Origin of the sequence: Pseudomonas sp. BF-R-26, assembly GCF_019947395.1 — a bacterium.
Lineage (GTDB): Bacteria > Pseudomonadota > Gammaproteobacteria > Pseudomonadales > Pseudomonadaceae > Aquipseudomonas > Aquipseudomonas farris.
The window spans coordinates 1-56,165 of record NZ_JAGYGK010000026.1; the positions used below are offsets into that span (position 1 = coordinate 1).

The 56,165-nt window shown below is 57.0% G+C and carries 56 protein-coding genes and 2 pseudogenes (1 of these 58 running past the window's edge); 28 read left to right on the top strand and 30 right to left on the bottom strand.

Going from position 1 to position 56,165, the window contains the following annotated elements:
• Positions 1-233: 233 nt before the first annotated feature.
• Entirely contained in the window at positions 234-929 is a 696-nt protein-coding gene (locus KGB18_RS28220; RefSeq protein ID WP_123722174.1) for a pentapeptide repeat-containing protein, read from the bottom strand.
• Positions 930-1,029: 100 nt separating this feature from the next.
• On the bottom strand, positions 1,030-1,797 hold the full coding sequence (locus tag KGB18_RS28225; protein ID WP_317850988.1) for a pentapeptide repeat-containing protein: 768 nt from the start codon (positions 1,795-1,797) through the stop codon (positions 1,030-1,032).
• A gap of 190 nt (positions 1,798-1,987) precedes the next feature.
• On the opposite strand from KGB18_RS28225, the gene KGB18_RS28230 reads away from it, so the two are divergent.
• From KGB18_RS28230 to KGB18_RS28240, 3 genes are all read left to right on the top strand, one after another.
• Positions 1,988-2,698 (top strand): CerR family C-terminal domain-containing protein, encoded by a 711-nt coding sequence (locus KGB18_RS28230; RefSeq protein ID WP_223570856.1) that lies wholly within the window; start codon positions 1,988-1,990, stop codon positions 2,696-2,698.
• A gap of 287 nt (positions 2,699-2,985) precedes the next feature.
• Positions 2,986-3,684 (top strand): potassium channel family protein, encoded by a 699-nt coding sequence (locus KGB18_RS28235; protein WP_223570857.1) that lies wholly within the window; start codon positions 2,986-2,988, stop codon positions 3,682-3,684.
• 202 nt (positions 3,685-3,886) lie between these two features.
• Positions 3,887-4,510 carry a glutathione S-transferase family protein gene (locus KGB18_RS28240; protein ID WP_223570858.1) on the top strand — a complete coding sequence of 208 codons (624 nt, stop codon included), beginning with the start codon at positions 3,887-3,889 and terminating at the stop codon, positions 4,508-4,510.
• A gap of 186 nt (positions 4,511-4,696) precedes the next feature.
• Here the strand turns inward: KGB18_RS28240 and KGB18_RS30160 are convergent, their stop codons facing one another.
• Together KGB18_RS30160 and KGB18_RS28250 are read right to left on the bottom strand one after the other, a co-directional pair.
• Positions 4,697-4,828 carry a YHYH domain-containing protein gene (locus KGB18_RS30160; protein WP_123722178.1) on the bottom strand — a complete coding sequence of 44 codons (132 nt, stop codon included), beginning with the start codon at positions 4,826-4,828 and terminating at the stop codon, positions 4,697-4,699.
• A gap of 548 nt (positions 4,829-5,376) precedes the next feature.
• Positions 5,377-6,348, bottom strand: a complete 972-nt coding sequence (locus KGB18_RS28250) for a LysR family transcriptional regulator (protein ID WP_223570859.1) — start codon at positions 6,346-6,348, stop codon at positions 5,377-5,379.
• 102 nt (positions 6,349-6,450) lie between these two features.
• Between KGB18_RS28250 and KGB18_RS28255 the strand changes: the two genes are divergently transcribed.
• The 6 genes and pseudogenes from KGB18_RS28255 to KGB18_RS28280 all read left to right on the top strand — a co-directional run bounded on the left by KGB18_RS28255 (position 6,451) and on the right by KGB18_RS28280 (position 11,181).
• Positions 6,451-7,554, top strand: coding sequence for an alkene reductase (locus KGB18_RS28255; RefSeq protein WP_123722180.1), 1,104 nt, complete (start codon positions 6,451-6,453; stop codon positions 7,552-7,554).
• 293 nt (positions 7,555-7,847) lie between these two features.
• Positions 7,848-8,231, top strand: coding sequence for a nuclear transport factor 2 family protein (locus tag KGB18_RS28260; RefSeq protein ID WP_123722181.1), 384 nt, complete (start codon positions 7,848-7,850; stop codon positions 8,229-8,231).
• 206 nt (positions 8,232-8,437) lie between these two features.
• Positions 8,438-9,457 (top strand): alpha/beta hydrolase, encoded by a 1,020-nt coding sequence (locus KGB18_RS28265; RefSeq protein WP_123722182.1) that lies wholly within the window; start codon positions 8,438-8,440, stop codon positions 9,455-9,457.
• Positions 9,458-9,745: 288 nt separating this feature from the next.
• Positions 9,746-10,129 carry a nuclear transport factor 2 family protein gene (locus KGB18_RS28270; protein WP_223570888.1) on the top strand — a complete coding sequence of 128 codons (384 nt, stop codon included), beginning with the start codon at positions 9,746-9,748 and terminating at the stop codon, positions 10,127-10,129.
• A 59-nt stretch (positions 10,130-10,188) separates the two neighbouring features.
• Positions 10,189-10,353, top strand: a pseudogene (locus KGB18_RS28275) (nuclear transport factor 2 family protein); the annotation flags it as partial.
• Between the two features lie 243 nt (positions 10,354-10,596).
• The gene (locus KGB18_RS28280; protein ID WP_123722185.1) at positions 10,597-11,181 is read left to right on the top strand and encodes a flavin reductase family protein; all 585 of its coding nucleotides are present in this window, start codon (positions 10,597-10,599) and stop codon (positions 11,179-11,181) included.
• A gap of 148 nt (positions 11,182-11,329) precedes the next feature.
• Here the strand turns inward: KGB18_RS28280 and KGB18_RS28285 are convergent, their stop codons facing one another.
• From KGB18_RS28285 to KGB18_RS28295, 3 genes are all read right to left on the bottom strand, one after another.
• Positions 11,330-11,968 (bottom strand): tetratricopeptide repeat protein, encoded by a 639-nt coding sequence (locus KGB18_RS28285; RefSeq protein WP_123722186.1) that lies wholly within the window; start codon positions 11,966-11,968, stop codon positions 11,330-11,332.
• Positions 11,969-12,210: 242 nt separating this feature from the next.
• Positions 12,211-12,588 (bottom strand): cytochrome c, encoded by a 378-nt coding sequence (locus tag KGB18_RS28290; RefSeq protein ID WP_223570860.1) that lies wholly within the window; start codon positions 12,586-12,588, stop codon positions 12,211-12,213.
• A gap of 170 nt (positions 12,589-12,758) precedes the next feature.
• Positions 12,759-13,652 carry an AraC family transcriptional regulator gene (locus tag KGB18_RS28295; RefSeq protein ID WP_223570861.1) on the bottom strand — a complete coding sequence of 298 codons (894 nt, stop codon included), beginning with the start codon at positions 13,650-13,652 and terminating at the stop codon, positions 12,759-12,761.
• 138 nt (positions 13,653-13,790) lie between these two features.
• Between KGB18_RS28295 and KGB18_RS28300 the strand changes: the two genes are divergently transcribed.
• From KGB18_RS28300 to KGB18_RS28310, 3 genes are read left to right on the top strand one after another with little or no spacing between them, the layout of a single operon-like run.
• Entirely contained in the window at positions 13,791-14,534 is a 744-nt protein-coding gene (locus tag KGB18_RS28300; RefSeq protein WP_223570862.1) for an SDR family NAD(P)-dependent oxidoreductase, read from the top strand.
• A gap of 28 nt (positions 14,535-14,562) precedes the next feature.
• Entirely contained in the window at positions 14,563-14,964 is a 402-nt protein-coding gene (locus KGB18_RS28305) for a VOC family protein (protein WP_123722189.1), read from the top strand.
• Positions 14,961-15,938, top strand: coding sequence for a saccharopine dehydrogenase family protein (locus KGB18_RS28310; RefSeq protein WP_223570863.1), 978 nt, complete (start codon positions 14,961-14,963; stop codon positions 15,936-15,938). Before KGB18_RS28305 ends, KGB18_RS28310 begins: the two co-directional genes overlap by 4 nt.
• 303 nt (positions 15,939-16,241) lie before the next feature.
• Here the strand turns inward: KGB18_RS28310 and KGB18_RS28315 are convergent, their stop codons facing one another.
• From KGB18_RS28315 to KGB18_RS28330, 4 genes are all read right to left on the bottom strand, one after another.
• Complete coding sequence (locus KGB18_RS28315) at positions 16,242-17,240, bottom strand: NADP-dependent oxidoreductase (protein WP_223570864.1); 999 nt, start codon at positions 17,238-17,240, stop codon at positions 16,242-16,244.
• A gap of 77 nt (positions 17,241-17,317) precedes the next feature.
• Complete coding sequence (locus KGB18_RS28320; protein ID WP_223570865.1) at positions 17,318-18,187, bottom strand: alpha/beta fold hydrolase; 870 nt, start codon at positions 18,185-18,187, stop codon at positions 17,318-17,320.
• A 47-nt stretch (positions 18,188-18,234) separates the two neighbouring features.
• Positions 18,235-19,023, bottom strand: a complete 789-nt coding sequence (locus tag KGB18_RS28325) for an SDR family NAD(P)-dependent oxidoreductase (protein ID WP_123722193.1) — start codon at positions 19,021-19,023, stop codon at positions 18,235-18,237.
• 52 nt (positions 19,024-19,075) lie between these two features.
• On the bottom strand, positions 19,076-20,197 hold the full coding sequence (locus KGB18_RS28330) for an alkene reductase (RefSeq protein ID WP_123722194.1): 1,122 nt from the start codon (positions 20,195-20,197) through the stop codon (positions 19,076-19,078).
• 147 nt (positions 20,198-20,344) lie between these two features.
• On the opposite strand from KGB18_RS28330, the gene KGB18_RS28335 reads away from it, so the two are divergent.
• Together KGB18_RS28335 and KGB18_RS28340 are read left to right on the top strand one after the other, a co-directional pair.
• The gene (locus KGB18_RS28335) at positions 20,345-20,920 is read left to right on the top strand and encodes a TetR/AcrR family transcriptional regulator (RefSeq protein WP_123722195.1); all 576 of its coding nucleotides are present in this window, start codon (positions 20,345-20,347) and stop codon (positions 20,918-20,920) included.
• A 192-nt stretch (positions 20,921-21,112) separates the two neighbouring features.
• On the top strand, positions 21,113-21,727 hold the full coding sequence (locus tag KGB18_RS28340) for an alpha/beta fold hydrolase (protein WP_223570866.1): 615 nt from the start codon (positions 21,113-21,115) through the stop codon (positions 21,725-21,727).
• 220 nt (positions 21,728-21,947) lie between these two features.
• On the opposite strand, the gene KGB18_RS28345 is transcribed toward KGB18_RS28340, so the two are convergent.
• Both KGB18_RS28345 and KGB18_RS28350 read right to left on the bottom strand, forming a co-directional pair.
• Positions 21,948-22,490 carry a DinB family protein gene (locus tag KGB18_RS28345; protein WP_052966823.1) on the bottom strand — a complete coding sequence of 181 codons (543 nt, stop codon included), beginning with the start codon at positions 22,488-22,490 and terminating at the stop codon, positions 21,948-21,950.
• 118 nt (positions 22,491-22,608) lie between these two features.
• Positions 22,609-23,418: an NYN domain-containing protein gene (locus tag KGB18_RS28350; RefSeq protein WP_223570867.1), complete on the bottom strand. Its 810-nt coding sequence runs from the start codon at positions 23,416-23,418 to the stop codon at positions 22,609-22,611.
• 269 nt (positions 23,419-23,687) lie between these two features.
• Here KGB18_RS28350 and KGB18_RS28355 point away from each other — a divergent pair, with 269 nt between their 5' ends.
• The 4 genes and pseudogenes from KGB18_RS28355 to KGB18_RS28370 all read left to right on the top strand — a co-directional run bounded on the left by KGB18_RS28355 (position 23,688) and on the right by KGB18_RS28370 (position 25,928).
• Positions 23,688-24,242, top strand: coding sequence for a YdeI/OmpD-associated family protein (locus tag KGB18_RS28355; RefSeq protein WP_123722198.1), 555 nt, complete (start codon positions 23,688-23,690; stop codon positions 24,240-24,242).
• A 151-nt stretch (positions 24,243-24,393) separates the two neighbouring features.
• A pseudogene (locus tag KGB18_RS28360) lies at positions 24,394-24,480 on the top strand (transposase domain-containing protein); the annotation flags it as partial.
• Between the two features lie 112 nt (positions 24,481-24,592).
• Entirely contained in the window at positions 24,593-25,048 is a 456-nt protein-coding gene (locus tag KGB18_RS28365; protein WP_123722199.1) for a hypothetical protein, read from the top strand.
• On the top strand, positions 25,035-25,928 hold the full coding sequence (locus tag KGB18_RS28370) for a tyrosinase family protein (RefSeq protein ID WP_123722200.1): 894 nt from the start codon (positions 25,035-25,037) through the stop codon (positions 25,926-25,928). The genes KGB18_RS28365 and KGB18_RS28370 overlap by 14 nt, the downstream gene beginning before the upstream one ends.
• Before the next feature lie 6 nt (positions 25,929-25,934).
• On the opposite strand, the gene KGB18_RS28375 is transcribed toward KGB18_RS28370, so the two are convergent.
• A complete protein-coding gene (locus tag KGB18_RS28375; RefSeq protein WP_223570868.1) occupies positions 25,935-26,828 on the bottom strand; it encodes a LysR substrate-binding domain-containing protein in 894 nt (297 codons plus the stop codon).
• Between the two features lie 108 nt (positions 26,829-26,936).
• Here KGB18_RS28375 and KGB18_RS28380 point away from each other — a divergent pair, with 108 nt between their 5' ends.
• Entirely contained in the window at positions 26,937-27,311 is a 375-nt protein-coding gene (locus tag KGB18_RS28380; RefSeq protein WP_123722202.1) for a tautomerase family protein, read from the top strand.
• A gap of 70 nt (positions 27,312-27,381) precedes the next feature.
• On the opposite strand, the gene KGB18_RS28385 is transcribed toward KGB18_RS28380, so the two are convergent.
• Together KGB18_RS28385 and KGB18_RS28390 are read right to left on the bottom strand one after the other, a co-directional pair.
• Positions 27,382-27,615: a hypothetical protein gene (locus KGB18_RS28385; RefSeq protein WP_123722203.1), complete on the bottom strand. Its 234-nt coding sequence runs from the start codon at positions 27,613-27,615 to the stop codon at positions 27,382-27,384.
• A 279-nt stretch (positions 27,616-27,894) separates the two neighbouring features.
• Positions 27,895-28,857, bottom strand: a complete 963-nt coding sequence (locus tag KGB18_RS28390) for an AraC family transcriptional regulator ligand-binding domain-containing protein (RefSeq protein WP_223570869.1) — start codon at positions 28,855-28,857, stop codon at positions 27,895-27,897.
• A 67-nt stretch (positions 28,858-28,924) separates the two neighbouring features.
• Here KGB18_RS28390 and KGB18_RS28395 point away from each other — a divergent pair, with 67 nt between their 5' ends.
• Both KGB18_RS28395 and KGB18_RS28400 read left to right on the top strand, forming a co-directional pair.
• Positions 28,925-29,779, top strand: a complete 855-nt coding sequence (locus KGB18_RS28395; RefSeq protein WP_223570870.1) for a sterol desaturase family protein — start codon at positions 28,925-28,927, stop codon at positions 29,777-29,779.
• Positions 29,776-30,369, top strand: coding sequence for an NADPH-dependent FMN reductase (locus tag KGB18_RS28400; protein ID WP_223570871.1), 594 nt, complete (start codon positions 29,776-29,778; stop codon positions 30,367-30,369). Before KGB18_RS28395 ends, KGB18_RS28400 begins: the two co-directional genes overlap by 4 nt.
• A 273-nt stretch (positions 30,370-30,642) precedes the next feature.
• Here the strand turns inward: KGB18_RS28400 and KGB18_RS28405 are convergent, their stop codons facing one another.
• Positions 30,643-31,527 (bottom strand): LysR substrate-binding domain-containing protein, encoded by an 885-nt coding sequence (locus tag KGB18_RS28405; protein ID WP_201060805.1) that lies wholly within the window; start codon positions 31,525-31,527, stop codon positions 30,643-30,645.
• Positions 31,528-31,685: 158 nt separating this feature from the next.
• Between KGB18_RS28405 and KGB18_RS28410 the strand changes: the two genes are divergently transcribed.
• Entirely contained in the window at positions 31,686-34,721 is a 3,036-nt protein-coding gene (locus KGB18_RS28410; RefSeq protein ID WP_223570872.1) for an FAD-binding and (Fe-S)-binding domain-containing protein, read from the top strand.
• 107 nt (positions 34,722-34,828) lie between these two features.
• Here the strand turns inward: KGB18_RS28410 and katG are convergent, their stop codons facing one another.
• Positions 34,829-37,117: a catalase/peroxidase HPI gene (gene katG, locus KGB18_RS28415; protein WP_223570873.1), complete on the bottom strand. Its 2,289-nt coding sequence runs from the start codon at positions 37,115-37,117 to the stop codon at positions 34,829-34,831.
• A 543-nt stretch (positions 37,118-37,660) separates the two neighbouring features.
• Here katG and KGB18_RS28420 point away from each other — a divergent pair.
• Both KGB18_RS28420 and KGB18_RS28425 read left to right on the top strand, forming a co-directional pair.
• Positions 37,661-38,032 (top strand): hypothetical protein, encoded by a 372-nt coding sequence (locus KGB18_RS28420; protein ID WP_123722210.1) that lies wholly within the window; start codon positions 37,661-37,663, stop codon positions 38,030-38,032.
• 3 nt (positions 38,033-38,035) lie between these two features.
• Positions 38,036-38,212 (top strand): DUF1289 domain-containing protein, encoded by a 177-nt coding sequence (locus KGB18_RS28425; protein WP_038982653.1) that lies wholly within the window; start codon positions 38,036-38,038, stop codon positions 38,210-38,212.
• Positions 38,213-38,231: 19 nt separating this feature from the next.
• Here KGB18_RS28425 and KGB18_RS28430 read toward each other — a convergent pair whose 3' ends face one another.
• The gene (locus KGB18_RS28430) at positions 38,232-39,125 is read right to left on the bottom strand and encodes a LysR family transcriptional regulator (RefSeq protein ID WP_123722211.1); all 894 of its coding nucleotides are present in this window, start codon (positions 39,123-39,125) and stop codon (positions 38,232-38,234) included.
• 129 nt (positions 39,126-39,254) lie between these two features.
• On the opposite strand from KGB18_RS28430, the gene KGB18_RS28435 reads away from it, so the two are divergent.
• The 3 genes from KGB18_RS28435 (at position 39,255) to KGB18_RS28445 (ending at position 42,691) form a co-directional block, all read left to right on the top strand.
• Positions 39,255-40,676 carry an MFS transporter gene (locus KGB18_RS28435; RefSeq protein WP_123722212.1) on the top strand — a complete coding sequence of 474 codons (1,422 nt, stop codon included), beginning with the start codon at positions 39,255-39,257 and terminating at the stop codon, positions 40,674-40,676.
• 84 nt (positions 40,677-40,760) lie between these two features.
• Positions 40,761-41,735 carry a quinone oxidoreductase family protein gene (locus tag KGB18_RS28440; RefSeq protein WP_223570874.1) on the top strand — a complete coding sequence of 325 codons (975 nt, stop codon included), beginning with the start codon at positions 40,761-40,763 and terminating at the stop codon, positions 41,733-41,735.
• Positions 41,736-41,764: 29 nt separating this feature from the next.
• Entirely contained in the window at positions 41,765-42,691 is a 927-nt protein-coding gene (locus KGB18_RS28445; protein WP_223570875.1) for a LysR family transcriptional regulator, read from the top strand.
• 164 nt (positions 42,692-42,855) lie between these two features.
• Here KGB18_RS28445 and KGB18_RS28450 read toward each other — a convergent pair whose 3' ends face one another.
• The 11 genes from KGB18_RS28450 to KGB18_RS28500 all read right to left on the bottom strand — a co-directional run bounded on the left by KGB18_RS28450 (position 42,856) and on the right by KGB18_RS28500 (position 55,842).
• Complete coding sequence (locus KGB18_RS28450; protein WP_223570876.1) at positions 42,856-44,310, bottom strand: GDL motif peptide-associated radical SAM/SPASM maturase; 1,455 nt, start codon at positions 44,308-44,310, stop codon at positions 42,856-42,858.
• 261 nt (positions 44,311-44,571) lie between these two features.
• A complete protein-coding gene (locus tag KGB18_RS28455) occupies positions 44,572-45,153 on the bottom strand; it encodes a DUF1842 domain-containing protein (RefSeq protein WP_123722216.1) in 582 nt (193 codons plus the stop codon).
• 54 nt (positions 45,154-45,207) lie between these two features.
• Positions 45,208-45,852 carry a DUF1842 domain-containing protein gene (locus KGB18_RS28460; RefSeq protein WP_223570877.1) on the bottom strand — a complete coding sequence of 215 codons (645 nt, stop codon included), beginning with the start codon at positions 45,850-45,852 and terminating at the stop codon, positions 45,208-45,210.
• A 41-nt stretch (positions 45,853-45,893) separates the two neighbouring features.
• A complete protein-coding gene (locus KGB18_RS28465; RefSeq protein WP_038982645.1) occupies positions 45,894-46,082 on the bottom strand; it encodes a DUF1843 domain-containing protein in 189 nt (62 codons plus the stop codon).
• Positions 46,083-46,318: 236 nt separating this feature from the next.
• Positions 46,319-47,206, bottom strand: coding sequence for a YghX family hydrolase (gene yghX / locus KGB18_RS28470; protein WP_223570878.1), 888 nt, complete (start codon positions 47,204-47,206; stop codon positions 46,319-46,321).
• Positions 47,207-47,418: 212 nt separating this feature from the next.
• Positions 47,419-48,984 carry an amino acid permease gene (locus KGB18_RS28475; protein ID WP_223570879.1) on the bottom strand — a complete coding sequence of 522 codons (1,566 nt, stop codon included), beginning with the start codon at positions 48,982-48,984 and terminating at the stop codon, positions 47,419-47,421.
• Positions 48,985-49,141: 157 nt separating this feature from the next.
• Positions 49,142-50,302, bottom strand: a complete 1,161-nt coding sequence (locus KGB18_RS28480; protein ID WP_223570880.1) for an iron-containing alcohol dehydrogenase — start codon at positions 50,300-50,302, stop codon at positions 49,142-49,144.
• Between the two features lie 3 nt (positions 50,303-50,305).
• Entirely contained in the window at positions 50,306-51,697 is a 1,392-nt protein-coding gene (locus tag KGB18_RS28485; protein ID WP_223570881.1) for an aldehyde dehydrogenase family protein, read from the bottom strand.
• Positions 51,698-51,706: 9 nt separating this feature from the next.
• Positions 51,707-53,080, bottom strand: coding sequence for a glutamine synthetase family protein (locus KGB18_RS28490; protein ID WP_123722222.1), 1,374 nt, complete (start codon positions 53,078-53,080; stop codon positions 51,707-51,709).
• Positions 53,081-53,307: 227 nt separating this feature from the next.
• The gene (locus KGB18_RS28495) at positions 53,308-55,065 is read right to left on the bottom strand and encodes an L-lactate permease (protein WP_201121313.1); all 1,758 of its coding nucleotides are present in this window, start codon (positions 55,063-55,065) and stop codon (positions 53,308-53,310) included.
• A 135-nt stretch (positions 55,066-55,200) separates the two neighbouring features.
• Entirely contained in the window at positions 55,201-55,842 is a 642-nt protein-coding gene (locus KGB18_RS28500; RefSeq protein WP_223570882.1) for a TetR/AcrR family transcriptional regulator, read from the bottom strand.
• Positions 55,843-55,942: 100 nt separating this feature from the next.
• Here KGB18_RS28500 and KGB18_RS28505 point away from each other — a divergent pair, with 100 nt between their 5' ends.
• Positions 55,943-56,165 carry the beginning of an NAD(P)H-dependent oxidoreductase gene (locus KGB18_RS28505; RefSeq protein WP_223570883.1) on the top strand. The gene runs 431 nt beyond the window's last position, so 223 of the gene's 654 nt are visible here — the first part of the coding sequence; the start codon lies at positions 55,943-55,945; the stop codon falls past the right edge of the window.

Sequence of the window (56,165 nt, forward strand, 5' to 3'; positions counted from 1 at the left end):
ACTCAAATAACTAATTCTTAGACACTATTTTTCTGAAGACTTAACGTGTTTGTATAGCACACAGCAGCAGTACTGTATTGGGACGTTTTTGTTTTGGTGAACGCCCAGCAATGCTTGCACAAAAACTCAGTCTGTTACTTAAATAGCTTTCTCGACTAATCGAGTAAGCTTTTGTGTGAAGCAAATCATTGAATATGCTACGGCGAATGAGTGTATTGAAAACGAGTTTTAAATCAAGCAACGGTAAGCCCTAGACTTGACAATAGCATCGCAGCTTGATTTTTAGATATAATTGCCCCTTTAAACTGTTTGGCATCCATAAGTTTCAGACCGTGCAAGCTGGCTTCACGAAGGTCGGCATTATCAAAACGGGCACCATTAACCCGGGCATTGCTTAGGCTTCCACCTTTGAATACCGTGTTACGGAAGTCGACATCTCTTAAGTCCGCGTCGGAGAAGTCCAGATTGTCCAGCTCACATTTGAGAAAGGAAAACCCAAGGAGAAATGTCCCCACCAGCAGCGTGTCCTTGAAGGTAACTCCTAATGAGGCGGCCCCGCTGAAATTAGAGCCTGTTAATTTGCAGCTTGTAAATGAAACTATACCCAGTCGGCAATTCTGCCAGTCACTATTGTTCAGGTCTGAATTTTCGAACTTTCCTTCATTGAGCATAGCGGATTTGAATTTTACTTTCGCCCCCTTACACCCTTTCCAGGTAGTAGCCTCAAGCTTTGTGGCAGTGAAATCCGTTTCTGTCAGGTTGCAGCGCTCAAAATATGTGTCGCATAAGTCTAGGCGACTAAGATCAGCGCCTGACAAGTCAACATTAGATAACCATAAGGGTTTTATTCGGATATTAATTAAGCCCTCAACCTCCGATCGATCCAGTTTGGCAGATTCAATAATAAGGTAGTCAGCTTTCTCGATCATGAGAACTCCTGTGGCATTTACTGTTCGTAACCCGCACATACCGTCCGGGGATTGGATTTTCTCGTTTGGTCTGCGAGACTATCTACGTAGTGCGCGGGGCCTAGCGGTTGTCTGGGTAGAGGACGAATCCGAAGCTCTCCAAAAGAGCTGATTGCTGCCATTCAAGAATCTTAATACCTGATGTGTCTACTTTTCGAAAATCTATACCACTTAATTCCGCGTTACGAAAGTCAGTATTGGATACAGAAAGCCCAGAATAATGAAGTGGTGAAAATTCAGTATTAGTTAGGTCAGCCTCATCTAGATTGGTCATCGTCATAATAACCGACGAAAATTTACTATGTGAAAGGTTGCATTTAGATAGATTGGTCGAGCTGAAATCGGCATACCTGAAATCTGTGTTAGTGAGCTGCGCCGAACTGATTACCAGCTTTCGACTTATGGCGATATTGAAAGTGGCCAGATTAAAATCCGCCTCCACCGCGCGACAATGATCAAGCGTTAACTTAAATAATTGCGCGCGATTAAACGTACTTAAAGAAATATCGCACTCATAAAACTCAGCCCGCCTCAGATCAGCCAGTTTAAATTGACAACCGACGAGTTGCTCTTTGTCGTAAAACGAACAACCTGAAAACCAACAATCTTGCAAATTCGCACTTCCAAAATTGCAGTTGAGCACTTTGCAGTTTTTTAGATGCAGTCCACTCAGGTCGCTCCCACCGAAGTTACAATTCAGCAGGTTACAATTTGTGAGTGTCAGGTCATTTTTTGTTCGGCCCTGAAAATTTAGGTTTGTGAAGGTTTGGTTGCTAGCGTTACTGGAATTCGAGAAAACCGTTTCATTGTCACAATCCATAGGTGTCATTGCTCAACGTGAAAAGAAAGAAAAATGGCACGTGAGTAAATGCCATGACTGCGCCCGGATGCAGAGGACGAGCCTTAATGGGGACGCCGCGAGCTCGAATGTATTCCAACTGGAACAACTATTCCACATGGACAAAATTGGTGTCAACTGTTATAAATTTCTTTTCTTCTGAGTAGAACAATTGAGCTCGATGATCAGAGGTGCCCTGCATCGGCATCCAGAGGGTGGGGGATATGCACGCGGCGAAGACACTCGTGCCCGGATCGTTGCTGCTGCGCTGAAGCTGTTCGGCGAACGGGGCTTCGAGGCAGCATCAACTCGCGACATCGCAACCGCCGCTGGCGTAAATGCCCCAGCGTTGCGGTACTACTTCGATAACAAGGAGGGGGTGTACCTTGCGTGTGCCGAGCACATTGCGTCGCGCGTTTGGGAGTACCTGTCACAGGTGGTCGCCCATGGGGAGCACGTGATCGCGGAGAATGAAAGTGATGAGGCTCTGATCGATGCCTTCTGTGCCATTCAGGCGCGCGTCGTGGAGTTCATGTTCAAGTCGCGAGAGTCCTCCGAATGGCAGCTATTCATTGCCCACGGACAAAGCGGCCAGGGGCCTGCCGCCGGTTTTCAGATCATAAATCATCGCCTCAATGAGCCAATTTCTACCGTAACAAACGCCATCATTGGGCGTTTGCTGGGGCGGCCAGCCAACGATGATGAAACGCGGATCCGATCAATGGCGTTGAGCGGCCAACTGGCAGTCTTTCAGATGATGCGCCGTACTGCGCTCACCTCATTGAACTGGGACAAGGTTGATGCGGAGCGGCTTGATCTAATAACGCGCGTGGTTATCGATCACACCCGTGCGGTACTGCACGCAATGATCATTGGACGTAGTCCGACATAACCGTAGCTGCCCGACCTACGCACCTTTCCAATCCCGTAGTTGGATATCTACCACTGGTGGCTTTTGGCCGGTTGCTGCTCGTCTCGACCGGCAGCAATGGGTCGATTTCTGCCTGCCACGACCGGCTGAAACCGACCCAGAGTTGTCTGTCAGGCTGAATCCTCTCAAATGCATTCGCGACTAGAGTTTCACTGCCGACTATTCTAAAACCAGATTCTAAAATCAGGTCCTGTTTCAACGGTGCAATGTCAAGTCACGAGCGTTACTTCAGCCTCTGGGAAACTGGTATGACAAGTCCGCAAGATAAAGCCGAATCCGACGCGGATTTAGCTCAGATGGTAATAGGGCTGGGGCCCTGCACTTATCTGTTGCTGCTTTTACTGGGATTGATCCTCCTGTTCCCCTTTCTTGAAGAGGGTCTGATTGCTCGCATGTTGCTCGGCATTCTGTTTTCGGCCGTGCTGCTCGTGGGCGCTTTCGCCACCCGGCAGACCCGACCGGGGTTCATCCTCAAACTGTGCCTGGCGTTGCTTGGGATTGGCCTTCAATGGGCGGCCTTGTGGACCGAGAGTATCGCGACTCTTGAACTTGCCGGGATAACCTATGCGGCGTCTCTTACGGTTTCTTTCAGCGGGGTGCTGCGCTACCTTCTCAAGCGCGGGCCGATTACAGCGGACAAGCTGCATGGCGCACTTGCGGGTTACATCATGCTGGCCTTCGTTTGGTCCTTCATCTATGCCCTGGTCGAGATTTCCGCCGCTGGCTCATTCGGCCCTGGCCACTTCGATTTCAGACAACCCGGCACTTTCTTCAAACTGATCTATTTCAGCTTCACGACGCTCACGACCACCGGTTACGGGGATGTAATCCCGTTGACCAACCATGCCCGCTCACTGGTGATGGTCGAAGAGTTTTCAGGCGTCTTTTACGTGGGGGTCGTGATAGCGCGGCTTGCCGGTATTTATCCGTCGCATCAGGCTAGGTGACACCCGATTTGCCTGAGCCACCCAGGGCATTTGTGATTGACTCTTCCCTGATTTAGTAGACACCTCCGAGCGACTGCTAATGGCCGATTTATGCCCATCGCGAAGGGCAGAAAACGGCCAAAAGCAGACTCTGGACAATCCGCTCCACAAGGCGATAGAGTCAGTAGTTCAGACCAACTACCCCGAACGATAAGGACATGGAATGTTGCGCATATTGGGTAAGGCATCGTCGATCAATGTACGAAAGGTGCTCTGGGCCTGCGCCGAGATTGAAATTCCCTTTGAGCGGGTGGATTGGGGTTCTGACTTCAGATCGACGCACACACCTGAATTCCTGGCGCTGAATCCCAATGCCATGGTGCCGGTCATCCAGGACGACGACTTCATTCTTTGGGAGTCAAACTCGATCATTCGCTACCTGGCGTCGCGCTACAACGGCGTTCACCTTTACCCGACTGAAGCGAGAGCCAAAGCGCGGGTGGATCAATGGATCGATTGGCAAGCGTCAGATCTCAACAAGTCGTGGAGTTATGCCTTCATGTCGCTGGTCAGGCATTCGCCTGAGCATCAGGACAGCCGTGCGTTGGCGGCCGCGTGCAACAACTGGTCGAGGTACATGGAGATCCTCAATCGACAGCTCGATTCAACCGGGGCCTACGTCAGCGGCGATGAGTTTTCTCTCGCAGATATACCGATCGGCCTGTCAGTTAATCGGTGGTTTGAAACACCGCTTGCTCATCCGGACTTTCCTGCCGTGAGCGACTATTACGAACGCTTGAGTCGTCGACCAGGCTACCGCCTGTACGGAAGAAACGGGACGCCATGACACGGTCTCAGAGGAGTTTTGTGTCCGCTTCACGGGTGGATAGCATCCTGTCGCTACCGCCAGCTTTCGGCCAAAAGCGGCCCTTCACTTTAAAGTCTGAAGCGCATGAGAAGCCTTTCTTTAACTGGGCTCCACAAATGTGAGAAAGCCACCTTGCGGCCCAGCCGCAAGGTGTGCTCTTGCTGTTTAGTGGCAGTGGTAGTCGTTCGTTTTATGGTTGCGATGGCAACCTTTTGAATCAGTACCGCCACTGTGCGCGAAGACAGCAACGGACGTAATCGAAAGTAAAGCGGCGATCAAAATGGCGGACAGTTTCATCAGGGCTTGCTCCATGCTCACGTTTTTTTATCCGTGAGATATCTCACGCTTCGCAGCGTATGGCTAATTGCCTTCATTGGGCAAGCGACTTCCTAACTGTCTTCCCGACATTAGATGAACGGCTGAGCGCCTACTTCTTGAGCTACCACTGGCTCTGGTTTCGGATGGCCCCACATCCCCCTAGGGGGGATATAAAATCTCCTACAAACTGGAAACTCGTCGCTTTCATGCGGCGGTGGCGAAAAAGGCACAACCTCCGAGAGTGCCGAGCACGGCCATTCGCACGAGTAACACTCCGAAATAAACAAGGCTGCGATTGCGGCCTTGTTTATTTCTACGTGACGACACTGTCCACTGAGCCAGCGATTGAGCGACTCAAAATGAATGTCGGCTTTGGGTCGGCAACAGCCCTTCGCGACAGGCACGAATCGGCCAGAAGCGGACATTACCGACTATTCATATTCGTGGGATTTCAAAAAATTAATCTCCTCACTTCATTTGTGCTGATTACTCAATATTTCCGAACATGCTGCATTGGGAAAATTAAATCAAAATTTCTCCGTCTTATTAGCACTACGCATAAAATCAACAAACGCACGCAGCTTTCCGGGCATGTGCTTACGATGCGGGTAGTAAAGATGAAACGCATCGTCCATGCCGCTGTGCTGCTTCAATATCTGCCGAAGGGTGCCTTTTTCTAACTCTTGTTTCGCGAAATCAGCGAAAACGAAACCAATGCCTTGGCCTTGTATTGCAGCATCAAGGACGGATCTCATTTCGTCAAAAATAAAACGCCCTTGAACATCGACTTGAACCATTTGATCTCTATCTTCGAACTTCCATTCAAAGAATCTTCCGCCAACTGAATACCGCTGGCGAATGCAGTTGTGCTTCAGCAGTTGCTCCAGAGTCTGTGGCTCAGCCCGCTTGCTGAAGTAATCCGGCGCAGCCACCACAATTCTTTTTTGTACCGCTCCCAACTGTACGGCGATCATGTCGTTTTGCACTCTTTTCCCCATGCGCATGCCGATATCGAAACCGGCATTGACGATATCGCTAAGTTGGTTATCCAGTGATACCTCGACATCAATCAGCGGGAATTTTTCCAGAAACGCCTGAAGATGCGGTTCGATCAAGATACGGTATGCAACGTATGAAGAGTTGACGCGCACTGTGCCGGACGGTTGATCCGTCGCTGTTAAAACCTGTGACAAGGAGCTTTTGATCATTGCCAGGGCAGGCGCTAATTCGGCGTTCAATGAAGCCCCAGCTTCGGTCAAACTGACACTGCGTGTTGTGCGGTTAAACAGTCGCGCATTCAGTTGTGCTTCCACGCTTTTGATAGTGCGTGATACCGCTGTTGGCGTAACCCCTAATTCCGCTGCAGCCCGCGCGAAGTTTAAATGCCTTGCAGCAGCTTCGAAGGTCAACAGACCAGGAAGGTGCACCGATGGTGCCGCAAGTCCGTCTTTTACGTCGTCAGCGCGAGAGGCAGGGCGCATTATGACCTTATTGTTCATACTGTATGTCCGCCTATGACTATTTACGTCATTATTACCGATCTCCATAGTTTGTACAGCAAGGAATTTCATCCGGCAGAACAGTTATCACTAGGAATCACAATGACACTCAACAGCCCATCGACGGATCTTTTCTCTCCGATGACTTTAGGAGCCTTATCTCTGGCTAACCGCATTGTCATGGCCCCGTTAACGCGCAGTCGCATGGGGCCAGATGGCGTACCCAACGAATTGCACGCTCGCTACTACGCACAACGTGCCAGCGCAGGTCTGATCATTAGTGAAGCGACCAATATTTCCGCACAGGCGCGGGGGTATGCATTGACGCCAGGCATCTGGACTGAAGAGCAAGTAGCGGGCTGGAAACTGGTAACAGATGCGGTGCATGCAGCTGGTGGTCTTATTGTTTGCCAACTGTGGCATGTGGGGCGCTTTTCGCACGTGGACCTGCAGCCGGATGGCGCGGCGCCGGTAGCGCCATCCGCGATTCGAGCAGAAGGGCAGACCTACACCGAAAATGGAATGATGGATGTCTCCATGCCGCGAGCACTGGAAACATCCGAGATCCCAGGCATCATCGAGCAATACCGACACGCCGCCGCATGCGCAAAACGCGCCGGCTTTGATGGTGTTGAAGTGCACTCTGCCAATAGCTATTTGCTCGATCAGTTCCTGCGCGATTCTACCAATCAGCGAACCGACCAATTTGGTGGTTCGATCGAGAATCGCACGCGACTCACGTTGGGAGTAACTGCCGCAGTGGTCGAGGTCTGGGGTCATGACCGCGTTGGCATTCGTCTCTCTCCCGTGACGCCAGATGCGGGTAACACGCCCTTGGACAGCCAGGTAATGCAAACCTATGGCTATCTGATTGAGCAACTGAATCGCTTCCAGCTCGCTTACATGCATTTTGTCGAAGGCGCTACGGCTACGTCGCGCGTCGTGCCTGAGAACGTAGACCTCGATGCATTACGCGCACTGTTCAAAGGGCCATACATAGGCAACAACAATTACGGCCTTGAGCTGGCCGTTACTCGTCGTGCTGAAGGCAAGGTTGATGCAGTGGCATTTGGCCGTCCGTTCATTGCCAATCCAGATTTGGTGCGTCGTTTGCAAGATGGTGCTGAGCTTGCCATCGCGCCACGCGAAACCTATTACGGCAACGGCGCAAAGGGTTACACCGATTGGCCTGCGCTAGCCGGGTAAAGCTGTCATCACCTCTGGCGAGGCTGACCTGGTAGCGCTTGGTCATGCAGCTCTTCGCGATCCGCACTTGCCGCCGCATGCACAACAGAAGTTGGGGATTGCTAGCCCCAATGCAGCGTATGCCGCCTGGAATATTCGGGCCGGCTAACAAGCGCGAAACCAAACTTCACCAGTTGGGGCCTTGGCCCCCAACAGTGGACGCCGCTGCGGATAATCGCAGAGTTGATCTCTATACGAGCCAAGAGTGGCCGGATTTTTTACAACGACTCGAATTAACAATCAGGAGTACAAACATGAACAAACCTACTTACGTGCCGGAATATCAAGCCATCACCGAGGTGCTGAACAAGTACATTGAGGGCTGCAAGCAGGCCAAAAGCAGCATCATGAAGCCAGCTTTCAGTGAGCAAGCAACGATGTTTAGCGTCGATGGCGACGGTAAGCTGGCCGGCGGCGCGATTCCAATCCTGTTCGATGGGATCGACAAGGGTTTCCGCCCATCTCCTGACGCGCCGGCAGCTATCGTCCGCATCGAGATCGTCGGTACGGCGGCTAGCGCTCGCATCGACGCCAACGACATGTCAGGCATCTCCTTCACCGACTTCTTCCATCTGCTGAAAGTCGATGGCAAGTGGACGGTAGTCAGCAAGATCTTCCACACCCACGTCGCGCCTTGAACCTCCGGTCTTCCTTAAATACGCGGCAGATGAGGCTTCCCGCCATGCCTGTTGTTTTTCTTTGCAGCCGAGCGGCGCTGGAACTGTGCGTCCGGCACACCGCCAGGAAGACCCTGCCTTCGCCCGTCTGATCGAAGACGCAACACAACAAAAAAGTAGCTCGTTATTTAATGACGCAAACACTAAGGCAATAAGAAGGAAACATCATGGAAACCCTCACCTCCGCTCTTGCCCTTTCCGTCGTGACCCTGTCGCTTGGTAATGCTTCTGCAGCCGACCTGCCCGGCGTCGAACACAACGTAGCAAAATTCTTGCAATCCCTTGAAGGCGGTAAGACGCTCGATACCATGACGCCCGCAGACGCCCGCGCCGCGCTGGTGGGCGCGCAAGCTAGCTCCAATGTGGCCTTGCCGGCGGCTGACGTCAGCGAGAAGACGATCCGTGTCAGTGGTAGCGACCTGAAGCTGACCATCGTGCGCCCGGCCGGCAGCAAACAGAAGACCCTGCCCGCGTTCATGTTCTTCCACGGCGGCGGCTGGGTGCTGGGCGACTTTCCTACCCACGAAAGGCTGGTGCGTGACCTGGTGGCGGGCTCGGGCGCGGTGGCGGTCTTCGTCAACTATTCCCTGTCGCCTGAGGCGGGATACGGCGTCGCCATCGAGCAAGCCTATGACGCGACGAAATGGGTGGCCGAGCATGGCAAGGAGATCAACGTCGACGGCAAGCGCCTCGCCGTCGCTGGCAACAGCGCAGGCGGCAACATGGCTGCCGTGGTTGCCTTGATGGCGAACGAGAAGGGCACACCTGCACTGCGTTCGCAAGTATTGCTATGTCCGGTGACGGATGCAAACTTCGACACGCCGTCGTACAAGGAGTTTGCCAACGGCTACTTCCTGACGAAGGACTTGATGGTGTGGTTCTGGGACAATTACACGCCCGACTCCGAGGCACGCAAGCAGATTTACGCTTCGCCGCTGCAGGCGACAACCAAGCAGTTGAAGGGCTTGCCGCCGACGCTGATCCAGACCGCCGAATTCGATGTCCTGCGCGATGAAGCCGAAGCTTACGGCCGCAAGCTCGACGCTGCGGGTGTGCATGTGAAGTCGGTGCGCTACAACGGCATGATTCACGATTTTGGGCTGTCGAACGCGTTCAGCCATCTGCCGGCGCCCCGCAGCGCGATCGCGCAGGCATCGCAAGAACTCAAGTCCAACCTGGGCAAGTAATTTAAAGACAAGGAATTCGCAGGTCACGGCAAATCTGCGGGATTCATGACAGAAAACACGCCGTTCATTTCATTGCGAGGATATAGAAGCATCAAAGTTTCTCGCAATGTCTGTTGCGTTTTTTTGCAGTTGAACATCAATCAGTAATTGCAACCCTTAGTTATGAGAAAATAAATGAAAATGGCTATTATCAAAGCTTTATTTTTCGTGGCAATGATTACGGGCTTGAGCGCGACTGCTCAAGCAGAAGACCTGCCGCGCAGCCAACAAGTTATCAGTAATAAAACCATGAGCAAACCTACTTACGTACAAGAATACCAAGCCATCACCGAGGTGCTGAACAAGTACATTGAGGGCTGCAAGCAGGCCAATAGCAGCATCATGAAGCCCGCGTTCAGCCAGAATGCGACGATGTACAGCGTCGGTGCCGATGGCAAGCTGGTCGGCGGCGCGATTCAAAGCCTGTTCGATGGGGTCGACAAGGGTTTTCGCCCATCTCCTGATGCACAGGCCACTATAGCCCGCATCGAGATCGTTGGTACGGCGGCTAGTGCTCGCATCGACGCCAACGACATGTCAGGCATCTCCTTCACCGACTTCTTCCATCTGCTAAAGGTCGAAGGAAAGTGGACTGTGGTTAGCAAGATTTACTACACACATCCAAATAATTAAATCCTCAATCAGTACGCTCAATTCACAAGTACATCTAAAAGAAAAATCATTACCAAGGACTTACGGCACACATCGATATGCTTGCAATTACACCGAGCACTGCGATTGTTCGTATCGATATGGAGAGGGACGCGATTGGTGCAAACTACAATGATTATCTGACCTTGATTAAGGTGAATAACACTTGGCAAGTCATTGCCAGCGTGTACCACCAATTCGAAGGCCGAATACAGCATTTGCCAAATCGTCCAGTAGTAAGCACTGGACGATTTGGCAATGCAAGGTATCAGCCATAAAGGGGGCGCAAGGTGAGGCTACGGCGCATCAATCCGGCATCACATATTGCCAGTGCGCTCATAGAGGCAGCGATCAATCCTGCCCCGGGCATACATGTCTTAGCGCTGATCGTCTGGCCTGATACATCGCCTTGGTGTTGAATTAGATACTTGTCATTCTTGGGAATATCAATGGACAGTAATATTGCTTCCGTTGTACTGGAAAAAGCATATCGCCTCATTAACCACGGTCCCACCGTGCTTGTATCAGCACGTCATGGTGGCGTCGATAATGTGATGGCTGCAGCTTGGGCTTGTGCACTGGATTACGCACCACCCAAATTAACAGTGGTACTGGACAAGAGCGCGAAGACCCGTGAACTGGTCGAAAAAAGCGGCCGGTTTGTCATACAGATTCCCACCGTGGCGCAGCTGAAACTGACGCATGAATTGGGAACCCATAGCCTTGCCAGCGAACCAGATAAGCTGACGCGTGCAGGGGCGGAGTTATTCGAGATTGATGAATACGACCAGCCATTCGTTACGGGATGCTCAGCATGGCTGGCCTGCAAACTGATTACTGAGCCACATAACCAGCAGACGTACGACCTGTTCATTGGCGAGATCGTTGGCGCATGGTCAGATACCCGTGTATTCAAGAATGGGCATTGGCAATTCGAAAAAGCAGATCCCACTTTAAGAAGTCTGCATTACATCGCCGGTGGGAATTTCTATGGCATTGGCGACGCACTATCAGTCCCCAATCCGACAGAATGATTCTGAAATTGGCTTTGTAGATGCGTGTGGTTAATGTCCGCTTCTGGCCGATTTTTGCCCTTCGCGATAGGCATAAATCGGCCAGTAGCGGGACTCCGCGCCCCCCTGTCGCTGACCCACTGCGTTCGCCACTAAGCCGGCTCTCATATTACGGCATGGAAATCCTGTACTCGGCGAGCTTGGCCTTGTGCTCCTCCAGCACGTAATTTTTGTTGGCGATCTGCGAGAACTTCATGAAGTCGGCCTTGGCGTCGTCTTTGTCCCCCAAATGATCGTACGCGATCCCGCGCGCGTAAAAGGCCCAGGCATAGTCCGGCTGGCGCTCAAGGCCAGTGCTGAATGCTTCAGCGGCCTCTCGGTACTGACCCAGGTCTGTCAACGCGAGGCCCAGATGATAGTAGGTCGGCATGTGGAAGCCGGAACCCTTTCCGGCTTCTCCCAGCCCGTTGTCAAGGTTGTACTGCACGAGTTCAAGGGCTTTTTTCGGGTTGCCAGCGTCGCGATACATGGAGCTTAAGTCCAGGTTGGCGCGCGGATCAGGCTTGACCGCCACTTGCATGGATTTTTCCTTGGCCGTCACGGCTTCTGGAAAGTGCTTGAGGTTGCTGTAGGCGTCGGCCTGCACCGCGTAAATCAAACTTTGCAGCGCGGCCGGCAGCGTATTTTTCTGCAGGCATAGATCACCTTCCTGCAGTACCAGAGGGTAATTTTCGGCTTTGGACGCCTTAAACATCCAGCGGTGCGGGACTCGCTCTGACATGGGGCGTTTTGCGAGGACAGCGGGCATTCAAGCGCTGGCACTAAGTTTTAGCTATCGTCTAATCGCTATGGGCGGCTAGTTCATTGGGGGCGCTAAATCCCGCTAACGTTGTTGCTGTCTGCGGTTTTGCTCAAAGGGCATGCTAGAGCCGACTTCTGGCCATTTACTACCTGTCACCACGGGCAGCAATCGACCCATAGCAACCTCTTGCACCAGGTAGAAAACGGCCAAAAGGTGGACGGTGGACACGGTACCTCTCATCTCAAAAATCATCGATTTTTTGAAATCACACCACCCATGTATTGATTTAAATCGCGCAGATCTTGAATCCTCCATGAGTACGGCGATAGCTTTACACCATTCTCTCGCAAAGTTTTTGGAATCAAGTCTCTATTTGGACGAAGTATTATCGATGATACAATTACGCCCGGATAATCATTTAATCGTTTTTTGAAAGCGGATGTTGTTAGATCAGGTGTAGGAGGATTGCTTTTATTAGCCAATGGTCCTGTTGCTTTGAGATCTATTCCGTGACACATGGCGCATCGCTGTAAATAGAGATTTTTTCCATTAACATTATCCGCGAAGGATAGTGATGTTTGAATTAGCGATAAAATTCCTAGCGAAGCGATGAACAATATTTTCATTCTTTTTTATCTTCCTTGATGGGATCAGCGTCGACTGGACGCGATTTGGTGCGCGGGAAAGATATCAGCCATCGTGTCGGCACACACAGTCAATTTTGATGCCCATTGAATCAACTCGTTTTCCAGGCGCGTTAAGACTTGGTAATTCAATTGCTAAACAGTAAATCGGCCTACCTTTTCTCGCCTCGGGTTTCCCCAAGAATCCTTGCAGTATCTCGCGCTGGCGGTAAGCCAAACACGCGTGCGTAATCGCGACTAAATTGCGTAGCGCTTTCATAACCGACTTCAAACGCCGCATTGGTGACACTTTTGGCGTTGGCGACCATCAGCGTCCGCGCCTGAAGCAGGCGAACCCTTTTCTGATACTGCAACGGGCTCAGTGCTGTGACGGCTTTGAAGTGGCGGTGGAAGGCTGAAACGCTCATCGCAGCGTGTTGCGCCAGTGTCTCCACCCGTATGGATTCAGCGAAATCACGACGAATGTACTGGATGGCCAGACTGACCCGAGCCATGGCGCTATCGGGGGCCGCGATGTCACGCAGCATCCAGCCATGGGGGCCTTGCAGAACACGATACAGAATCTCACGCTCGTAGACAGGCGCCAGGGCCGCGATGTCTTCGGGCTGGTTCATCAAGCGCAATAGACGTAACCAGGCATCCATCAAATCAGGTGTGACCGGGGCTACCGAGAAGCCCGCATTCTTGTCGTATTGCCCGCCGGGTTTTGGAAGATCGGCTAACAAGGTTGCCAGTACTGTCGGATCGAGCGTCAGGCTGACAGCGAGGTAAGGCTCACCGTGGGCACCGGGGTGTACTTGGCCTACTGCTGGCAATTCAATGGACATCACAAAATACGTCGCCGGATCGTAGCGCAGCGTACGGTCTGCGATGGTCATCGATTTACTGCCTTGCAGGATCAGGTTGATCATCGGCTCGTAAACCGCCGCCAGCAAATGCTCAGGAATTTCACCCTGCACCATGGCCACACGCGGGATGCCCGTCTCCGTGCGGCGATTTTCGGCTTGCGCAGCTAAAGCCCGTAGTTCTTTCAGTGGGTTCGTCATAAGCGGCATCTGAACTCAGGCAGATGCACTCACGCAAGCAAAAAGCAGAAACAGGCAGGATTCGAGTAGGAACGGCTGCGTTCATGGCGAAGGCAATGGTTACTGTAATGACTCATTTCAGTGACATTGGAGCACCTTATGAGCGTTGTCGTTATTACAGGAGGCAGCCGGGGCATCGGCGCCAGTACCGCCGAGCACTGCGCCCGGCGTGGCATGGGCGTCATTCTGACCTACAAGAGCGATTCTCACTCGGCAGCATCTGTTGTCGAGCGCATCCTGGCATCGGGTGGCAAGGCGGTGCCGCTTGAACTCGACGTTGCCGACATAAGCCGTTTCGGCAGTTTTCGCGAAGCGGTTCAACGCACCCTACAGGCAACTTGGGGAGTGACCACCCTCGGCGGTTTGGTGAACAACGGCGGCCATGGTTTGTTCAACCCCTTGGATACGGTTACTGAGGCGCAGTTTGACGGCTTGTTGAACGTCCACCTCAAGGGGCCATTTTTTCTGACCCAGGCTTTGCTGCCGTTGATGGAAGAGGGCGCGAGTATCGTCAACTTGACCAGCGCCACAACACGCGTGGCCACGGCGGGTGTCGCGCCTTATGCGGCCTTCAAGGGTGGACTCGATGTGCTTACTCGTTATATGGCCAAAGAGCTTGGTCCTCGGCGCATCCGTGCCAATTCAGTCTCGCCGGGCGCGATTCGTACAGATTTGGGTGGCGGTTTAAACGAGGAGTTCGAGACATTACTCGCCTCGCAAACAGCCCTTGGCCGAGTGGGCGAAGCGCAGGACGTCGCTCGTGTTATCGCTATGTTGCTGTCTGAAGAAGGTAGTTGGATCAATGCCCAAACCATTGAGGTCTCGGGCGGATATTTCATTTGAATCACCCTTTGAAAGCGAGGCATCCGCAATGCTTGATCATATTTTTATCTCAGTCAGTGACGTTGAACGTTCCATTCATTTCTATACCGCAGCGCTGGCTCCGCTCGGCATCACCGGACGGCTCGATTACGACGGCAAGAACGGTCCACCAGGCCATCCGGATCTCAAGGGCTTTGGCGCCAATGGTCGGGTATTTTTCTGGTTGCGCGAAGGTGTGGTGGAAGGCCGCGCGGCGCATGTTGGCTTCGTGGCGCACAGCAAGGCTGAAGTTAATGCCGCCTACGCAGCCGCCATGGAGCATGGTGCAATCGACAACGGCGCTCCAGGCGCACGACTGCATTACGACCCCAATTATTACGCCGCCAATGTCCTTGACCCGGACGGCTATAGTCTCGAATTTGTTTACAAAAACTGGCAGCACGCGCAATGAATAAATTAATGATCTACGGCGCGACAGGCTATACAGGTCGCATGGCTGCCGAGCATGCCAAAGCATTGGGGCTGGACGTTGTTATCGCTGGGCGAACTGCCGAAAAGCTGGAGTCACTCGCTGAGCAACTTGATGTCTCGTATCGAGTGTTTAGCCTTGATGCCCTGGGGGCAGAAGCGTTGGAAGGGGTCGGCGTACTTCTGAATTTTGCCGGGCCTTTCGCTCAAACGGCGCAGCACTTGATGCTCGCTTGCATCAAGGCCGGGGTCGACTATCTGGATATCACGGCTGAGATCAATGTCTATCGGCTGGCCGAACGGTTGGGAGCCCAAGCTGCGGAGGCCGGGGTCATGTTGCTGCCTGGGGTTGGCTGGGACGTGGTGCCGACAGACTGTCTGGCGATGCATGTCGCTCGCCGCGTGCAGAATCCGCAAGCGTTGAGCGTTGTGCTTCAGGTCGCAGGCTCAATGTCACGGGGATCGGCTATGAGTGTCAGTGAGATCATTGGTGCGGGTCTTATGGCGCGAGTGAATGGACTGCTTGTAGCAACACCGGATGCGCAACCGCGACACTTCGATTTTGGCCAGGGCCCGGTATTGTGTGCCCCGCTATCATTCGGTGACCTGGTCACCGGTTGGCGTTCTACCGCCATCCCGAACATTGCCATGTTTGTGCATATTGTCGGTGAAGCCTTCCCGGAAGGGGACCTGTCACAGCTCCCGGACGGCCCAGGCATTCAAGAGCGTGATCGTCATCGTGCCCGTGCAGTGGCTGAAGTGGTAGGCGCTGACGGCACGGTTGTGCGATCAGTAATAGAGACCGTGAACGGCTACAGCTACACACCTTTGGCAGCGGTGGAGGCTGCTTGTCGGGTGCTGGGTGGTGATCGACGACCCGGCTTCGAAACCCCGGCACGGGTCTTCGGCTTAGAGTTCGCCGAGACCATTGCTGGTACGACAATTACCGATTTTTAGGGCCTTTAACGCTTCAGTTTCGCGCTCGTCAAAAGCAGATACCGGCAATTGTCGCTCCACTTGGACGAGCCGCGGTAAACCACCATTGCCAATGTCTGCAATGGGTTGTGGTTTCAACCATTTCTCGTTACTGCTCAAGCAACAAGCTACGCCAAATGATCATCGGCTTTTCTAGAGGTGCGACTTCCGGTTGCAACTGCTCCTGCGTGTGTCTGTTGTGCGGTGGCTGCTCCTCTGGTTCAGGCGCTGGAATTTGATACTTGGCGGCATGCTCGTTATCTACGGACATTTTTTATAGTGCGCTTATTTGATTGTTATGGTGACTTTGCCTTTTGATCTGCCCTGCTCGACGTACCGCAACGCCTCTGCAGTCGATTCAAAAGGGAAGGAACGATCGATGACCGGTTTGATGACGCCAGCTTCGATAAGCGAGGTGATTTTTTGCAGTTGTACCCCGTCGGCACGCATAAACAAAAATGCATAGCTCACCCCATGCTTGCGGGCTTTTCTACGAATACCGCTGCTCAGCAGGCGCATGACTTGCCGTAGCATCCAGGACAAGCCTTGCTCTTGGGCAAATTCTGCTGTCGGTGGTCCGGAGAGGGAAATGAGCTGTCCGCCGGGCTTGAGAACCTTGACCGATTTCTCCAGTACATCGGCGCCGAGGCTGTTCAACACCACGTCGAAATCGTGCAACTCGTTTGCAAAATCCTGCTGTTTGTAATCGATGACCACATCCGCCCCAAGCGCCTTCACCCATTCGACATTCGCCGTACTGGTGGTCGTCGCAACGAAGGCGCCGAGGTGTTTGGCGAGCTGGATTGCAAACGTGCCGACACCGCCAGATCCGGCATGAATCAACACCTTCTGGCCTTTTTTCACCTGGGCGGTCTCAACCAGCGCCTGCCAGGCCGTCAAGACGGCCAAGGGGACGGACGCCGCTTCGGCCATGTCAAGGTTCGAGGGTTTCAGCGCGAGCGCGTTTTCGTTCACGGCGATCAGTTCGGCAAACGTCCCGATCCGATCCTCGGGAGGGCGTGCATAGACTTCGTCTCCTGGCTTGAATCGCTTCACCGCCGAGCCCGTGCGAACGACCACACCCGCCAGGTCATTGCCCAATACCAATGGAAATGTATAGGGCAGGATCAGTTTGAATTCCCCGGTTCTGATCTTCGAGTCCAACGGGTTCACGCTCGTTGCATGCACCTGGATCAGAACGTCATGCACACCGACCGCAGGGTCGGGCACTTCGCCAATCATTCCGTTCTGCTTGCCGTAGCGGTCGATAAAAAATGCCTTCATGTTGCAGCTGCTCTTGTCGGTGGAATGAGAACGGGGCACGGCCCCGACAACGTTGATGCTATGAGACGTTCCGGCTGTCAGGCGTCGAGGAACGCCAAAGCCTTGGCCACGAAATCGGCATGGTGCTGGAAAATGCTGCCGTGTCCGGCGTCCTGGTAAATGATCAATTGCGCGTTGGGGATTCGCTTTGCCAGCTCAAGCGAGTTGACAGTGGGCACCATGATGTCGTTGTCCCCGTTGGCTATCAGCGTCGGCATACGCAGGCGACCGAGTTCTTGCGGCGCCTGCTTGCCCCACGCAGTAATGGCTTTCAATTGCCGTAAAAACGCGCGGGGTGTCGGGCCTTTGTCCCGGTCTTGCCGGCGCTCTTTCAATCGTTGCAAATACTCGGACGCGGCGCGTTGGCCATTGGCCGTGGTGGTAAAGAACAGGTAGAACTTGGGATCTCGTAGCGTCAGCAGCCCCTTGATCATTAACGGCCAGGTCACCGAGCCGACGTTGTCGATGCCTGTGCCGCCGGCCGGTCCGGTTCCGGTGAGGATCAGCCTGCGCACGCGTTCGGGAGCTTTCAGGGCGATGTCTTGAGCGACGAAGCCGCCGAGTGAAAAGCCGAGCAGGTCAACCTTGTCCAAACCCAACGCACGAATCAGGCCGATCGCATCGTCAGCCATCTCACCGACGGTCAATGGCGCGGCGCCGCCCGAGCCACCGATACCGCGGTAATCGGTGGTGATGACACGCCGGTTTTTTGCCAGACCGTCAATGATCCTGGGGTCAAAGTTATCCAGCACTGCCCCCCAATGGTTGAACATGACCAGCGGGACCCGCGTTCTGGGTCCCAGATCACGATAGGCGAAAGGTATCCCGCCAACCAGAACAGACTGGTTCGCCGCGTTGATAAATGACGACTGCGAACCTGGATGATTGCTTCTAGCCAAAAGAGTCATGTTTATTTCGTCCGATTGCGGGGCGAGACCGACCTGCTCGACAGGGTTCAGACTTGAGTCAAATAGCGTTGCGCCACGGCGGACTGTCTGATCTGCGACAAAAGACCCTGACGTGCGGTTTGCAGGGCATCCCAGCGCTCGCCTTCTTGCAACGGAGGAATGGTCACCGGTTCGCGACGGTCGAAGCCGACCAGTGCGGCATCGACCAGATCACCCACTTCCATGATTTCGCTCAAGGTGTTGATGTCGATACCGGCGCGATCCCAAATCTCCGTGCGGGTGGCGGCGGGCAGTACGGCTTGCACATAAACACCCTGAGGCGAAAGTTCCAGACTCAGGCCTTGGGAAAGGAACAGCACAAACGCCTTGGTCGCCCCATAGACCGACATGCCGAACTCAGGCGCCAGACCCACCACCGAACCAATGTTGATGATCGCGCCTTCACCTGCTTTGGCCAGGCGTGGCGCGATGGCGCTGGCGAGTCGCACCAGCGCAGTGGTGTTGAGGGCCACCAGTTGCGCAACGCTGTCGGTGCTTTGCTCGATGAAGGTGCCTGACTGCGCGGCACCGGCATTGTTGACGAGGATGCCGATGCGCGCGTCATCCCGCAGGCGCGCTTCGACGGTGTGCAGGTCGCTGAGTTGAGTCAGGTCGGCCTGAAGTACTTCAATGGCGACGTTGTGTTCGCCACGCAACTTTGCGGCGAGTGTTTCCAGGCGCGAGTGGTCGCGGGCGACCAACACCAGATCATGCCCGCGTTGGGCGAAACGCTCGGCGTAAACCGCGCCGATGCCAGTGGAAGCGCCAGTGATGAGAACGGTAGGGCGAGTAGTCATGATGTCAGCTCTTTTTTCGGGAACATGAATGGGGATGGATGCACGATCAAAATCAGGCCCGATCAGCTTGTGCCTGGTTCGCGACAGCGCTGGATTCGGCAAGCGTCGGGTAGTCGATGTATCCCGCCGCACCGCCGCCGTAGAGTGTGGAAGGGTCAAAGGCGGACAGTGGCGCACCGGTTTTGAGCCGCTCCACCAGATCAGGGTTGCTGATAAAAGGACGGCCAAAGGCGATCAGGTCGGCCTTGTCATGCGCAAGGCGTTCCGTAGCCAGGCCCAGGTCATAGCCGTTGTTGGCGATGTAGGTGTTCTTGAAGCGCTGGCGCAAGGCGTCGAAATCAAAGGGCGCCACGTCGCGGGGTCCACCGGTCGCGCCTTCGACGACGTGCAGATAAACGATGTCCATAGCATTGAGTTGGTCGACGATGTAATCGAACTGAGCCTGTGGATCAGTGCTCGATACACCATTGGCCGGCGAGACAGGCGAAAGGCGAATGCCCGTGCGATCAGCACCAATCTCGGCGGCCACGGCAGCCGTCACTTCCAGCAGCAGACGCGCACGGTTTGCGATTGAGCCGCCGTAGGCATCAGTACGCAGGTTGGCGCCGTCCTTGATGAACTGATCCAGCAAATAGCCGTTTGCACCATGGATTTCCACGCCATCGAAGCCTGCCGCAATGGCGTTTGCCGCCGCTTGGCGGAAATCGTTGACGATGCCCGGCAGTTCGTCAGCTTCCAATGCTCGCGGCTCGGAAACGTCCTCGAAGCGGTTGTTGACGAACACTTTGGTCGCGGGACGAAGCGCGGAAGGGGCTACCGGCGCCGCGCCGTGCTGTTGCAGATCGACGTGGGAAACACGGCCCACATGCCACAGTTGCAGGAAAATTCTCCCGCCCTTGGCGTGCACGGCATCGGTCACCTTGCGCCATCCCTCTATCTGAGCCGGTGTGTAAATGCCTGGCGTGTCCTGATAGCCCTGTCCCTGCCGGGATATCTGTGAGGCTTCGGAAATCAGCAAACCCGCGCTGGCTCGCTGGCTGTAATAGGCAGCAGCAAACTCACTCGGTACAAAGCCTTTGCCTGCGCGATTGCGCGTCAGCGGGGCGAGAACCACACGGTTTGACAATTTCAGCGTGCCAAGCGTGTAAGGGGTAAACAGATTCTGGTCGCTCATGGGTGCTTGTTCCGTGCCCGTTGGTAAATTTCATATTGCTGGCATTTAGGATGATGATCGAAATCTAAACTGTCAACAATTTTGATTATGGGCAACATCTATGTATCATCAACCCATGAATTCCCAAGCGGTAACGAGGTATCGAACATGCGAGTGACCAAGGCCCAGGCCCAGGCAAATCGGGAACACATCGTCGAAACGGCCTCGGTCATGTTTCGCGAACGCGGTTTTGACGGCGTCGGCGTGGCCGACTTGATGGCCGCTGCCGGTTTCACCCATGGCGGTTTCTACAAACATTTCGGTTCGAAGGCCGACTTGATGGCTGAGGCCTCGGCCAACAGCCTTGCGCAATCGCTGATCAGCGCTGAAACACTGAGCATCAAGGATTTCATCGATGTGTATGTGTCCAGGGATCATCGCGACGGGCGCGCCACGGGTTGCACCATGGCGGCGTTGTGCGGCGACGCTGCGCGTCAGTCCGGCGATTTGAAGTCAGCATTCGCTGAGGGCATTGAGCGCATGCTGCAAACTCTCGGCGAAAAATACCCGACCGGGCCGGATGCGCCAGTGGGTGAGGCCAGGGAGAAAATGATCGACCTGCTGGCGCGCGCGGTCGGTGCGATCATGTTATCGCGCGCCTGTCCTGACGACTCGGCGCTGGCGGATGAAATTCTAGCGGTGTGTCATGCGAAGATGACCGCATCATTATCTGTTCAATCGTAGGTTCATTTCGTTTTTGGCCGACACGAATGAATGTCTACGTTTAGCCGATTTCTGCCTGTTGCCGCCGTCTGCTTTGGGGCGCGAGCGGCCCTTCACTACCGGCGGCTCTCGTTCCGAAGTGGTCATCAAACCTTGCGGCATCCATTTTGCCCTCTGCTTACTCCTTCAATCCCAACTTCAAGGACCGAACCTGTGATTGCATCCCCCGCCAAACTCCTCTTCCTGCCCGGAGCCTCAGGTAACACCCGGTTTTGGTATCCGGTTGCTGAGCGCCTGGCCCACCCGGCGCAGAAGGTCCATATCGACTGGCCCGGCTTTGGAGACACTCCGCCCTTGCCTAGCGTGACCGGCATGGATGATCTGGTGACTCGCGTGCTGGCCGAGATCGACCGGCCCACAGCGCTGGTGGCGCAGTCCATGGGCGGTATAGTCGCTGTGCTTGCAGCGCTTGAACGCCCTGAGCTGATCACGCACCTGACGCTGACCGTCACCTCTGGCGGGGTGGATATGTCTGCTCTGGACGCGCATGACTGGCGCCCGGATTTTGCTGCCGCCAACCCGACACTGCCGAGGTGGTTTCTCGACGACCGCACCGACCTCACGCTCCGGTTGGTCGAGTTGCGCATGCCAGTCCTGCTCCTCTGGGGAGATTCTGATCTGATCAGCCCCGTTCGCGTCGGCCAGCGCCTTGCTCAACTGTTACCCCGCGCGGAACTACACGTTTTCCCTGGCGCCGATCACAGTCTGGGCTTTACTCACGCAGCCGAGGTGGCGAGGTTGATCGAGAGACATCTGGCCTGCTGGTGAGCGGAACACTTGTTGCCACCGCGTGGGACTGATTGTGGGGCCCCGTGCGTTTCAAGACATCTTGGATTGCGGACAGACAACCGGAAGGCCATAAGCGGTCGATGACGAATGAGCCGATCACCCCTAGCGTCCGTTCAGGGCACAGTAGTCATTTAAGATGGCCACGCTGGTTTACCGACCCGGCATGATGTGAAAATCCCGGTCTGGTGCTGGTTTTAGATTATGTGCGGGACTCGGAAGGAATGAGGACGACCAGATCAGTATCGCCTACGTCGACACCACCTTGTGACAGCAACGTAGTAACTTGGCCTCGGTGATGAGTCTGGTGGTTGAAGAAATGCATGACCAAGCCATAAAAGCTCTTGTCAGCGGGGGCTCCTTTCATGCTTGTGTAATTGAGGGTGTGATCTAAATCCGACTCTGTAATGGAGCGAGACCACTCGACAATTACCTGATCGAGCCAAACGCGATGTGCCGAAAGTTCTCGGATATTTGAGAGCAGTAACTGGTCGAGGCTTTGTGGGGCAGGGAGCTGTCGAATCGGCTCCAGTGCCAAGTGATTCGCTGGGTGCTTGGCAAATCGCTTTAGCCAGATAGTGTCCCCGGCCACCAGATGGTTCAACGTCCCGAGAATAGAACCAAAGAATGCTTTCCTATCCACTGACAGCTCTTCATCTGTCAGATTTCTGGCCGCTTCATAGACCTTTGCGTTCATCCAATCGTTATAGATCGCCATCAGGCATATATGGTTGGTGCGGCCCATCGTGTTCATCCTTTGAGTGAATACTTGACAAGCGATCCACGCTTATCTGGGGGCCGTCGACCTCGGTGATCTCCCGATTTGGGTCGATTTCGGCCAGAGCGGTCGTTGGTGACGGGGGCTACGAGTTCGGCTGTCGGTGCCGGGCATAGAGTATTGAACCACCCACTCCCGACGTTCCTCTAGTTTGCAGTTCAAACGTATCCGGATACCCCTTGATCAACTCACTGAGCTTTTTATAACCATGGGTGCGAGGGTCGAACTCAGGCCTCAATTTGCTGATGTTGGTGCCCAACGCACCCAAGTGAGCCCAGCCGTCCTCGTCGGCAATGTCATCCAAGATCTTTGCGATGAAACTTACTGGTGCCTTGGGTAGCTTTTTTACTTCGGGCGTACTGGCGACTTTGACGGCCTCGATTTCGGCGGGTGGCTCAGGTTCGGGTCGACCATGTCCATTGCTTGCAGTAACAAGCACTTCACCGCGCAGCAATTCGGTATAGATGAACTTGTCGCAGGCCGACACGAACGGTCTCGGGGTTTTTTCTTCACCAAACCCGTAGACCGTCAAACCTTCTTCTCGTAACCGCGAAGCGAGGCGGGTGAAGTCACTGTCGCTCGAAACCAGGCAGAAACCGTCGAAGCGTCGGGTGTACAGCAAGTCCATTGCGTCGATGATCAAGGCACTGTCTGTTGCGTTCTTACCTTTGGTGTACGCGAACTGTTGGATAGGTTGAATCGAATGGTCGAGTAGCACCTTTTTCCATCCACCCAACTGAGGGCCAGTCCAGTCGCCATAGATCCGCTTGACGTTGGCGACACCGTACTTGGCGATTTCTTCGAATAAACCTTCAACAATTGCTGCGGGGGCATTGTCGGCGTCGATTAACACTGCCAAGTGTTTTTGCGTGGGGGTGGGTGCGTGGATGGCCATGGGTCGTCCTTGAGTTGAGGACTTCAACATACCGTTAAATCACGGATGAACAAAGGGATCACCGCTTCGCGCTAGAGAGCGTGTTTTGCCAACGGCTACGGGTTTGCGGTGATGTGCAAAGCGGAACGATTAGCCAATGACTTTTAATCGACCGATAGCAGCCGCTGGACAGACTAGTGGCAAATAGTTAGCGTCGACCTTCTGCACTGAATCTTTACCGCAGCTGAGCTTGGCGTCATCCATGTCTCGTTTCTCCCTGAGGAGTTGCAATGACAACAATCGATGTGAAATCCCGATTCGAAGCAAAGCTTCTTCGTCCGGCAAAGCCTGGTAATGATACGTCGTGGGCGTTCGTAGTACTGCCAAGAGACGCGAGTGAACAGCTTCCGAGACGAGGAAGGACGACAGTTGAAGGTACAATCAATGGGCACCATTTCCAGGCAACCCTTGAGCCGGATGGTCAGCTGAGCCATTGGCTGCAGGTAAGTAGAGAGTTACACGAAGCTGCAGGCGCGGCCGTTGGGGATATCGTTACACTAGAGCTAACCCCTGTGAAGAAGGAACCCGAGCCTGACATCCCACCAGATTTTCAGGAGGCACTGGCAGCGACTCCTGAGGCTCGTAAAGTTTGGAACAATACGACGACCATCGCACGAGTAGACTGGATACACTGGATTACTTCAGCCAAGCAACTTAAGACGCGCGCAAAACGAATTGGTGATGCCTGCGATATGCTTGCATCCGGCAAGAAGCAGGTTTGCTGTTTCGACCAGTCTGGCTACTACAGTAAGGCCTTCCGTGCGCCCGAGGCAGAAAATTTTTAAATGGAACATTCCGTTGAATACGCCTAACAAGGCGCTCAACACCGCTCGCTTCGCTCACTGGACTCGCAAAAGCTACGCTTTGCTCGCCTGTTAACTTAATCGTTAGGGTGCACTCAATGCTCACGAGATGGGAATGCGTCTGCAAAAGTGAATCATGAGCCTGATCCAATCAGCAAAGCTCAATGGGCATGATCCGTATGCTTACTTAAAGGACATCCTCACGCGCCTGCCGGGGGAATCCACAGCGAGTCCGCCCGGCGGATGGGTTCAGCGGCATGCCTGCCAGCGACCAACTACACTTCCTCCAGCCAATCTGGACAATCGTCCGAGGGCACACTCCAGGAGGAATCATGACACGGAAGAACGTCTCCAGCCCCGAACCAGCGGGCACAAACCCCAACGTGCTATTGAGCCCGCCTGACATAGGTGCTCTCGCAGAGATATCCATCACCGACCCTGACAAAACGCACCCTGCGTGGATCAAGGCGCAGTTCCCTGAGTACGTGGACCCGCATGCAGGACATGAAGCCAGGACGGTTCGCGAGATTAACCACAAAGGGCACGTTGTCCGGATCGTCACCACCTACCAGGTGGAGGTTGATGGGGCTCCGGTCCAGGCGCATCTGTTTGTGGACGATGCGGGCCAGGTCCATACGCACGCCACCCCATTCGTCACTTACGGATCGGCTCTCGACTTGATGACAGCCGTGATCGATGCCTATCCAGAATCCTTCGCCAAGGGCAATGGCGATGGGGGAGAGCAGCCCGGCCACCATGCCCACGGAGCACATCATGATCAGGTCTAATGCTGTCAATGATCTCCCGGCGCTTAAGAAATACGTTGAAGGGGTAAAGCGCCTCAAGGACCCCGCTCAGAATCCCTGGCCCGGGCAGGCCAACCTCTCGATTTATGACTCCTTCGTGGCCTGGCACCACCGGGCCATGATGATTTCAACGCCTGCTGGACAGATGGCCAGGAACGCTGCGCATGGCGGGCCATCATTCTTGCCGTGGCATCGCTACTTCCTCGTGCGGCTGGAAACCTTGATTCGCAAGGCGATAAACGACCCGCACTTTCGAGTCCCGTACTGGGATTGGAATACTGACGCGGAACTTCAGGACCCGAGAACTTCACTCATCTGGTCGGATGAGTACCTTGGACAGTTCGTGAATGGGAAGTGGCGGGTGCGATTGACGGGTAATGGCCGCACCATGGAACTCGACGGGGTAAACCGCCCCCTGGTGCGTTATCTGGGAAGAGGTGGGTCGCTGCCCAGCCGAGCCAATGTGCGCAAGGTCATCCATGAAAATCCGGTGTATGACAAAGCACCCTACAACGCGGCGCAATCCACCGGTGGTGCGCGCAATAGCATCGAGGGATGGGCGGGCGAAGAACGCATTCATAACAACGTTCATGTGTGGGTCGGTGGAGACATGGGGTTGTCGTCCTCGCCGAACGACCCAGTGTTCTTTCTACATCATTGCAACGTCGACCGGCTCTGGGCTGCATGGCAAGCGAAACATCCCGCCGCAGCATACGTACCGGCGGGAAATGCCCCGGATACGCTCAAGTTCCATCGGATTGATGACCCGATGTACAGCCCTTTCCCGGAAAAGGTGACGCCCCGGGATGTGCTGAATTACAGCCAGTATTACAAGTACGACACCTTGGGCGACTTGCTTTAGGCCGCATCAAACGGAGGCGCCTGCAGTGATACTGAACGCCTGCTCTTCCAGACTGGTTTGTATCAACGCAGCCAGTTGTCGGGTGGCAGGCGCCAGGTGTTCTGCTCCACGATAAAGCACATAGCCGAGGGTCTGCAGTGTGGGCAGACCGGCAATGACGGCGAGATGTCCTGGCAGCCCAATGCGGGTTCGCAACGTGAGGCCCAAACCGGCAGCAACGGCCGCCCAGACTCCAGCAACGCTGGGGCTGGTCAGCGCGATTCGCCAAGGGATCCGCGCCTCATCCAGTGCCTGGGTTGCCGCGCTGCGCAACACGCAAGGGGCGTCGAACATGATCAATGGCAGGGGAGAATCTACATCGCAGTTGAGCGGTGGCGTGTCACGAAGCCCGATCCAGTGCATCTGCGTTTCACCCAGGCGCGTGGCATAAGGGGACTTGTGCCCTGTGTCCCAAGTCAGGGCCAGGTCCAGGCCACCGCTGTCGATCAATGCAAGCAATTCGGTATTACGCGCAATCCTGACTTCGAGGCTCACCTTCGGGTACATCTTGACGTAGCGTCGCAGGATGTCGCTGAGAAAGTGTTCGCCAAAGTCTTCCTGCAGCCCCAGACGTACCGTTGCGGCGGTCTGGCTTTCGTGCAGGGTCTGGAAAATGCTGTCGTTCATTTCAAGCAGTTGGCGGGCATGGCTGAGCAGGGACTCACCCACCGGCGTCAACACCAGCCCTCGACCGGATTTGGACAGCACTGGCGCGCCTATCTGTTCCTCAAGCTTCTTGAGTTGTGCGCTCACGGCAGACGTCGAGCGATTGAGCCGATCCGCCGCTTTGGCAAAGCTGTTGAATTCCACACCGGTCACGAAAGTACGCAGCACATCAAGATCGAAGGTCGGACGGCGCATCGAATCATCCACTCATTCAGGACTATGGTCGCCATTAAATCGGATATTCGGAATTGTCGCGACTTGATAGTTTTCTCCTGTCAGTGGGTTTTTCAGGAGTAGACCGTTATGCCATTTGCACGTATTTCATTGCACCGGGGAAAGTCTGCCGAGTATTTACAGGCCCTCTCACAGGGGCTGCACGACGCGTTGGTAGAAAGCTTCGAAGTGCCGATGGCCGACCGGTTCCAGGTCATTCACCAACATGAAGTGGGCGAACTGATATTTGATCCCGGCTACCTGGGCGGTCCGCGCAGCCATGACTTTGTGCTGATCGCAATTACTGCCGGTCGCCCTCGAGACATCGAGACGAAACAGCGTTTCTATCGCACCTTGGTCGAGAGACTGAGCCGAGCGCCAGGCATCGACTCTGAGGACGTCATGGTGGTGATTACCACTACCGCGGCAGATGAATGGTCGTTTGGTGGCGGGCGGGGCAACTAGTTTTCTATCAGGTGGGCAACAGCACGAGGGGCATCGGTCGCTCACCACCATCGGTGCCGAAGTTGTTCATTCAAACAGGTGCCCTGCGTAGATATCGCCGATACAAAACAACACCCATAACAACCGAAAGCAACCCAACCCCTACATTACCCAAAAGCCAAATTGCAAAGTTCCGGCTTTGGTCCGCATCACCCTCGTAGAACGGCCCAAAGTAGCTAGACGCTGCCACGAATATCAAATTAAACGCCCCGATGGCCAAGGCAACGATAAGGATGACGAACAATGTCCCTTTAACAATTTTCATATGACCTTCCAAAACCAAATAACCCCTGACGGCTAGCCGAGCAGAGGGTTCATATTGGCCGAAGACCTCTCAGAGGCCCATGGAAAAAATCGGAAGGTTCCTACCCCAATGAAGACTATGCCGATCGGATAGTCGATACGCTAATGATCGAATGGTTACAAAAGATCGCAGCCTGCGGCAGCTCCTACGGAGATGGCGTACCTCAGGGGAGCATCCGGTCGGCGTAGGAGCTGGCGAAGCCTGCGATCTTTTGATTTTCAGCGGTGTCGCAGATGCCAATTATTTAGCGTCCCGCCATCGACTTCGGGCATGGAGATAGGCAGTCAAATCGCTGTAGCCCAATTGAGCTGCAATCTCCGTCAACGACTCGCCTTGCAACTCAAGATGCAGTTCCAGTTCTGCACGAACCTGATCGAGTAATTGCCTGAAGGTCGTGCCTTGTTCTTCCAGGCGTCTGCGTAATGTTCTGGGCGTCTGGTGCAGCGCCTTTGCCAGATTGTCCAGATTTGGAGTTTCACCTTTCGCCAGAGATCGTCGCGCACCTTCGGCAACCTTGGCTGACCAACCGCTGAAGTTGCGATGCGCGGCAATCCGTCGATCCAGTTCCTGAGTCAATAACTCCAACATCCCGTGATGACGGGTTTGCATTGGCAGGCTCAAGCTTTGCGCATGGAAATAGAAGCGGTTAACCGGGCAGTCAAACTCGATGCGGTCTCCGAACCACTGGGCATATTGCTTGTAATACGACGGACGCGAATGCATGAATTTTGCCAGAATCGGCTGTACATCCTGCCCCGTTCCACGTCGCAATTGCGCGATGGACATCACGCCGTAGTGTTCGATGACATACCGCGCCAACTCTCCTGGCGCATCGACGCATAGCTCGATTCCGACGCCGTTTTCGTCATTCACCAACCTCACATTGTCGGTGTCCGATGCAAGCGGTGCGTACCGCGCCCAAAGGTGCATGGACGACAAAACGTCGGGGCTATACAGGCAAAGATGAGCCAGGACGTGCCAGTCCTGAGGCGTGAACAGGGCGAACAGTTTTAACCCGATCGCCGGATCAATGCGCGCCGCCTCGCGCCAAAGCTGATCCAGTTCGATCAGGCTGTAATCCGTGCTTTTTCGGGAAACCTGGCTGTCAAGAAAGCGCTCCAGCACTTGGCCCAGCCTGCCTCGATGAAAGCGCTGGGGCGGGCGATTGGCCGGTTCTAGCTCAATTCTGTCCATTTCGCGCATTGGGAGGGTTGACTCCTGGGTTTCTAATGACATGGCATTGCCCGCAAGGGCCTAAATCGAGAGTGCCATGAATACAATAATGCTCGCCAATAACCCTGCTGTAATCGTGGCCGGGATTTTCCTTGCCTTCATTTTGCTAGAGCTTGCCTGCTCCTCGTTTCGTCAGTCGTCAGGCGGTAAGCGTGACGTACTCATTGAAGTCGTCGGCTCCGGCATACTGGTGGCGGTCACATTCCCTTTAGTCATGTGGCTAAGTGGCAAGATACTAAGTCAGGCTGTACCGGAGATGAAGGACGCGTTGGCTGGAATCCCGTGGATTGCAGGATTTGTATTGTTTTTACTGCTGGATGACATGACCCAATACTGGTGGCATCGCCTGACTCACCGGGTTCCCGCACTTTATGCATTGCACCGTGCACATCATTCCGCACCCTATATGAGTGTCCGCATCGTCTATCGCAACAACAGTTTCTACTATCTTCTAATGCCCGGCATTTGGCTGTCTGGCATGCTGATATATCTTGGTCTTGCACCCATTTATTACGTTTATTTGATTCTGAAAATGACCGTGATCTTCGCTGCACACAGCAGCATTGCGTGGGACGACAGACTTTATCGCATCCCCGCGTTACGCCCACTTGTTTGGGTCTTGGAGCGAACCTTCTCTACACCCTCCACTCACTCTGCGCATCACGGTTTGACTGCCGAGGATGGCGTTACCCATTACAAAGGCAATTTTGGCAACCTGTTATTTCTTTGGGACGTACTGTTCGGAACCGCAAAAATCACCCGTCGGCGTCCGCCAGCCTACGGAATCGAACACTTGCCACCGATAAGCTGGAAAGAAGAATTGTTCTGGCCCATCGTGCGTTCCCGCCGTTCCGCACCCAAGGTAAACGCTAACCAGAAGGTGGCGCGATGAGTCGTCATATCGTTCTGCTGTCTGGATCGAACAGATCAAACAGTCAGTCAATCAAGGTCGCCAGGTATCTGCGCGACCGATTAGAGAAACTTGAGCTGTGTGACTCAAGCGAACTGATAGACCTTGCTTCCAGTCGGCTACCGCTTTGGCCAGAAGAAGACACCGACAGAGTCTGGAGTGCCCAGCAATCCATCCTCAAAAAAGCGACGGCACTGATCGTGATCAGCCCTGAGTGGAATGGCATGGCTTGCCCAGCCCTGAAAAACTTCTTTTTGTACGCAGGGCTCGGTGAACTTGGACATAAGCCTGCGCTGTTGGTGGGCGTTTCGGCAGGACTTGGTGGGGCCTATCCAATTGCCGAGTTACGTGCATCGAGCTACAAAAATAGCCGGATCCTGTATTTGCCTGAACAACTCATCATCAGAAACGTAGAGTCGATGTTAAACAGCGAAGAGCCTTCAGATGAAAGTGATAGTCGGATTCGGGAACGGGCCGACTGGACTCTGCAAATACTTGGCCAATACGATGCAGCTTTACGCACCATACGACCTGCAATCGAACATCGACCAGAGTTCTCTACCGGGATGTAAAGCCACAGGAAATTCGGGGGTTGTTCGGGCTCGGCGTCGGTCTGATCCGTATTTTTCCAGGCTATCTGCATCTGTAATGGGATCAGCCTCCGGCTCACAATGACAGCACGGTCAGCAGTCGCGGTAGCCGCTGCACCGCAAACTCATAACGTAGGAGGCCCCATGGGCAAGATGGCATTTTTCCTGGGCGGATTTCTGGTGTTGACCATTTTGATTGGTGCGCTTGCCACGATTTCTCCGGTGTAAGGAGAGGTTGGTTGCTCATGCGCGCGTTCATATCTGTTCCAGCAACCAGGTACGAAACGCGATCAGTGACGGCAGCATTTCGTTGCGCGGCGGGTAGGTCAGGTAGTAACTGCGCTGACTGGCGAAGGGCTGGTCCAGGCTGATCAGCTCTGAGTTGGCCAATTCGTCGGCCACCAGAATACGAGGCACCAGACCTATTCCGATGCCGGCTCTGACGGCCTGGATCAAGTGTGAGGTGAGTTCGAAACTCGGCCCCAGGCGCATCATTCGATGGGGCAAGCCGTGGTGGCTGAACCACTCGCCCCAGACGTTGGGATTATTCGCTACGTTGAGCAGCGTCTGCCCGCCAATGCGCTCCGGGGTCCAGGCGTCATGGGCCTTGGCCGCTTGTGGAGAAATGATCACCATCAGTTCTTCTGTATGCAGGCGATGGCTGATCAAGCCCGGTAAGTCGGCATTGCTGACGACGATCGCGGCATCGATGCCGCTGGTTTCAAAGTCAATGGCGTCGATCCGGGAATTGATGTGCACCAGCATGCCGGGATGGGTTTTGTAGAAATCATGAAGGCGCGGCAATAACCACTTCGAGCCGAAGGTCGGCAATGTGGCCAGGCGCAACGTGCCGCTGCCTGATTGATAAGCCATGGCCTGCAACGTGGCGCTGCGGATGCGTCCGAGTGCTTCGCTCATTTCCCGCTGATAAAGACGACCGACATCGGTCAACTGCACCTGTCGACCTTCACGGCGAAACAGCGTCAGGCCCAGTTGCTGCTCCAGCGCCTGGACTTGGCGGCTGACTGCGCTTTGGGTCAGCGAGAGTTCCATCGCGGCGCGGGTGTAGCTTTCATGTCGGGCGGCGGCTTCAAAGGCCAGCAGCAACGACATCGAGGGGGTGAGGTGGCGGTAATTCATTCGTAAAAGTCATCGATAGCGGCAGGATTATCCGTTTGTCTGGCACCAGAACCTGCAGGATCATTGGTGCAGCCGACGACCTGAGGCTGACCTATTAATGCTCAGGCGACAAGTGTTTTGATTTTTCCGTGATTAGACCTACAAGAGACCATCCTGCGATGATCGCCCAGTTGACGACCGTTGAACCCGCGGCACAGTACCCGGAATTTCTGCAAGCCCTGCGCGCCAGCGGCTTCCGTGGTCAGCTCAGCGCCGACTATGCCACTCGGACCGTGCTGGCGACCGACAACTCGATTTATCAGCGACTGCCGCAAGCGGCGGTGTTCCCCTTCGACGCGGACGATATCGTGCGCATCGCGACATTGATGGCCGAACCACGCTTTCGCCAGATCAAGCTGACCCCACGAGGCGGCGGCACCGGGACCAACGGCCAGTCATTGACCGATGGCATCGTGGTCGACCTGTCGCGGCACATGAACACTGTCCTCGAAATCAACGTCGCCGAGCGTTGGGTGCGGGTGCAGGCGGGCGTGGTCAAGGACCAGCTGAATGCTGCGCTCAAGCCTCATGGATTGTTTTTCGCCCCGGAGCTGTCGACCTCCAACCGCGCCACCGTGGGCGGCATGATCAACACGGACGCCAGCGGCCAGGGCAGCTGCACCTATGGCAAGACCCGCGATCATGTTCTGGAACTGCACAGCGTACTGCTCGGTGGTGAGCGTCTGCACAGCCAGCCTCTGTCCGACGCGGAGCTGGAGGTGGTGTGTACACAGCCCGGCCGCATCGGTGAGGTGTACCGCACCGCGCGGCACATTCAGGAAACCCAGGCTGACCTGATCGAGTCGGTGTTCCCCAAACTCAACCGCTGCCTGACGGGTTACGACTTGGCGCACCTGCGTGACGAGCACGGACGCTTCAACCTCAATAGCGTGCTGTGCGGTGCGGAAGGATCGTTGGGCTACATCGTCGAAGCCAAGCTCAACGTGCTGCCGATTCCCAAGTATTCGGTGTTGGTGAACGTACGCTACGGCAGCTTCATGGATGCGCTGCGCGACGCCAACGCGCTGTTGGCGCACAAGCCGCTGTCCATCGAAACCGTGGACTCCAAAGTGTTGATGCTGGCAATGAAAGACATTGTCTGGCACAGCGTCGCCGAGTATTTCCCGACGGACGCCGAGCGCGCGACGCTGGGCATCAATCTGGTGGAGTTCAGCGGGGAAGACCTGACGCAAGTGAACGCTCGCGTGGCGTCGTTCGTGGAGCATCTGCAGGCCGACACGACGATCGAGCGGTTGGGCCACACGTTGGCCGAAGGTGCCAAGGCAGTGACCCGTGTATACGCCATGCGTAAACGTTCGGTCGGGCTACTGGGCAACGTTGAGGGCGAGATTCGTCCGCAACCGTTTGTGGAAGACACCGCCGTGCCGCCGGAGAAACTGGCCGACTACATTGCTGAGTTCCGTGCCTTGCTCGACAGCCATGGCCTGGCCTATGGCATGTTCGGTCACGTCGACGCGGGTGTGTTGCATGTGCGCCCGGCGCTGGACATGAAAGACCCGGCCCAGGCCGCGCTGGTCAAGCCGATTTCCGATGCCGTGGCCGAGCTGACCCGGCGTTATGGTGGCCTGCTGTGGGGCGAGCACGGCAAGGGATTGCGTTCGGAATATGTCCCTGCGTTTTTTGGCGAGCTGTACCCGGCGCTGCAATCGCTCAAGGGCGCGTTCGATCCACACAATCAGCTCAACCCTGGCAAGATCTGCACTCCGCCGGATGCCGCCCAAGGCTTGCTCAAAGTTAACGAAGTGACGTTGCGCGGTGAGCTGGATCGGCAAATCGACGAGCGTGTCTGGCAAAGTTTCGGCACCGCTGTGCACTGCAACGGTAACGGCGCTTGCTACAACTACGACCCCGACGATGCGATGTGCCCATCGTGGAAAGCCACCCGTGAACGCCAGCATTCGCCAAAGGGCAGGGCGTCATTGATTCGCGAATGGTTGCGCCTGCAAGGCGCGGCCAATATTGATGTATTGGAAGCGGCGCGGGGCAAGTTGTCGTGGTTGAGCGGGTTGCCAACGAGGGTACGCAATAACCTGGCGCGCTCGCGCGGCGAGGCGGATTTCTCCCATGAGGTGTACGACGCGATGGCGGGCTGTCTGGCCTGTAAATCCTGTGCCGGACAATGCCCGGTCAAGGTCAATGTCCCGGAATTCCGATCGCGTTTTCTGGAGCTCTATCACGGTCGCTATCAACGTCCGCTTCGCGATTACCTGATCGGCTCGCTGGAGTTCACCATTCCTTACATGGCCTACGCGCCGGGCCTGTACAACGCGGTAATGGGCTCAAAATGGATGAGCCGCTTGCTTGAGCGACACGTCGGCATGCTCGACAGCCCGCTGATCAACCGTTACGACTTGCAGGCCACGTTGACCCGCTGCAAGGTCGTTGTCGCCAGCGTGCCAGCCCTGCGCGAGCTCACCGTCGCGCAACGTCAGCGCAGCGTGGTGTTGGTGCAGGACGCGTTCACGCGTTACTTCGAAACCCCGTTGCTGGCGAGCTTTATCCAGTTGGCGCATCAGTTGGGCTATCGCGTGTTTCTGGCGCCCTATAGTGCCAACGGCAAGCCTTTGCATGTACAAGGCTTCCTCGGCGCATTCGCCAAAGCGGCGATCCGTAACGCCAGTCAACTCAAGGCGCTAGCTGACTGCGAGGTACCGCTGGTGGGTCTGGATCCGGCGATGACGCTGGTCTACCGCCAGGAATACCAGAAAGTTCCGGGGCTCAATGATTGCCCAAAGGTTTTGCTACCCCAGGAATGGCTCTTCGATGTGTTGCCTGACAACCCGAACCCCGCGACTCAGACATTCCGTTTGTTGGCGCACTGCACCGAGAAGACCAATGTGCCGGCCAGTACTTCGCAATGGGAAGCAGTGTTTGCCCGGCTTGGACTCAAGTTGGTGACTGAGGCGACTGGCTGTTGTGGCATGTCCGGTACCTACGGCCATGAAGCACGCAATCAGGACACCTCGCAAACCATTTTTGAGCAGTCATGGGCCGGTAAGCTGGACAAGACGGGAGAAGCACTGGCAACGGGTTACTCTTGTCGCAGTCAGGTAAAGCGTCTCGCCAACAGGCAACTGCGCCACCCACTGGAAGTGGTGTTGGAGCATGCGCTATCGAAAATTCTGGCGCACTAAATCCTGCAAATGGCTGCCTGAGGGGCAGCTTCTGGCCGATAGATCACCAAAAACCACAACGCCTCCACACAGGGAGGCGTTGCGGGTTTTCAGCAATATTGCTCAGATCATCTCAAATCAAACCGATCCAGATTCATCACCTTGTCCCAAGCCGCGACGAAGTCTTTCACAAACTTCTCCTTCGCATCGTCGCAGGCATAGACCTCAGCCAATGCCCTCAACTGCGCATTCGAGCCAAACACCAGATCAACACGCGTACCGGTCCATTTAAGGTCGCCGGTTTTCCGATCGCGTCCTTCAAACTCTTCATTGGCCTCCGATACTGGTTTCCATTCCACGCTCATATCGAGCAGGTTTTTGAAGAAGTCGTTGGTCAACGCTTCTGGCTGTTTGGTGAAGACGCCATGCTGGGTTTGTCCGACGTTGGTATTGAGCACGCGCATCCCACCAATGAGCGCGGTCATTTCTGGCGCGGTGAGTGTCAGCAGTTGCGCCTTGTCGATCAGTAAGGCCTCGGCCGGTACGCTGTAGCGGGATTTGAGGTAGTTACGGAAGCCATCGGCGGCGGGTTCGAGGAACCCGAAGGATTCGACGTCCGTTTGTTCTTGCGAGGCGTCCATCCGTCCCGGTGTGAACGGCACCGTCACGGTGTAGCCAGCATTTTTCGCCGCCTGTTCGACACCGGCACAACCGGCCAGCACGATCAGGTCTGCCAGCGAGATTTTCTTGCCGCCGCTGTTGAACTCGTTCTGGATGCTCTCGAGTTTCGCCAGTACGCTCGCCAGTTGCTCAGGCTGGTTGGCCTGCCAGGATTTCTGTGGGGCTAGGCGCAGACGTCCGCCGTTGGCGCCGCCGCGTTTGTCGGAGCCGCGGAAGGTGGAGGCCGCTGCCCAAGCGGTCGACACCAGTTGCGAGACCGACAGCCCCGAGGCCAGGAGTTTGCCTTTGAGTGCGGCGACGTCGCTGTCGTTGACCAAGGCATGGTCAACCTCCGGAATCGGGTCTTGCCACAGCAGTTCTTCGTTGGGCATTTCCGGGCCGAGGTAGCGGGAGAGGGGGCCCATGTCGCGGTGGAGGAGCTTGAACCAGGCGCGGGCGAATGCGTCGGCCAACTGGTCCGGGTTCGCCAGGAAGCGCCGTGAAATCGGCTCATAGATCGGGTCGAATCGCAGGGACAGGTCCGTGGTCAGCATGGTCGGATTACGCCGCTTCGACGGGTCGTGAGCATCCGGAATAATGCCCGCACCAGCACCGCCTTTCGCCGTCCACTGGTGGGCGCCCGCCGGGCTCTTGGTCAGTTCCCACTCGAAACCGAACAGGTTTTCCAGGTAGTTGTTGCTCCACTTGGTGGGTGTGGTGGTCCAGGTCACTTCCAGGCCGCTGGTGATGGTGTCGCCGCCCTTGCCGCTGCCGAAGGTGCTCTTCCAGCCCAGGCCTTGAGCTTCGAGGCCAGCGGCTTCGGGCTCGGCACCGACGTTGTCGGCAGGGCCGGCGCCGTGGGTCTTGCCGAAGGCGTGGCCGCCGGCGATCAGCGCCACGGTTTCTTCGTCATTCATCGCCATGCGCCCGAAGGTCTCGCGGATGTCCACCGCAGCAGCGACCGGATCGGGGTTGCCTTCCGGGCCTTCCGGGTTGACGTAAATCAGGCCCATTTGCACCGCGGCGAGCGGGTTCTCCAGGTTGCGTCCTCCGTCGGTACGGCTGTCCTCATTTTCCCCCGGCTCAGCAACGAGTGGGCCTTCGCCGGGTTCTTGCATGGGTTCCTTTTTGTCTTTTTCATAGCGGGTGTCGCCGCCCAGCCACTTGTTTTCCGAGCCCCAGTAGACGGCCTCATCCGGTTCCCAAACGTCTGGCCGACCGCCGGAAAAGCCGAAGGTCTTGAAGCCCATGGATTCCAGCGCGACGTTACCGGTGAGCACGATCAGGTCGGCCCAGGAGATGTTGCGACCATACTTTTGCTTGATCGGCCAAAGCAGCCGGCGCGCCTTGTCGAGGCTGACGTTGTCCGGCCAACTGTTGAGTGGTGCGAAGCGCTGCTGACCGGAACCGGCACCGCCACGACCGTCACCGGTGCGGTACGTGCCGGCGCTGTGCCAGGCCATGCGAATAAACAGCGGCCCATAGTGACCGAAGTCTGCCGGCCACCAGTCTTGCGAATCGGTCATCAGCGCGTTCAGGTCTTGCTTGAGCGCCTGAAAGTCCAGGTTTTTGAACGCTTCGGCGTAGTTGTAGCCCTCATCCGTGGGGTCGGACAGCCGCGAATTCTGGTGCAGGATCTTCAGATTCAGTTGGTTCGGCCACCAATCGCGGTTTGTCGTACCACCGCCCGCGGCGGCGTGATTGAACGGGCATTTCGATTCATTTGCCATGTGTGCGCTACCTTTGGTCGTATTCATCCGGCTATCCGGCCCGGGGTGGGCGCGCAATAGCGACGAGCGAAATCAATGACATAGGCTGCAGGGCCAGCAGTTCGATCAATTGATCGTCGTGGTCACGCGGGAAGTCTGGAGAGCAGCAATCGAGTTGCCAGCACGGTGGCCCACGGCAAGCCTAGTACGCTTCTGACTCATTCGTATCTTTTATCAAGTCTCAACCGGCCAGCTAACGCCAGCGCTCCAATAAGGTTAGACGCCTATAAAGCAGTCAGCTAATAGGTGGAGTATTGGGGGGTGATAGGCATTTTCTTTTGTCTGGCCCCTCGCAATATTAATCATCGGCGTTTCCATGGCTGGGATCTGCGGTGAGTGTTTGGGCCTCTTCGCGGGCAAGCCACGCTCCCACAGGTTTTTGTGTCGTTTGTATGATCGTGTTTCAACACAAAACCTGTGGGAGCGTGGCTTGCCCGCGATGACGGCGGCACAGACACAGCAACTCTCGGATCAGCCCGGTATCGTATGATGAGCCCCTTCCATCGACGCCCACCCAAGGACCCTTACTCGATGTCTTTAAGCAAACGCGATCAGGCCCATATCGAACGTCGCCTGGTCGCCACCCTGACCGAGGCGTGTGAAACCGCCAAAGCGGAAATAGTCGGGTTCTGCTGGCTGACCCACGAAATCGATTACGCGGTCTTTCCTTCCAGCCTGCGGGTGATCTGGGTCTTCGATACGCAGGCCAATAAAGACCTGGCACTGGCGAGCGGGCAGGGCGAGCGCATGGTCGAACTGACGGCCGTGGCGTTAAGCGAAGCGGACGTTCTCGTCAGCCCGGTAGCGGCCCATGTGCAGTTTGATTCTGAAGAACAATGTCAGCGCGCCAATGCCGGCAACTGGCAGCAACGCCTGGCGCCCAAGCGCTCGACGCGGGGTTGAAACGTGGCCAAGGATATCGAAAATCCGTGTGTTTCCATTTGCCAGCTGAGCGGTGAACTGTGTGTCAGTTGTGGCCGCACCAAGGACGACATCAGAAAATGGAAACGCATGAAGCGCCCGGAAAAAATGGCGGCGGTGCAGCGGGCGAGTTTGCGGTTGAAGGGGCTGCAGAAAAAATGAAGCGGTCAAGGGTGAAACTCTAGGACTGCGCACAAACCTCCCGAACACATTCACGCAGCCATCGATGTGCAGAGTCGGCATCCATTCTTGGGTGCCAGAGCATCGAAATGGTGATCGGCGGCAGGTCGAACGGAAGGGCGAAACTGTGCAGACCGGCGCGCAGGTTTCGGGTGTGTTGCGCGGGCACGGTGGCGATCAGGTCGGAGGCGCGAGCCAGCGCCAGCGCGGCCGAGAAGCCGCCGACGATGGTGGTGATCTCGCGCTCCAGTCCCAGCCCTTTCAAGGCTTCATCCATCGGCCCTTTATCGAGCCCGCGTCGCGAGACCAGGATGTGCCTGCCGGCGGCATAACGGGAGGCGGTGACCTCGCCCTGGCTCAGCGGATGCCCCGTGCGCACAACGCCGATGAAGCGATCTTCGAACAACGCACGGGTGCGCACTTCCGGGCTCGTCGTGCCGCCGACCACGCCGGTTTCCAGGTCGACGGAACCGTCGCGAAGCGCGGCGCTGTCCTTGTTCAGCTTCTGCACAAAGTGCAAGCGCACGCCGGGTGCTTGTTCACTGACGCGGGCAATCAGCGCCGGGCCGAAGTTTTCGACGAAACCGTCGCTGGTACGCAGCGTGAACGTTCGCACCAGTTGCTTGAGGTCGAGCTGTTCGGCGGGGCGCAAAACGGCTCCGGCATCTTGCACCAATCGACTGACGTGTTCGCGCAGTTCGAGTGCTCGGGGCGTCGGCACCAGCCCGCGTCCGGCCCGGACCAGCAGCGGGTCGCCCGTCGTTTCACGCAATCGCGCCAGCGCCCGGCTCATGGCCGACGGGCTCAGGCGCAGTCGTTGGGCGGCGCGTGCGACGCTGCCTTCTGCGAGCAGCACATCCAGGGTAATCAGCAAATTCAGGTCGGGAGTCGTCATGCCCTCAACGTTAGCACGGCGTGCGAGTGATATGGCGTCAAACGCAACTATCAAGTGCAAATCATGCGTCTTCCGCCATATCACGCCCGGGCATACGCTGCTGATCTACCTTTCAGATGTGGCCAGACAATGAAACTCATCACCCAATCAGGTTCGGTCCGCTGGGCGCTCGCCAGTCTTTCGCTGTCGATGTTGATGCCCTCACTCGACACCAGTATCGCCAATGCGGGATTGCCGACACTGGCCCAGGCGTTCGATGCTTCCTTTCAGCAAGTGCAATGGATTGTTCTGGCGTATCTGCTGGCGATCACCACGCTGATTGTCAGCGTCGGACGACTGGGCGACATGGTCGGTCGTCGACGTTTGCTGCTGGCGGGCATCGGCATTTTCACCCTGTCATCGCTGGCCTGTGGTGCCGCGCCGTCGCTTTGGTGGCTGGTCGGTGCCCGGGCGGTGCAGGGGCTCGGGGCGGCGATCATGTTGGCGCTGACCGTGGCGTTTGTCGGCGAGACGGTGCCGAAAGCGCAGACCGGCAGTGCCATGGGGCTGCTCGGCACGATGTCGGCGATTGGCACCACGCTGGGGCCGTCACTCGGTGGGATGTTGATCGCGGGCCTTGGTTGGCAGGCGATTTTTCTGATCAACGTGCCGCTGGGTGTTCTGAATATTTGGCTCGTGTATCGCTATTTGCCGGCGGATTTTCAGCGGTCGAAAACGCAGCGGGAGGGTTTCGACAAGGCCGGCACGTTGCTGCTGGCGCTGACGCTCGGGGCGTATGCGCTGGCCATGACGATCGGGCACGGTGATTTGGGGGCGCTCAATATTGCGCTGCTGCTGACGGCTGTTGTCGGCGCCGGGATTTTCATATTTGTCGAGGCCAGGGTTGCCTCGCCATTGATTAAATTGGCGCTGTTCCGGGAGCCGGGATTGAGCGCAAGCCTGGCCATGAGCACGCTCGTTTCGACGGTGATGATGGCGACGCTGGTGGTCGGGCCGTTTTATCTTTCGGGTGCGCTTGGCCTAGGTACAGCGCTTGTCGGACTTGCCTTGTCGGTCGGTCCGTTGGTGGCGGCGCTGACCGGGGTGCCGGCCGGTCGCCTGGTGGACCGTTTTGGCACTCGGCGCATGACCCTCGTCGGGCTCGTCGCAATGGCGCTCGGCACGGGGGCTTTATCGATGATGCCGGCGGGTTTCGGCATCCTCGGTTACCTCGCGCCCATTGTGGTGATCACGGCCAGCTACGCGTTGTTCCAAGCGGCCAACAACACCGCGATCATGACCGACATCCGTCCGGATCAGCGCGGCGTGATTTCCGGCCTGCTCAGCCTGTCGCGCAATCTCGGGCTGATCACCGGGGCCTCGGTCATGGGCGCTGTGTTTGCCTTTGCCTCGGCGACAGCAGACATCACCACGGCATCTCCCGCCGCCATCGCCAACGGTATGCGGATAACGTTTGCCGTCGCCGTGGTCTTGATCGTCCTGGCCCTGGTTGTCGCGCTGACGCTGCGAGTTTCACACTGCTGCACTGCATGCAGTAATGAACTGCAATGAAGCTATATTGTTCGCTTTAAATTGAATGCCGATACTTCAATCACATCGCGCAGATGGGCTGCGCTGAAGTGAAGGAGTCAGGCAATGGTTTCTGTCGTTCGTATCGCACACACTGGCGCACCTGAGGTGATGACCATCGAACAAGTGCCGACGCGTGAGCCGGGGCCGGGTGAAGTCTGGCTGGAGCAGGAGGCGATTGGCGTCAATTTCCTCGATGTGAGTCAGCGCAAGGGTGCCGTACCGCTGCCATTGCCGTCGGGTCTGGGCCTTGAAGGGGCGGGCCGGGTTGCCGCCATCGGCGCGGGAGTGAGCAACGTCAAGGTGGGTGATCGGGTGGCCTACGCAACAGGGCCTATTGGCGCTTACGCCAGTGCGCGCCTGTTTCCGGCCGAGCGGCTGGTGCCGATTCCCGACGCGTTGACGGCTGAAGAGGCCGCCGCTGTATTGTTCAAAGGCATTACCGCGCAGTACTTGCTGAAGACGACTTATCCGGTCGGCCCCGGCACCACCCTGGTTCTGTATGGCGTAGCGGGCGGCCTCGGGCAGATCATGGCAACGTGGGCCAAACACCTGGGCGCTTTTGTCATCGGCATTGTGTCCCGGGCCGAAAGTATCGAGACAGCCAAGGCGCTGGGCTGTGATGCGGTGCTGGTGTTCAATGCCCAGACACTGGCCGCGGATGTCGCGGAGATCACCCACGGCAAGAAAGCCGATGTGGTCTACGATCCCATCGGGCGGGTGTCGTTCGAAGCGTCGCTCGACTGCTTGCGACCGCGTGGGTTGATGGTGTCTTTCGGGGCATCCTCCGGAGCGCCGACAGCGGTCGAAGTGGGCACGCTCAATGCCAAGGGCTCGTTGTTCCTGACCCGTCCTTCACTCGCCGCGCACACCACGGATATCGCCGAATACCGGCAACGGGCCGAGGATGTACTGGCTGCGGTCGAGGCGGGCATAATCAAGCCCGGCATCTGGGGCCGCTATGCATTGGCCGATGTGGCCAAGGCTCATGCCGATCTGGAAGGCGGCCAATCTCGCGGAGCGATCGTCCTCAAACCCTGATCGTCTGTTACTTGAAAAAAGAGTGTTTTGTGAACCCACTGGACAGCCGCCACATCGATGAAATTGCAGCGCTTCTCGCGGTCGCCTCGGCGCATTCGTTCGTGGCCGCCGGACGTCTGCTGCAACGGCATCCGACGGTGATTTCAAAGCGCCTGGCGGCCATGGAAAAGCGCTTGGGCGTGCGGCTGATGGAGCGTACGACGCGACAGGTGCGGTTGACCGATGCCGGCAGCCGTCTCGTCGAACGCCTGCGCTCCGCCACGGGGTTGATCATCGAGGCTGAGCAGGAAGCGTCACTGGGCGCGGCGCAGGTTCGTGGCGTCCTGCGCCTGGCTTTTCCTGCCGCGATGGGGCGCTTGTGGCTGGCGTCGATGTTGCCGGAATTTCTGGCGGCTCATCCACTGGTCTCCGTGGAGGTGGATTACAGCGATCGCGTCGTCGACATTATCGGTGAAGGATTCGATGCGGCGATTCGTATTGGCGAATTGAACGACAACCGCCTGGTTGCGAAGAAGCTCAGCGATCATCGCCGCATTCTCTGTGCTTCACCGAGTTACATAGAACAGCATGGTTTACCGACCAGTCCGAAGGAACTGACCGAGCACAACTGCCTGGGCTTTACCGGCCTTGCGGCATTTCCTGAATGGCGTTTGTCGAAGGGTGATCGGCAGGAGAGGGTCATCACCAAGGGATCCTTGACCTCGAACGACGGCGAGGCATTGCTCGCCGCGGCCAAGGCTGGCGTCGGTATCTTGGGCGCTGGCGAGTGGCTGATGAGCCGGGAAATCGCCAACGGCCAGATGGTTCGCGTTCTGCCGGAGTGGGACCTGGATGCTCAGGGCGGGATTTATCTGGTGCGAGCATCCGCCGCGTTCACTCCGGCGACGCTCATGGCCTTCAAGGAATGGCTGGAGGCCAGATTTGCGCAAGGACCACCTTGGTCAGTTAAGCCGTAAACCACCTGTAGCAGCTGTCGAGCCTGCGAGGCTGCGTTCGGCTGCGCAGCAGTCGTCAAACCAGAATTTGCGGTGCATCAGGCAAACCGCGTCTACCGGATTCACGACTGCTGCGCAGCCGAACGCAGCCTCGCAGGCTCGACAGCTGCTACAAATAATGCGTCTTAGCGGTGCGGCATCCCCAGCAGGCCGGTCAGGGTGTTGATTATCGCTTGTTGCCGCGCACGGTCTGTCTGGTGCACGGCTTCTGCGGCGGCGACATCGGCGTCGCAGTGAGGGCAGGTCACTTCGTGCGCATGGATGTACTGCAAGCAACCGCGACACAGTGCCAATTGCGGTGGAATACGTCCTTCGTCTGGAGATTTCTGGCCCTGGTTCGCCCAGGCCAGTTTGATCACCTGGCCGCTGTCGCTGACGCTGCTGACCTTCTCGCCGGTGTCGATGCGTTCGGTGATCAGGTCAAAACGTCCGACGGCGAAGGAGGTCTTTGCCGCGTCTTCGAGTTTGACGATGCGCTCGCGCAGCCCGCGTTTTTGCAGGTCCAGCGCGCGGTAATGGCAGTAGGGGTTGTTGCCGGGTTTGCCGAGCAGGGAGTGCGACGTCCAGGTGCAGCCGCCACGGCAGACATCGTTGTAGTAACAGCTTCGGCAGTAACCCCACAGGTCGTCGACCCCGCGCAGGCGGCCAAAGTGCATGCCTTCGCTGTAGTGCCAGATATCGTGCAGGCTCATGGTGCGTACGTTGCCGCCCGAAAACCCCACCGTTGCCAATGACGGGCAACCCTTGACGGTGCCGTCGGCTTCCAGTGCCAGCACGGTCTGGCCGGCGGCGCAGCCACTCCAGTGCACGCGCTCGTCGCCGAAACCACGCCACATGTGTTCATAAGGACCGTAGTAACCAATGTTGTTGCCCACGTTCATCAGCAGGCCGCGATCGACGCCTTCGCGATACAGACGCGCCAGCAACGGCATCACTTCCAGCAGTTGATACGGCTGCAATAACAGCTCCGGGTGATCGACGGCATTGCCCATCGCGACCGTCAGCTGGATCTGCCAGTGAGTGGCGCCGAGGCCGATGATCAGGTCCATCAACTCGGGCAGATCGGGCAACGTGGCCGCGCCGATTTGGGTGTTGACGCTTACAGCAAGGCCGGACTGTTTGGCCCGTCGCAAGGTGTCTACCGCCTTGTCGAACGAGCCCGGAACATTGCGCACCGCGTCATGCAGCGGGGCCAATCCGTCCAGTGAAACACCCACGCCATTGAGTCCGGCATCCACCGCTGCCTGCATTTTCGCCGGTGTCAGGTTGCGTCCACCGGTTTGTATGGCGCAGTACATGCCGTGATCGTGGATGGCCTGGATCAGTTGGGTCCAGTCCTTGCGCAAATAGGCTTCACCGCCGATCAGGGTAATTTCGCGAGTGCCGAGGGCGGCCAGGGAATCGATGACGTCCAGGCATTCCCGGGTATTCAATTCATCGGGGCGTCGATGGCCGGCGCGTGAGCCGCAATGCAGGCATTTGAGATCGCAGGCCAGGGTGATTTCCCAGACCACATGCACTGGCACGTAGCGTTTGAGGTCGGTTTCACTGAGGTAGCGGGCAGGGCGACTGTCTGACATGGAAAATCCTTGCGCACAACGCGTGCGCGGCACGAATCCATCGAAGTGTTCGCGCCTTCCTTGGGACAGTGGCGCGACCGGATTTACCTTTTGTTGTTGAAGCCCGGGCTTGGCCAATGCCCATCAGTTAAGCCTAAGCCACGGAACCTGTGGGAGCGGGCTTGCCCGCGATAGCGACCTGTCTGACACATCAATGGTGAATGTGCTGCCATCATCGCGGGCAAGCCCGCTCCCACAGGAATTGCGTTTATTACCCTGGGGTTAGCGAGCCTCCAGCCGGGCGATTTCAACGTTCAACTGATCCAGTGCATTACGCAGCGCACCGCTGTGGGCCAGTTGCTGTTCACCCTGGCTGACCACGGCTTTCAGTCGCGCCAGGTCACCGCTGGTTTGCGCTTGCTGAACCGCGACGGCGTAGAGCGGCACCGCATGGTGCGGATGCTCTGGGCGCACAATAACGGGAGCCTGGCTGACCGCTGCGTGTTTCACGTAATGCCATTGGCCCTGATTCTCGTACTTGTAGTCGGCATAACCGCTCGCCCAATCGCCGCCTAAAATGCCCTTCAAACCAAAGGTCTGGGCGATCTGGCTGAGAGGGCCGCTCGGGCTGCCGGCCAAGGTGAGGATGATGTGGTTCTCGGCTGTCGGAACCAGTTTGGCCTCGGAGTACTCACCCCAGACACGGGCACGAAAGTTGAGGGGGGGGTAGGTGCTTTGGGAAATACTGGCAATCCCGCTGACTTTTTTCTTTGCGGTATCCACCAGCAGATCGAGGGTTAAAACCGGTGCGCCGAGCAGGTGATTGCTGACATTGAGGCGGGTATGAAAAAGTCCGATTGACATGGTGCTACTCCCTTATTTGTATTCAAGACAAGTCGGGCATATTTCGTGGTCGAGTCAGCGGCGTTCCTGCCGGCTGATTTCTTCCTTGGCCGTTTCAAGCGCCGTCTGCAGTTGGGGTTGCTGATCCAGTTGCTGCTGGGCCAGGCGCGACAGGTTTTTCATCTGTGCCAGGTCACCACTGGCCATTGCACTTTGAATCGGTGCGGCGTACAGCGGCATGATGGGCGGATAAGATGACTCCGGCGGAATCACCGGGCCGGGTTCCAACGGCAGCGGGGAGACATGGGACGGCACCGCCTCAATGAGATGGGCAGGAGCATTGTTGACCTCGACCCACTGCTGACCATTCAAGTACGAGTAGTTGGCGACGCCTTCTTTCCAGTCGGTGCCCACCACCAGTTGCAACTTGAAATTCACGATGGAATTCGAGCCTGAGCCGCCGTGATTGCCTTGTACGCTGATCAGGATTTTGCTGACGCCGGGTGACATGACCGTCAGGTAGGTGTATTCGCCCCAGACATCGGAATGCACATCCAGCGGCGGGTTGGTCGCCTGAGTGATTGCAGCGGTGCCGTTGACAGTCTCATCAGGGGTAAAGACCAGAAGATTGAGTGCCAGACTTTGTGCACCCGGCATCGAAGTACCAATTCGGTAGCCGAGCGGGAACAAACCGACAAGTTGCTGATTAGAACCAGACATGGTTATTGCCTCCATTGCAATAAGGGGAGCGGAAATAGCTGTTAGTGCTTTTCCAGGCGTGCGACTTCCTTGGCCAACTGCTCGTAAGCTGTACTTAGCTCTTTGTTTTCTGGTGTGGATGCATCGCGTTGTTTCAACAGTGTCTTCATTTGCGGCAGGTCGCCGGTCTTGATCGCGCTTTGGATGGCCACCCCATAGGGGGGCATGCTATGGCGAGTTGAACTGCTCATAACGATTCCTTCCGTGGTGTTTACGGGCACTGCTGTCATCAGCAGTTTTTGCAGTTAAGCAGGCGCGGATAAATATGCAATGGACAATGGAAGAGTAATTTTTAATATTATTTTATTAATCGCGATGGGTTAGGAGAGCGTGGGTTCAATATTAAGATTGGCGATGAAGGAATACCTGTTCAGTTACTTCTTCATAAACGTTAAGTTCCTTATCGCCATTATTCGTATTTGATTAATCAAGCCAAGTAACGCCGAAACCAGGCCAGTGTTCGGTCCCAGGCAAGCCTGGCGGCGGCTTCATCGTATCGAGGCGTGGTGTCGTTATGGAAACCGTGGTTAACGCCTGGGTAGATATAGGCTTCATAGGTCTTGCCGGCCGCTTTCAACGCCTGCTCATAAGCGGGCCATCCTTCATTGATGCGTGTATCCAGTTCGCCATAGTGAAGCAGCAGCGGCGCCTTGATTCTGGGGACATCTTCAGACTTTGGCTGACGGCCATAAAAGGGCACGGCAGCCCCTAACTCTGGATAGGCCACGGCCGCAGCATTGGCGACTCCACCGCCATAACAGAAGCCGGTGATGCCGACTTTTCCGCTGGTTGCGTCATGTTTCATCAGCCACTCGATGGCGGCGAAAAAATCATTCATGAGTTTTCCCGGGTCGACGGTCTGCTGCAATTCCCGGCCTTTGTCATCGTTGCCGGGATAGCCGCCCACCGACGTCAGGCCATCAGGTGCGAGTGCGATGAACCCCGCTTTAGCGAGACGTCGGGCGACATCCTCGATGTAAGGGTTGAGCCCACGGTTTTCATGCACGACCACCACCGCCGGCACCTTGCCGGCGGCTTTCGCAGGGCGCACCCAATAACCACGAACCTGCCCGTGACCCTTGGGCGAGGGGTAGGTGATGTACTCGGCAATGATGTCCGGGTCGGTAAATTGCACCTGCTCGGCCAACGCATAATTCGGGCTCAGGGCGGCGAGGAGGGCTGTGGCCGTCAAGCCGCCCAGGGTGAACAGCGCCGCACGATCAAGAAACTCTCGACGGTTGATTTTGCCATGGGCGTAGTAGTCGTAGAGTTCGAGCAGTTCAGGGGCAAAATCTTTCGCCGTGAGACGGTCCATCTGCGTGCTTCCTGTTGGTTGATCCGGATTCGGTTCGCGCCAAAAAAACCGAGCGCTCTGTAGCAGCTGCCGAGCCTGCGAGGCTGCGTTCGGCCGCGAAGCAGTCGTCAAACCAGACCTTGCGGTGCATCAGGCAAATCGCGTCAGCCGGATTCACGACTGCTTCGCAGCCGAACGCAGCCTCGCAGGCTCGGCAGCTGCTACAGATCGCTTTACGACCCCACCTGTTTATTCAACGCCTCTTCAGCCGCTGCGATTTCTGCCTGACGCTTGATGATCATCTCGCCCACAGGCGGGCCCTGGAAGCGTCGGGCTTCAAAGGCGAACCAGATGATTGCCGTCAGAATCAGGAAACCGAGCGTGATGTACAGCGCCCAATCGTTCGGTGGCTGAATGCCGATGACAAAGATCAGCACCATCGAAAGGATCGAAAGGATGGCGAACAATGAGTACAACCCGCGTCCCATGTTCCACGGCCCCATGGTCGGCCACTTCGGGGTCCCGTAGGTAAACAGGCCCAGCACGATGGGAATGATGAAAGAGAAGAACAGGAAGATCACCGTGCAGGAGACCACGATCGTGTAAACCGGCGTTTCGCCGATCGATACCAGGGACGATCCCCAGACGAACAACACCGCGAGCGTGGCACCGGTCCAGATCGCCGGCACGGGGCTGCGATGGGTCGGTGAGACCGAAGCCAATGCTTTCGAGAAGGGCAGGCCGCCGTCACGGGAAAACGCGAAGATCATCCGTGAAACCGAGGTCACGGTCGCCAGCCCGCAGAGAACCTGCGAGATGAAAATCGCCAGGTAAAGCGCCATCTTGATCGCCGGGTTCACCTGAGTGTCCATCGCCCAGAAGAACACATTCCAACCCTGCTTCGCCGCTTCGTCCATGCTCGGCAACATCAGTACAAACGAGCAGAGCATGACCCAGCCGAACAGCAACGACCAGGCCACCGAGCTGACCATCCCGACCGGTACCGACACGGATGCCTGATGGGTTTCTTCGGAGGTATGCGCCGAGGCGTCATAGCCGGTGATGGTGTAGATCGGCAAGAGCAGGCCGAGCATGAAAATCCAGCCGTTCGAAACCTGTGGCCAGACGTTGCCGCCGGCCTCTCCGGAATAGTTGCCGAAGGTCACCAGCCGGACGAACTCATAGCCGGGCGCGGCGATCAGGCAGACGATGGTCAGCGCGAGTGCCGTGGCGAAGATCAGGTAGCCCGAGAAGTCGGTGAGTTTTGCCGTCAGGCCGATGCCGAAGTGGTTACACAAGGCCTGGATGCCGGTCAGGATCGCCAGGAAAATGATCCGTGTGGTGATGGTGTCTTCCATTCCCAGGGCCGGTCCGAAGGCACCGAAAAAGAAGTAATAGGTACCGACGTTGATCGCGCCGAGCACCGTGATCAGCCCCAACAGGTTGAACCAGGCCGTCAGCCAGCCGGTGAAGCGGTTACCGAGAATCGAGCCCCAGTGATAGAGGCCGCCGGCAGTTGGGTAGGCCGAGGAAATCTGTGCCATGGCCATGGCGAAAACCCCGGAGATCAGGCAACCGAGTGGCCAGCCGATGCCGATGGCCGCACCGCCTGCACCCGAGGTGCCCTGTGCCAGCGAGTTGATGCCACCCGAGAGGATGCAAATGATCGAAAAGGAAATGGCAAAGTTGGAGAAAACGCCCATGCGTCGCGAGAGTTGCTGGGCATAGCCCATGCTGTGCAACACCTTGAGGTCGTCGTCTTGTGGCGCGGTGGCGCCGGGTTGGCTTACTGGACTCATCACGTGTGCTCTTGTTCAGGTTTTGATCCACATCCATCCGCATGATGCGTTGCCGAATGGGTTTGTCTTCAACCCCCTGTCGTACTGCTCCTGCCTCTAACGGTTGAAACCCATCCAGGCTGCGTGTTCACACGTTGGCCATGGACAGACGATTGCTCTAGAGACGGCCGTGAAACGCCGCGTCGAAAATTTCTGCCGCGCCAGTTCGTGTCAACGGCAACGGGTTGCCGCTGGCGCAGGGGTCGACAATCGCCATGTCCGCGATCAGATCGGCCTGCTTGTCATCCACGCCCAGTTCAAACAGCGTATGCGGCACGCCGATGTCTTTGCGCAGCTTGAGGACGAAGGCCAGAAAGCTGTCGAAGCCTGGGGAGGGCAGACGCAAATAAGCCGCCAGACGGGTGATGCGTTCCTCGATGGCCGGGCGATTGAACTTCAACACATAAGGCATGAAAGTGGCGTTGGTCATGCCGTGGTGGGTGTCGTACAGAGCGCCCACCGGATGCGCGAGTGCGTGCATGCCACCCAGACCTTTCTGGAAAGCGGTGGCGCCCATCGCCGCAGCTGCCAACATTTGCGCGCGCGCGTCGAGGTCGGAGGGGGTGTGTACGGCTCGTACCAGCGCATTGGCCACCAGGCGCATGCCTTCCACCGCAATGCCTTCGGCCATCGGATGAAAACCGGGAGCGCAGTACGATTCCAGGCAATGGGCAAACGCATCCATGCCGGTGCCGGCGGTGACTTTTGCCGGCATGCCGATGGTGAGGGCCGGGTCGCTGATGACCACCCGCGGCATCATCTTCGGGTGGAAAATGATGCGTTTGGTGTGCGTACGTTCGTCGATGATCACCGCCGCACGGCCGACTTCGGAACCGGTGCCCGCGGTGGTCGGCACCGCAATGACCGGGGCGATGCTGCTTTCGTCGGCGCGTGTCCAGTAGTCGCCGATGTCTTCGAAATCCCAAACCGGTCGGGTCTGGCCGCTCATGAACGCGATGAGCTTGCCCATATCCAGGCCGCTGCCACCGCCGAAGGCGACCACGCCATCGTGTTTGCCGGCGCGCCAGGCGTCGAGCCCACCCGCGAGGTTGGCTTCAATCGGATTGGGCTTGAGGTCGCAAAACAGTGCGACGCCAAGGCCGGCGGCGCGCAAGGATTCCACCGCTGCCGTGGTGATCGGGGCTCGCGCCAGGCCGCTGTCGGTGACCAGCAACGGTCGCTGGATCCCTTGGCTGCGGCAGACCTCGGCCAGTTCGGCGATGCGGCCGACGCCAAAGCGGATGCTCGTGGGGTAGTTCCAGTTCGCGGTCAGGCTCATGGCTCAGATCTCGTGGCGCAGATGGAAGGATTTCGCGCGGGTCAGGTGTTCATAGCCAAGGCGCGACAGCGTTACGCCGCGCCCGCTGTTTTTCACCCCGGTCCAGGCCAGGGCCGGGTCCAGATAATCGCAGCGGTTCATGAATACGGTGCCGGTGGCGATCTCGTCGCCGATGCGTTCGGCGGCGGCGAGGTCTTGTGTCCAGATAGACGCGCTGAGCCCGAACTCACTGTCGTTCATCAAGGCGATGGCTTCGTCGTCGCTGGCCACCGGCATGATGCCGACCACCGGGCCAAAGCTTTCCTCGCGCATCACCGACATTTTATGGGTGACGTCCACCAGTACCTGCGGAGCTAAGTAGGCGCTGCCCGGTGCGTCGGCGGGAAAGTCCTTTGGATCGATCAGCGCCTTGGCCCCTTGTGCCAGCGCCTCGGCGATCTGCCCGCGAACGAATTCAGCGGCGCTCGGTGTGATCAAGGGGCCGAGGGTGGTGGCTTCGTCCAGCGGATTGCCGAGTACGTATTGGCGGGTCAAGGCGACGAAGCGCTCGACAAAGACCGGGTAAATTTTTTCATCGACATAGATACGCTCGACGGCGCAACAGCTTTGCCCGGAGTTGAAGAAACTGCCGTCCACCAGGTTTTCCACCGCATGCTCAAGGTTGGCGTCTGCCCGGACGTAGGCGGGGTCTTTGCCGCCAAGCTCCAGGCCCACGCCGAGGAAGCATCCGGTGGCGGCGCTTTCCATGGCCTTGCCGGCATCGACTGAACCGGTGAAGTTCACCTGCTGCACGCGTCCTGAAGCGATGATCGCGGCGGTCTGTTTATGATCGAGCAGCAAGTTGTGGAACAGTTCTTCGGGCAGATGGGCGCGGCGAAACGCCTCGGCGAACCGTTCGCCGACCAGCAGCGTTTGCGAAGCGTGTTTGAGGATGACGCTGTTGCCCGCCATCAGCGCCGGAATGATCGTATTCACCGCCGTCAGATAGGGGTAATTCCACGGAGCGACGACCAGCACCGTACCCAGTGGTTCCCGTTTGATACAGCGCCGAAAACCGGTGATGGGCGCAGGTTCAATCGCTGCCAATGCCTCAGGCGCAATGGCGATCATGTGCCGCGCACGTTCTTCAAAACCACGCAGCTCGCCGGCGCCGAAGCGTATCGGGCGGCCCATCTGCCAGGCCAGTTCCGGCACGATCTCGGCCTTCATCGCCAGCATCGCATCCACGGCGGCGCTGCAAAACGCGGCGCGTTCGCTCAGTGGCCGACGCTGCCATTGCGCCTGGGCAGTTACGGCAGCCGCCAGAGCCTGCTCGATCTGCGCTGCATCGGCACGGCGGCGTTCGGCGTAGACCCGGCCATCGACCGGGGAGATGAGTTGAACGATCTCAGTCATGGTGTGTGCTCAATAGCGCTCGAAGCCGCGCTGCAGTTCCCAGTCGGTGATGCGCCGGTCGTACTCTTTCTGTTCCCACTCAGCGGTATGCACGTAGTGGTCGATCACTTCGTCACCGAACGCTTCGCGCAACATGCTCGACGTCTTGAGCGCGGCACAGGCTTCGCGCAGGGTTTTCGACACTTCGGGCAAGTGCTCGTCGACGTAGGCATCGCCTTCGAAGGGCGGCGCCAGGCTGAGTTTTTCGTCGATACCGGCCAGGCCCGCGGCGATCAAGGCAGCGAAGGCCAGATAGGGGTTGAGGTCGGCGCCGCCAATACGGCATTCGATGCGGATGGCCTTGCTGCCTTCGGCGCACAAGCGAAAGCCTGCGGTGCGATTGTCCCGGCTCCATACGGCCCGCGTAGGCGCGAAAGTGCCGGCCTGGAAGCGCTTGTACGAATTGATGTAGGGCGCAAGAAAACAGGTGATGTCGTTGGCGTATTTGAGCTGACCGGCTACCCAGGAGCGCATCAGCTTCGACATGCCGAACTCGGCCTTGGGATCAAAGAACAGCGGCTTCTTGGCATTTTTGTCCCACAACGAATTGTGCACATGGCTGCTGGAACCGGCGGCGTCATAGCGCCACTTGGCCATGAACGTGATCGCCTTGCCTTGCAGTTGCGCGATCTCTTTGCAGGCGTGTTTGATGATCACGTGGTGGTCAGCCATGGTCAGGGCATCGGCATAACGGATGTTGATCTCTTCCTGCCCCGGCCCCCATTCACCCTTGGAGTTTTCCACCGGAATGCCGCTGGCTTGCAGGTGTTTGCGAATCGCCCGCAGGACCGGCTCCTCGCGGGTGGTCTGCAGGATGTTGTAATCCTCGATGTAATGGCCGGCGGTCTTCGGCTTGTGGTAATTGCGCTCGTGGATCGCCTGGTAACTCTCGTCGAACAGATAGAACTCCAGCTCCGAGGCGAACATACCGGTATAGCCGCGTTCGCGCAGGCGCTCGATTTGCTTTTTCAGGATCGCCCGCGGGCTGTGCGGCAGGTCGCGTCGGTGGTGATGATCGAGCACGTCACAGAGCACCAGTGCCGTGCACTCAAGCCAGGGCACGCGACGCAAGGTGGCCATGTCGGGTTTCAGGACAAAGTCGCCATAGCCTTTGCTCCAGCTGGCCGCGGCGTAACCCGGCACCGGTTCCATGTCGATGTCGTCGGCTAGCAGGTAATTGCAGCAGTGGGTTTCTTCGTGGCCGCTGTCGATGAAAAATTCGACCTGGAATCGCTTGCCGACCAGTCGCCCTTGCATGTCGACCATGCAGACCAACACGGTATCGATTTCGCCTGCGGCAGCGGCGCGCTTGAGTGCATCAAAGCTGAGGAGGGGCTCGGTCATCACGTCAGTCCTGCGTGAAAAGTTTGGGCCTGTCTGAAGCAGCTGTTGCAGACGCTCTCCAGAAAAAACCAAAACCTGCAGAATCGAGCATCGTGAGCAATGAGCTGCTGAAAGCTTAGCCTACTGTTGCTATGCGCAAGTTTCGGCCTGATGTGAACGGCGATTATCTGGCCTGAGCCATGGCTCGGGTTGCGACTCCGAGCCATGGCTAACAGCGGTCGCCTCGGTTAATTCCCGCCCACCACCATATGACTGAACGGCGCTACATACGCCTGCAACGTCACCAGCCCGCCGACGAGAATCGCCAGCACCACTGAGTGGAAAAACACGTAGCGCAGGATTTCACCTTCATGGCCGTACCAACGGGTGGCGGTGGACGCGACCACGATCGACTGGGCGTCGACCATCTTTCCCATGACCCCACCGGAACTGTTGGCCGCGGCCATCAATACCGGGCTCAGGCCCAATTGCTCGGCCGTTACCCGTTGCAAGCCGCCGAACAGCACGTTGGAGGCCGTGTCCGAGCCGGTCAGGGCAACGCCGAGCCAGCCGAGCAACGTGCCGAACATGGGGTAGAAAATGCCTGTTGCGGCGAAGGCCAGACCCATCGTGGCGTCGAGGCCCGAGTAGCGGGTCAGGAAGCCCAGGGCAAGCATGGCCACAATGGTGATGAGCGAGTAGCGCACCACCCATATCGTTCGCACGTATTGGTGCAGCAGCTGCGGGATGGAATAACCCATCAGCAGCCCGCCAAGGATCGCCGCCAGCAAGATGCCGCTGCCGGTGCTGGTGAGCCAGGTGAACTTGTAGATCGCGTCCTCTTTTTTAGGCGTGGGTACCACGGGCGGGACCTTCTCGATCTGTTGGTGAATCGTGGCGAAGGTCAAGGTCGGGGCAAAGATCGGGTTGGCCTCGCGCATCGGCTTGCCTTGGGGATCGAGCTTGGCCGAGTGGGTTTGCGGATCCATGACCGGGCGGGTATCGAACAGGTTTTTGAAGCTTTGAGTGCCCCAGGCAAAGACGAAGACCGTGAGGATGATCCACGGCATCCATGCGCGCATTACGGCGGGTTTGGCGTCGCTGGCAAAGGTCGCGCTGGGTTTCTCGTCCGGGTCAACATCCACCCTGGAGTTGTCGGTGCGCCCCGACAAGGCGGCGGAGGTATGCACAGTGGCCGGCTTCCAGACCTTGAGGAACCCGGTCAGGCAGGCCATGGAAATCAGCGCGGCGATTACATCCACCAGCATAGGCCCGTGGTAGTTGGACACGAGGAACTGCGGTATGGCGAAGCTGACGCCAGCGACCAGGATCGCCGGCCAGATTTCCAGCATCTTGCGCCAGCCGGCGAAGGCCCAGATCAGCCAGAACGGCACGATCACCGAGAAAAACGGTAGCTGCCGGCCGACCATCATCGACAGTTCCATTTCATCCAGCCCGGTCACTTTGGCCAGGGTGATGATGGGCGTGCCCAAGGCGCCGAACGCCACGGGCGCGGTATTGGCGATCAGTGCCAGGCCAGACGCGGCCAGGGGCGAGAACCCCAGCCCGATCAGAATGGCCCCGGTCACCGCCACGGGGGTGCCGAAACCGGCGGCCCCTTCGAAGAAGGCACCGAAGCAGAAGGCAATCAGCAGCAGTTGCAGACGTCGATCGTCAGTGATGCGCGCCAGGGAATCCTGCAGCACTTTGAACGAACCGTTCTCGGTCGTCAGCCGGTGCAGGAAAATGATGTTGAGCACGATCCAGCCGATCGGCAACAGACCGTTGGCGGCACCGTAAAGCGCGGCCGAGCCCGCCATGTTCGCCGGCATGCCGAAGGCGAAAATCGCAATCAGCAAGGCCGAACCCAGGGCCAACAACGCCGCCAGATGCGCCTTGATGTGGAAAAACGCCAGGGAGACCAGCATCACCACCACCGGCACCGCCGCCATGATGGTTGATAGCAACGGGTTACCGAAGGGGTCGTAGATTTGCTGCCAGACCATGTTCCACCTCTGCTTTTTATTGTTGTAGCGCAGGCCCCCAGGGGGGAAGGTGGCTTCTAGTATAGGTGGCATTACGCTGCTGTCCTGGCGGGGCTTGTCTCACGCTGAAGTTGCTTGCCAGGCGTTGAACGCTGTTCAGTCTTTGAGGCTGCTTCCAGTGCGTGCGCTCCTTTCGACCATCGCCACGATCGTTGCGAACAGTTCGTCCTGTGCCTGCACGGGCGTGATCTCGCCAGTCGCGGCGGCATGGGACAGCGCCTCGGCTGCACCGAGCATCGCCCGCAGACTCGCTGGCGCGATTTCACCCGTTCCGGCGAAAGGGAGGAGGGCGTTGCGGCACTTGTCCATGAAGATCGCTTCGTACTCGCGCTTGATCTTTTCCAGCTCGGGCGAGCTGGTCAATGCGGCGATCACGCCGGGTATCTCGCGGCCCTGAAGAAGGACGCAGTCGACATATGAAGACGCGATGACCATTGCCTTGCTGGCCAGCGTCGGTTCACTGGTTTGAAGCGCGGCGTCCATGAGTGCGGTCTGACGCGCGTCGAACTCCTGATAAAGCGCCGCCAGCAACCCGGGGCGGGTGGTGAAATGATCGTAAACCACCGGTTTGGTCACCCCCGCCTGTTCGGCGAGCCGGCCCAAGGTCAAGGCTTCCGTGCCTTCCTCTCGAACCAGCTGCCAGGCGACATCCAGCAACTGGCGCTGGCGCTCTTCCCGCGACATCCGACGGCGCGGTTGCGGGTTGGAATCCTGTTCGGGTATTTCGGTGCTTGACATGCTTATGTACCAAAAGTAGCTTACTGATCGTAACTTACCAAGAGTATATAAGGCTCGCTTCTAGCCCTCAAACGCTCATTCCGTAGCAGGAGTCTTCGACATGCATGCACTCATCGTTGTGGCTCACCATGACCCTCAGTCGCTCACCCATAGCCTCGCGAGGAACGTCGCCGAAGGTGTATCCGGGGCCAACCCAGACAACTCTTTCGAAATCGCAGACCTCTGGGCGCAAGGGTTCGATCCGAGGTTCGGCGCGGCCGATCTCGCCGTCCATCATCGGCAAGCACCGCCTCCCGCCGATGTTGCGGCCGAGCAGGCGAGGA

Coding starts and splice junctions, on each gene's coding strand:
- KGB18_RS28370 (WP_123722200.1), top strand. CDS start 25,035: ATGATCAGGTCTAATGCTGTCAATGATCTCCCGGCGCTTAAGAAATAC.
- KGB18_RS28375 (WP_223570868.1), bottom strand. CDS start 26,828: ATGCGCCGTCCGACCTTCGATCTTGATGTGCTGCGTACTTTCGTGACC.
- KGB18_RS28460 (WP_223570877.1), bottom strand. CDS start 45,852: ATGTCTGGTTCTAATCAGCAACTTGTCGGTTTGTTCCCGCTCGGCTAC.
- KGB18_RS28435 (WP_123722212.1), top strand. CDS start 39,255: ATGAAACTCATCACCCAATCAGGTTCGGTCCGCTGGGCGCTCGCCAGT.
- KGB18_RS28475 (WP_223570879.1), bottom strand. CDS start 48,984: ATGAGTCCAGTAAGCCAACCCGGCGCCACCGCGCCACAAGACGACGAC.
- KGB18_RS28250 (WP_223570859.1), bottom strand. CDS start 6,348: ATGAACAATAAGGTCATAATGCGCCCTGCCTCTCGCGCTGACGACGTA.
- KGB18_RS28295 (WP_223570861.1), bottom strand. CDS start 13,652: ATGACGAACCCACTGAAAGAACTACGGGCTTTAGCTGCGCAAGCCGAA.
- KGB18_RS28490 (WP_123722222.1), bottom strand. CDS start 53,080: ATGACCGAGCCCCTCCTCAGCTTTGATGCACTCAAGCGCGCCGCTGCC.
- KGB18_RS28355 (WP_123722198.1), top strand. CDS start 23,688: ATGACAACAATCGATGTGAAATCCCGATTCGAAGCAAAGCTTCTTCGT.
- KGB18_RS28280 (WP_123722185.1), top strand. CDS start 10,597: ATGGACAGTAATATTGCTTCCGTTGTACTGGAAAAAGCATATCGCCTC.
- katG (WP_223570873.1), bottom strand. CDS start 37,117: ATGAATACGACCAAAGGTAGCGCACACATGGCAAATGAATCGAAATGC.
- KGB18_RS28325 (WP_123722193.1), bottom strand. CDS start 19,023: ATGACTACTCGCCCTACCGTTCTCATCACTGGCGCTTCCACTGGCATC.
- KGB18_RS28395 (WP_223570870.1), top strand. CDS start 28,925: ATGAATACAATAATGCTCGCCAATAACCCTGCTGTAATCGTGGCCGGG.
- KGB18_RS28500 (WP_223570882.1), bottom strand. CDS start 55,842: ATGTCAAGCACCGAAATACCCGAACAGGATTCCAACCCGCAACCGCGC.
- KGB18_RS28310 (WP_223570863.1), top strand. CDS start 14,961: ATGAATAAATTAATGATCTACGGCGCGACAGGCTATACAGGTCGCATG.
- KGB18_RS28315 (WP_223570864.1), bottom strand. CDS start 17,240: ATGAAGGCATTTTTTATCGACCGCTACGGCAAGCAGAACGGAATGATT.
- KGB18_RS28260 (WP_123722181.1), top strand. CDS start 7,848: ATGAACAAACCTACTTACGTGCCGGAATATCAAGCCATCACCGAGGTG.
- KGB18_RS28365 (WP_123722199.1), top strand. CDS start 24,593: ATGACACGGAAGAACGTCTCCAGCCCCGAACCAGCGGGCACAAACCCC.
- KGB18_RS28230 (WP_223570856.1), top strand. CDS start 1,988: ATGATCAGAGGTGCCCTGCATCGGCATCCAGAGGGTGGGGGATATGCA.
- KGB18_RS28390 (WP_223570869.1), bottom strand. CDS start 28,857: ATGCGCGAAATGGACAGAATTGAGCTAGAACCGGCCAATCGCCCGCCC.
- KGB18_RS28345 (WP_052966823.1), bottom strand. CDS start 22,490: ATGGGCCGCACCAACCATATATGCCTGATGGCGATCTATAACGATTGG.
- KGB18_RS28240 (WP_223570858.1), top strand. CDS start 3,887: ATGTTGCGCATATTGGGTAAGGCATCGTCGATCAATGTACGAAAGGTG.
- yghX (WP_223570878.1), bottom strand. CDS start 47,206: ATGGACCGTCTCACGGCGAAAGATTTTGCCCCTGAACTGCTCGAACTC.
- KGB18_RS28290 (WP_223570860.1), bottom strand. CDS start 12,588: ATGAAAATATTGTTCATCGCTTCGCTAGGAATTTTATCGCTAATTCAA.
- KGB18_RS28400 (WP_223570871.1), top strand. CDS start 29,776: ATGAGTCGTCATATCGTTCTGCTGTCTGGATCGAACAGATCAAACAGT.
- KGB18_RS28335 (WP_123722195.1), top strand. CDS start 20,345: ATGCGAGTGACCAAGGCCCAGGCCCAGGCAAATCGGGAACACATCGTC.
- KGB18_RS28285 (WP_123722186.1), bottom strand. CDS start 11,968: ATGCCCGCTGTCCTCGCAAAACGCCCCATGTCAGAGCGAGTCCCGCAC.
- KGB18_RS28420 (WP_123722210.1), top strand. CDS start 37,661: ATGTCTTTAAGCAAACGCGATCAGGCCCATATCGAACGTCGCCTGGTC.
- KGB18_RS28270 (WP_223570888.1), top strand. CDS start 9,746: ATGAGCAAACCTACTTACGTACAAGAATACCAAGCCATCACCGAGGTG.
- KGB18_RS28235 (WP_223570857.1), top strand. CDS start 2,986: ATGACAAGTCCGCAAGATAAAGCCGAATCCGACGCGGATTTAGCTCAG.
- KGB18_RS28225 (WP_317850988.1), bottom strand. CDS start 1,797: ATGACACCTATGGATTGTGACAATGAAACGGTTTTCTCGAATTCCAGT.
- KGB18_RS28320 (WP_223570865.1), bottom strand. CDS start 18,187: ATGACTCTTTTGGCTAGAAGCAATCATCCAGGTTCGCAGTCGTCATTT.
- KGB18_RS30160 (WP_123722178.1), bottom strand. CDS start 4,828: ATGAAACTGTCCGCCATTTTGATCGCCGCTTTACTTTCGATTACGTCC.
- KGB18_RS28455 (WP_123722216.1), bottom strand. CDS start 45,153: ATGTCAATCGGACTTTTTCATACCCGCCTCAATGTCAGCAATCACCTG.
- KGB18_RS28305 (WP_123722189.1), top strand. CDS start 14,563: ATGCTTGATCATATTTTTATCTCAGTCAGTGACGTTGAACGTTCCATT.
- KGB18_RS28350 (WP_223570867.1), bottom strand. CDS start 23,418: ATGGCCATCCACGCACCCACCCCCACGCAAAAACACTTGGCAGTGTTA.
- KGB18_RS28480 (WP_223570880.1), bottom strand. CDS start 50,302: ATGAGCCTGACCGCGAACTGGAACTACCCCACGAGCATCCGCTTTGGC.
- KGB18_RS28485 (WP_223570881.1), bottom strand. CDS start 51,697: ATGACTGAGATCGTTCAACTCATCTCCCCGGTCGATGGCCGGGTCTAC.
- KGB18_RS28440 (WP_223570874.1), top strand. CDS start 40,761: ATGGTTTCTGTCGTTCGTATCGCACACACTGGCGCACCTGAGGTGATG.
- KGB18_RS28430 (WP_123722211.1), bottom strand. CDS start 39,125: ATGACGACTCCCGACCTGAATTTGCTGATTACCCTGGATGTGCTGCTC.
- KGB18_RS28495 (WP_201121313.1), bottom strand. CDS start 55,065: ATGGTCTGGCAGCAAATCTACGACCCCTTCGGTAACCCGTTGCTATCA.
- KGB18_RS28465 (WP_038982645.1), bottom strand. CDS start 46,082: ATGAGCAGTTCAACTCGCCATAGCATGCCCCCCTATGGGGTGGCCATC.
- KGB18_RS28255 (WP_123722180.1), top strand. CDS start 6,451: ATGACACTCAACAGCCCATCGACGGATCTTTTCTCTCCGATGACTTTA.
- KGB18_RS28330 (WP_123722194.1), bottom strand. CDS start 20,197: ATGAGCGACCAGAATCTGTTTACCCCTTACACGCTTGGCACGCTGAAA.
- KGB18_RS28300 (WP_223570862.1), top strand. CDS start 13,791: ATGAGCGTTGTCGTTATTACAGGAGGCAGCCGGGGCATCGGCGCCAGT.
- KGB18_RS28405 (WP_201060805.1), bottom strand. CDS start 31,527: ATGAATTACCGCCACCTCACCCCCTCGATGTCGTTGCTGCTGGCCTTT.
- KGB18_RS28220 (WP_123722174.1), bottom strand. CDS start 929: ATGATCGAGAAAGCTGACTACCTTATTATTGAATCTGCCAAACTGGAT.
- KGB18_RS28385 (WP_123722203.1), bottom strand. CDS start 27,615: ATGAAAATTGTTAAAGGGACATTGTTCGTCATCCTTATCGTTGCCTTG.
- KGB18_RS28410 (WP_223570872.1), top strand. CDS start 31,686: ATGATCGCCCAGTTGACGACCGTTGAACCCGCGGCACAGTACCCGGAA.
- KGB18_RS28450 (WP_223570876.1), bottom strand. CDS start 44,310: ATGTCAGACAGTCGCCCTGCCCGCTACCTCAGTGAAACCGACCTCAAA.
- KGB18_RS28380 (WP_123722202.1), top strand. CDS start 26,937: ATGCCATTTGCACGTATTTCATTGCACCGGGGAAAGTCTGCCGAGTAT.
- KGB18_RS28265 (WP_123722182.1), top strand. CDS start 8,438: ATGGAAACCCTCACCTCCGCTCTTGCCCTTTCCGTCGTGACCCTGTCG.